Consider the following 56,502-nt stretch of genomic DNA (forward strand, 5'->3'; position numbering starts at 1 on the left):
ATTGTTTCCAAGGTTTCCCTCGGTGTTTCCATTTTCGCTGACTAACTTGTTCACGCTCCGTCCTTTCCCAGCCGGTTGAACGCCCGCGCGATCGAGACTTCATCTTCAACGTGGCGGGTGTAGTGCGTGCCCATTGCAATGGACTTGTCGCCGATAAGCCGGGCAACTTCCTCGTCGCTGGCACCGTTGCGCTTCCACCAAGCGGCATAGGAGACGCGGAGACCGTGCAGGGTGGTTCCAGCACCGATCTTGCCGTCACGCTCGCGCTCGCGGAGCCAATGCGACACACGGGTCTGCATGTCCTTCTCCGTCTCCCAGGGCGAGCCGTCGTCCCGGATGGCGATCAGGCCGTCGGCGCGGCGGATATCGCGGGCGGCGAGGAAAACCTGAAGTTCTGGCAAAACCGGCAGAAGAGTGGCTTTGCCGTTTTTGCGCCGCGTGTACTGCACGGCTTTCCCGGTCAGCGGATGATCGAGGAACTGCTTGTCGTTCAGCCCGACGATGGTTTGCCCCGCCAGCCCGCGTAGCGCGCAATCATGCAGGGGATGAGAACTTCCATCGGCGCATTATTGCGCACGAAGTCCCATTCTGGACCGAACCATTCCCGGTTCGAGTTCGGATCCGCCTTGTGAGCCTTGTCCATGCCGAAGCAGGGGTTCGTCGGTATTTTCCGGCGCTTGACCGCCTGTGTGAACATCGATGACAGCGCCGAGATCATTTTGTCGGCGAAGCGGGGCCACTTTTCCTTCGTGCAGCGGTCGCGGAGGTCGTACAGCTCCGGTGTAGTGATTAGGTCAAGAGGGCAGTCGAAGCCGGACTCCAACCACTCGAACGCTTTGTCGTAGTCCTTGCGGGTCGCGTCCGAAAGCTTGGCATATGTCGGACAGTCGGCCTTGAACCACGCGACGAGGGCGCCGAGCGTGCCCTCGGCATAGGCTCGATTGAGTTCTTGCTTGCGCGTGGCGTTGTAGACCGTCATGACGTCGATTTCGCCTAAGCGCTCGATCAGCGCGTTGCGGTCGCCATCGAAGTTGGATACCAGGCAACGCTTCGTCCCGCGCACGTAGACGTAATAGCGCCCGGCTTTGTTGCGGGTGATTTTAAGCCCCTTGAGCTTCACTCGAACCACCATGGAAATAGTCCCCCATCCGACGTGCATTTTCGGCTGGTAGGGATGGTTGCGTATCGGGAACGGATAGGGAAGTGACGTCGATCGGCTTTTCCGCAACAATCAAGGTGCCATCTGGCCGCACTCCGATCACAAAACGGCCTGCCCGCTCGACGCCTTTAATAGCGCGAGCTAGACCGGCTGCTGTGAAGGGAAGGCGACTCGTCACCGAACGACGTGTGCCCCTTCGGCATCCATTCGCTGTCTAACGGCGCGGACGACCTCTGACGTTTGAGTGCTGAGGTTGCGCGCGGCCTCGGTCTGGAGCCACGCTTTGACATCTTCCGGAAGCCTAACGAGAAGCATTTTGGTGGACTGCTCTGCGGCCATTTCTATATCGCTCCGATTTGCCCGCTCGGGGGACCCATATAGAAGAGCGAGGATTCTTCGGTGAGACAAGGGGCGCCGAGGGCCGTTCCTCGCTACGATTACGCATTTCACGAACGCGTGAGATCGTCCTGAAGAAAACCCGCCGAGACCGGCGGGCTTTGCACTTTTGCTATTTCTAGTCCTCGTCCGCGGCTTCGCGCTTGTCGATAGCTATGCGCCAAATGTTATCTCGACGATCGATTAGGTCGTTTAGTTCATCGAGGATGGTGTTGGCCAAGGCGTGGAGAGCCGCACCGGGCTGTTTGCCCATCTCGTCCGAAGTTGCCAGCATCAGGACTGCGTGGGCCAGATCGCGGACTCGCCGGAGGGGCTCTTCGAGTTCGAACAGCTCGTGTCCGACTTCAACCAAGGTTTCTTTGACGTGAGCGCCATTGTCATTGGTCATGGGGCTGGCCTCCCGAAGCGTGGCGCTCCGTTCTGAAATATTCCACGAGCTCCTTCGCGAACGATTGGAGAAAATCAATCTGCTCGTCTTCGAGGACGCTGTGGTGCCCGTCGCCCAGCATCAGCGCCTTAAAGGCCGTAGACTTGGCCCTCATCTCGTCGAAGCTCAGAAGCTTGTCGCGGTCCGCACTTAATGCGGCAAGCTTGCCGAGCGCGTTCTTGGCGCGGTCCAGCACCTCCTTGCCGAGTGGCGCAGCGGCACCGGCGTGCGTGGTGTAGTCATTGTCTGCACTGCACCCCGCTTCGTAGGCCGCGGTCGCCTGCAAATAAATGACGCACTGCTCAATGACTTCGGATCGTTCGGATTCCTTCGGTTTTTTGGACGCAGTTTTCCGTGGCGTGCTAACACGCTTTTCAGCCTTCTTAGCCATGGGATTCGACCCTTCATGGTTGGAGGTTAGGGCCGAAGTGGAAGTTACAGCTTCCCTTCGGCCTGCTTTTGGGATATCCCATATTCATGGGCAAGTCAATTCGGGATATCCCAAAAAAGAGGCGCGGCCGGCCGTCGACGGGCGGTCGCCGGGGTGGCGTCATGGTTCGCCTTGCAGACGATCAATTTGACGCGTTGGACAGGTGGATCGCAAAGCAGGATGACCAGCTGAGCCGCCCCGAGGCCATCCGGCGCCTCGTCGAGCTGGGGCTCAAGGCGAAGAAATGACGGCTTTTCGCACAGTTCTTTACCTGTGCTGTATGGCGATAGCTTTGATGTGCGGAGTCGCAGCGCTCACGATCACGGTGGCAATCGTTACAAACAAGCTTCCGGAGGACCCACAGGCTTGGATGTCAGCGTTGTTCTTTGGGCTGGTCGGTGGCGCTGCCTGGGTAGCTGGTCGCGCGGCAAGGTGGGACTGGTCGAGCTCGGGCTGAAAGCGGAGGGAAAGTGAAGAGGCCTCCAAAGGAATATGAGATCAGGCGCCTCCTGCACAGAGCGTGGAGCCGACGGCGGCTGGCAGCCTCGCCAAGTGTTCGCAACGCTTTGCAACTGAACCTCAATCGAGAACTCGAAGAACCACGCGGCGAGACCGTGAAGTATTTCTTCGCCGCCCTTATCCTCCAGGGCCTTCTCTACCTAGTCTATAATCGGCTTGGAATAAGCTAGGGCTCCCGGTGGCCTTCGCACATCGGGCAGCCAACCGAGAGGAACAAAATAAGACGCCGCCGATTTTTGTGGAATGGAATACCGAGGCACGACATACAATGTCATTCAAGGCATAGAGCGCCGGGTCTGGAAGTGGTCCGTCTCCGTTGAAGGCATGGTGCTGAGGGGCCAAGCGGAGAGTAAATCCGCCGCGGTGGCAGCGGCTGAAAAAGCAATCGATCGAGCGCTAGCTTCAAGAAACGTGCCGCGTGCGCCCCGCGTCGACCCGGATTGACCTTCACCAAATGGGCCGCCCCCGCGACGTAGCGGCGCCGGTGCGCTATTCTGAATTCGGGTAGTCGGAGTGGCTTAGCCGGCGAAAGCGCTCTACGCGACCACCGCACTCGCTCGTTAAGCCGTTTATACTGTCCAATGTCGGTGATGGGCCGAGGTTTGCTTGGGCGTGAACACTCCCAAGGTTAGGCGCCACACGCGATGCCGAAAGTGTGGTGAACGCTGCCACAGGATGAATGCGAAAATTGCCAGGTTCAGTCCGAACCAAATCGCGACAATGGCGATCAAAATCTGCATCAATTCGTCCCCCGACGAGCGACGAAAATCCCCGACTCACGCCGCAGCAGAATTTGAGTGTCACATTGTGCGCGAAGTGTGGTTCGCACATGCGAGACATGCGACACCGGTCTCGTTCCAGCCGACCACGACGCACAGTAGCTCGTCCGTCCACATGCCCAAGCCGTAGCGGCTTCCCTCCGCGGCAGATCGGCGGAATTATAGGCTTTGGCATTGGGAGAAAAAGGTTATGTCCGATCATATTTGGGAGGGCGATCAACACGTAGCTTATATTAAGGACGGCTTCGCGTTTGATCGGCAGGACCGTAAGCGATACAGAATTGATGGCGACAAGCTAGCGGACATCAACACGGGTGAAGTCGTCGGATATCTAACTCAGGCAGGTAGACCGGGCACCGTCAGCAAAGCTGGCCTATTCGACTGAGGCCGCCTTGCCAGCCCTCACCCGCCGCGGCTCTGATAACCCCCACCAGCTCACCTGGCACGTCTATTACGGCGATGTGCACGTGGGCACGATCGGCGAGCGCGCCGGGGGTTCCGGTTGACGTTGACCAATGGAAATGGAGTTGCGGGTTCTATCCCGGCTGCGACCCGGGCGAGTTCAGTGACGGCACCGCCCCGGACTTCTTCACGGCCCGCCGCCAGTTCGAAGCCGCCTGGCGCGAGTTGTCGGCTGGGAAGACCGAGGCCGACTACCAGGAATGGCGCGATCAACGCGACCGGACCGCGCAAAAGTACGCCGCGTGGGCGCAAGGCGAGAAGCCATCCCCGCCCAGCTCGATGATGCGTTGCGTCTGTGGCGTAAGGTTCGATAGCCACAAGCCCGCTGAGAGCTACGACCACCGTGCGCACATCTACGCTGCGCGGGCCGAAGGGCGCCGATGATGGATTCTTGCCAACGCTGCTTCGGATCTCGGTGGGTCTGCGAGGCCCATTCCCATATGGCGCGTGGGAAGGCGATTATGCCTGCGGCTGCGGCGCACCTGGAATGCCGTGCCCGGTCTGCAACACTAGCGATGGAATTGATCCGCCGAAGATGCCGCCGGGCTTTGTCGAAGACGAGAGCGCATGAAAAGGCCCCGGAAGACTCCGGGGCTCTTCAACTCGATCCGCCAATTAGATCAGTACTTCGCGACGATCGGGCCACCCCAGCGGTAGTTAACTCCAATACGACCGATGTCCTCGGTTAAGTGATGACTAAACTGTACGTCGGAGAACACAAATCCCGTAAACGGCGGGATCGACGAGGAGGTCTTACCAAGATCAGCATGAAGGTATTCCAGCTTCACACTCCAATTTGGCGCGAACGCGTATTCGCCGCCCGCGCCGACAACCCATCCCCATCGGGTGTCGCTTGAGACCACAGTCTGCGAAGTAGCAGGGCCAGCGAAAGCTACCGTGTCTACGGATTTGTAGTCGGCCACAGCCAACCCCCCCGTAACGTAGAGCAAGAAATTGCTATTAATTACTCCACCGACCCGCCCCCGGAACGTAGCAAGGTAGTTGGATTCAAAACTTTGCGTTGAGCCATTGCCCGTGAGCGCGAAGCCCGGGACAGTGAACGCGTTGGCTTGAGTGTTGCGTGCGTGGAGCGCGTCGATGTCGGCTTCGACGCCAACCAGCCAAGTGCCAAGCTGCCAGTTGTAACCCGCCTGGATACCGCCCATCACCGAGCCGTCCCGCAAATGTGGCGACATAAACTGATTGACCGCTGCCTTCTGGGCAACCGAGGTTGTAGGTTCTAACGGGTCAAGGGCGCCGTTGACGTATGAATTGACAGCTGCGCCTCCCACATTTCCGCCGACGTAAAAGCCGGACCAATTGTAGGCGGCTACGACCGCCGCTGGCGGGGCCTTCAGCGGCATATCGGCCGCAAGACCGGGAGACGAAACAAGCGCAAGCGAAGAAGTCGCAAAAATGAGTTTCTTGAACACACCTACCTCCAGCAATCATTAGAAAATATGGATAAAGCTAGACTGGATTCGCTTGCCTAGCTGTGCCTGTCGAGCAACACTCAAGCAAAAGAGCAACGAGGATATTCGTTACTCAGTAACGGAAAGCCGCCTTGTCGATCCGCAAGCCTCTCGACCTGCCGCCCGACATAGCTAAGGCGTTCGTCAAGGACATGAAGGCTTATTTCGCTGAGGAGGACGGCCTCAAGCGCGATGTGATCGCCGTGCGCCAACTTAACACGCTAAAGGAACATCAATCGCCGCGTGACAAGCCGCTGCGGTTGTCTGACGTGAAAGCAATGTTTTTAGAAATGAAGGGGATGGTCGGTTGATGAAGAAACCCGTCGTCAATCCATCGGAGCGCGACTGCCCGGAATGTATGGGTGGCGGCTATACGGTTGCGCCACACCCGACGCGTCCCGGAGTCAAGATTTACAAAGAGTGCAAAGAATTGTCGCGGCAAGGGGCGTGTTGCCGCCGACTGAGGTGGCTGTTCACGGTAGGAGCGGGAGTTTGAGGCCGCGTGGCGGGAGATAGCTATGCGAACAATTCTTATCTTTCTTACTGCAAGTTTCGTTCTCCTGATGCCTCAGGCCACTTTGGCGCAACAAGCGTGCAAGTGTAACATCGCGGGTAAAATAGTTTGTTATCCAGCAATGACATGTGGCTCGGCAGGCGGTATTTGCAATGGGGTTTGGCCGTTTCCTGCTGGAAACTACGCGCAATCGTGCCGTAGTTGTGTAGACAGCTGTGCCCAGTTGACTTGTGTTTGCAAGAAAACTGATGGGCACGAGCAAGTCACGGGGATAAACATTTTATCGTGCCCAAGCCAGCGCCTTTCAAACATTAACGGCAACTTGGCGTGCGGACCCTAAATATAGTGAACCTTCTGCTCCTCGATCCCGTCACCCATCATCGCCGTCGCCATCGCGCGCGCTGGGCGGCTGTCATGTGGGCGACGAGCAAGGCGCTTTCGCGTGAGCGGCGGTTCCGCTAGGCTCGATTCGAACCGCAGGTGGAGGGGTACAATGTTGCAGAACGAGGTTCGACCAGTATTCTGCGGCGTATGCAACGTACCGGTAAACGAGGGGACTGATGCTCAAGGCAATGCTTTGGTTATCTGTCCGAGTTGCGGGGTCAGCGATACGCCTGAAAACGCTGTCAGGGAGGCAGGCGAATATCTCATTGACAAGCTGATGCGGGAGGGCCTGCCCGAGAGCAATAGTCCCGGCATGACGATCACACACCCTCCTAAGCGCAGCTTCCGTTTCATCCTCAGCGATTGACATCACTGCCTCCTTCTATGCCGCCACCCGCGCCTGCCGTTTCGGCTTGAGCTTGCGGAGCACCATGACGTCATCCCAAGACTTCTGGGTTACGTCCTTAGGCCTAACCGTTGATCGCCGAGCCGAGGGCTTCTTTGGCAGTACGGTCATCACCGGTGGCCCGAGAATTTGCACAAGCTTATGGCGAAGCGCGCGATCCATTTGATCGGCGAGTCCAAGGTCAGTCACGGTCGCGTGCAGGCCGACAAGGTCGATTTGATCGAAGGCCTCGAGCAGAGCCAGCCCCCTTGCGACAAAGACCGGATGCAAACAAGTGTTGACGGCTCGCAGGATGGGAAGCCGAAGCGCAGCCGCGCCGTTTGTGCTCTCGAAGACGACGCGCAGTAGCAGCGTGACCTGCTCCTCGCCTTTGGCGGGAAAGCGCTTCACGTCGGTCGCTCGCAGTAGATCACAGCGTCGCAGGATTTTCTGACAGTAAAGTTTAACATCTTTTGCGAGGTCGCCGATCTCGAGCGCGTCGACGATTGCCTGAAGGCGCTCAGCATATTCTGGCCTGTCGTACGGCTCCGGCACCGTTGGTGCTGGCGGATTGGGTGGGCGGCCAACGCGTTTCGTGGTCAACATAATCTCCCAAAGAAAACTCCCGACCCGATCACGTCGGTACATCCGCGACGTGATCGGGGCGGGTCTATGGTCGGCTGTTGAGGGCCAACCAAATTGCAACTGTCGCAGCGGCAAACAAAAAGAAGATTGGCGCGCTCGCGTTGGTGAACAGCGTAACGGCGCCGAGGATCATCAATCCCATCAGCGTGACGGCGATAGTCGCTAGGAAAGCCCAAGCCGCCCACGGGTTCGCGTTGGCAAGGCAGGCGAGGCGCCCCAGAGCGCGCGTCATTGTTCTCATCTGGCGATTGCCTCCGCCGAGACGGTCAGCGCGTCGACGATGCGCTGTTGCCGGGCGATCTCTTTCGCGACATAGCCGAGGATCCGCCTGCCGGATGCCTCATCGAGCACGACAGCGTTTCGTTCGCAGACACTCACGAGAACTTGCCCAACCATTTCCAGCGGCGGCGATGCGTGCTTCACCAGTTCGGCCACAACTTCGTTCGCGATTTGGATTTCGCGGCGCCGACGCGCTCTGTTGATGTCAAACGGCATCAGGCGGGCCGTGCAGCGCCGTTGAAATCATCCGGCACGGTTTGGAACCGGTACAACGCGTCCTGCGCCTGTGACACGGCCTGCGCCAATCTTCGACCGTCTAGATTGAGCGTGAGATAGACCGGTTGCGGCTTGGGTTGGCCGCCGATGCCGGGCTCGAAGCGGTTGAGGTGCCTCAACCCTTCATTGGCCCGATTGACGGTGTCCTCGTCACTGGCCGCGCCGCCGAACAATCCCTTAATTTTTCCGACGATGGTGCCGAGCCATGCAATAAATCGGTTCATCGCGTCGGCAATGCCTTCGAGCCCTGAATACACGCCCTTCAGGATATCCGGCCCCCATTTGGCGGCGGCAGCAACAAGCGCGCCGATGCCGGCGACGATCCATCCGGCGGGGCCCATCGCCGCGATCAGCGACGAGGTCATGAATTGTCGGCGCCGGTGGCTTGCTCTTGTCCGCCCTAGCGCCCAAGCCTGCCAGCAACCGACGGTGTTCGCTTGAAAGCCTTATTAAGGCGTCGGAATCGATGTCCCGGCCCTCGACGAGCGCCAACTGCAGTTCCTCGGCCTGGAGCTGAACGGTGGCGGCCTGTTGGACGAGGCTGCGCTCGGCCTCCGTCAATGCGCCCCCGAGTTCAGCCGAATATGCCTCGACCAGATCGCGAAACCTTCTGGCCGCGATTGTTCGACCGTCAGCCCGAGGCAGCGGGACTCCACCTGTTCTGGTACGGCGTGGCCGGCGTCGTGCGGCAGCGTGCAGCATAGATTTCCTCGCGAGAAGAGCGCGTGAAGAAAACCGATCGTGGGGTGCTGAAAACGCCTGGTGGCCGCCGGGGCCCCGTCAAGCTCGTCGTCTGGTAGCCATCAAGGCTTCATCAAACGGATGTACGACACTTCGACGGTTACCGAAGTTTAATCTGGTTAGTCTTTGCGCTGACGGCGATCTGGGGCAGCGTGCTTACCGTAATCGGTTCGTGCGCTCTCAGGTAAGGTCCCGGCACGGTGATGGCGCGTCTGGTTAGCTCGCAACTTTCGGCTGGCGGCGCCAGCTTCCGTCCGACCTAGTTTTTTGGCGAAACACCCCTCACAGTGCCAATCTCGCGATGGCTATTGCGGTGAGGTTTGAGCTGGCGGCTGTTGATGCGGCCTGTGTATGTAGTGACCACGCAGGGCCACGAGAACGCCAACCAGCACCATCACCGTGGCGATGATCGTCAGCTCCTTGGTCGAACCAAACACGTCTACAGCCTCTCCAGTTGGGATTGAGACCCTCCTCGATGATAGTCATGGATCAGGATGCAATCATCCGCGCCACGGCGGTGGCTGCATAGCGCTTGCCGTTGCTGGTATGGCCAGCGGCCTCGAGCTCGGCGGCAACGTCGCGTAGCGAGCGCTTGCGGCCGTTGAGGGTGTAGCGCGCCAGCTTCTTTGCCAAGGCAACCATTTCGCCGTTACGCTCGGCATAGCTCTTCCTGCCACCGCACTTGCCCGTCGCGGCCTTCTTGCGATCGCGGGCGCCCTTGAGCTTGGCAACCAACATCGCCTTTTCGAACTGACTGACCGAGCCCAGTATCTGCCTGATCATCACGGCCGTCGGCGTCTCGTCCAGGAAGGCCTCTGGGCTGTCTGCGGCGATCAGGTTGATGCCGGCATCACGCAAGTAGCGCCAGCCCGTCTCCTGGACGATCAGGTCACGCGCGAAGCGGTTGGCAGTCTCGACGATAATGGTGCGGACGCCATTGCCGGCAATGTGCTTCATCATCTCCGCGAAGCCCGGGCGCTGATCCACAGCCAGGTCACCCTTCACGTCCTCGTCGGCGTACTCCGCGACGATCTCAAAGCCTGCCGACTTGGCGTACTTCGCGATCGCCTCGCGCTGGCGCCGCTGACTGTCTTTGTCGGCGCCAACGTTCGTATCAGAACTGGTCCGGAGGTAGGCAATCGCCTTTACTAAGTCCTTGCGTGGCATGTGTTTCACCCCGGAATGTGTATCAATTCCATGAGGAAACGTAACAGAAGGGTTGCAGCTGTCAACATGGGCGAATGAAAAAGCCCACCGCGCGGTGCCGGGAGGTGGCGCGGTGGGCCAGTTAGGTTGGAATACCTGATGTGGATCAGGCGCAAAATGACAAGCAAGGGGCGTGCCGACGTCACACGAAAAGGCCGGACACGCGGCGGCGGTCTGGCCAGTCAGCCCTTCAGAGTTTTTCACCAGCGCGAGCTGGCCCTGATTGTTATGCAAGCAATGTGCCGGTGGGGCGGACCAGCGACGCGGCTGGTGGATGGGCAGGGGAACATTGCCCCGGTCGCGGCCCGCCCCGAAACCAAGCCGGGCGGAAGGGCGTTCCTGATTTTTATTCAGGCGCGGGCGTGGGCTTAGGGCTGCTTCGCTCGGGTTCCAGCGCGCAACTTCACACCTTTGGGAGGTTGGGTTTCAGGAGAGAGAATCGTGGGCACATAAGCGTGGAATTGTCTCGTGACTGAAGCTGTCTCTCTTGGGGGGCCAAGCGCGATGAGCACTCATGAAGACCATATTGGCGATATTGAGCGTTTGGTTCGCGTCGAATCTGGCGATCTTCGCTTTCATCCTTTGGCAGCGGTCGCCGCACTTCCGGCGCCGTGTGTTTCGTCTGACCTTTGGCGCTTTCATGCCGGGTCAGCGTAAGCGGTCATCTGCCGTCCACCGTCGGCCTCAAGCCTGAGCGCGACGGGGACCGACCTGGTGTCGCGGGCAGGGCGGTTTGGGCGTCGCGAAAGGATGACGTTCCAACTCAACGCAAACTGCCCCAGCCGGGGGATGGCGGAGGCCGTCGTGTCAGGGACATTGCGGTGTGCCGCGGGGACGGCACGCCAGGATAACTGACCGGGCTGGCAACCGTTCCTAAAAAACGTGCCCCCATTTTGCCGCCGTGTGGTGTGGGCGGACCGGCGCGCATCCGGGATGCTACGGCGCGGGGAGCAATTCGCACCGTGCACATCACGCGGCCCGCCCCTGAGGCAAGCCGTGCGAAGCCGCGGCGTTCCAGCGCCGGCCGGGCCACGTGCTTTGGAACGAACTCGGTCTGCGGGAATCGATTCAGTGACCCCGGCATTTGCCCCCCGCCGGCGTCGCGTCCCTCACCCCAGGGACAGGCCCCGGCGCTCCCCCAGCGCTGGGGCCGCGCCGTCAGTGCAACGCGACAGGCCCCGACCAGGCGTCGCGGGCGCGAGAGCTTAGGACCTAAAAAAATACGCCGTCGGGCTCGAAATATCGTGTCCCGCCCGGCGCCTGTAACCTGAGCCCTTAAATCCTCAGCGAATAAACAATAGCGAATGGCCGGTCCCGCCCGAACGGAACATTTTGCGTGTAAATCCACATAATGAAATTAGGCCACTGCGGTCGGAAACAGGCCAGTACCGAAAATCGGTGGTGCCGGGATCGGCCAGGGCAATCAATAGCGGCCGCAGGTCCGGCTGATCCATTCTCTTCGCCTATGGGGGGCGCCTTGCGAGCAAGAGGCAACCAGAACCTGACCGACTCAGGTATTGTAATAATGCGAGCTGCAACCCCAGCTTTTCATTTGGAGGGCAAAGCAGCCCGCGAAACAGTTGTGACGGAAAAGTTGGTTTGTCTTTCGAGCTTTCTTCCGCGGTTATACGCAACCAATTGGAGGGGCAAATGGATAGCAGACTGTATTTTACAATCGTGGCTGTTCTTGGAGCGCTATATGGAATCGCGTTCGTACTATTCCCGTCCGCAACTCTCGCACTTTACGGAATTTCCGGGACCAGTGCTGCGTTCACGACTCAGTACTTCGGAGCGGCTCTCCTCTCAATAGGAGCGATAGCCTGGTACGGACGTGACTTTAAGGATTGGGGCGCAGTTCGAGGCGTCTTAATCGGTGGTCTTGTCGGTTACGTTGTCGGCCTGCTCGTTACGTTGTGGGGCCTTTCGCAGAGTTTGCTGAATTCGATGGGTTGGTCATCCGCCGCCGTCTACGTTCTCCTCATCATTGGTACTGTCTGGTGTCTGAGGGGTAAGACGGCCTAGCGCCTTCCATGAAGTGGTTCAGAAAATATATTGGAAACCGCGACTACTCCGCCGATCTGACGGTGTTTAAGACATTCTACGATGATCTAAGAAGCCCCGCCGGCATGATGATGCTGGTCGGGAGCAACCGTGATTTCGACTATACGGTCTATGTCCGTATACCCGAAGGATTGACCGGTACCTTCGCGGAATATGAAGCGTCAGGGGCACCGGAAGAGGAACAGGTGATGGGCCTTTGCGGCGCCCCGCGCGATCTGTTGGAACACCTCAAAATGAAGCGATGATCCCGGTTGCGGTCATCTAGAGCCGCTGATTTATCCAGCGTTGCTGGCGTTGCCGGTCATACCACTCATCCATGATCAAGATCTCCCTGTCGACCCAATTCACCCAGGCCTGATCCCAATCAGGCGAATATGTGCGCTGGGATATATTGTGGTCCCGGAACATCTCAAAAATGCGGTTGATCTTGTCCGGTTCGAATCCGGCCTCCTTGGCATATGCTCTTTGCTCCTTGTTCAGGCGCATCGCCGTCGGGAATCTCGTCTTCCACTTTCGGCTGGGGCCGCCAACGAGGCCTTCGGCCTCGACCCTCACCAATCTGATTGATTTCTTAGGGGTGCCGGAGGCGATAGCCGGAGGCGTGGTGGCACAAATTCCGTCCGCAGTAATAGAAAAGGAATTATCGCGGACAGGTTTTGTGCCATCTTCAACCCGTCGTTTTCGATACCAAGTTCGTCGCGAAATGCCCTCTGCCTTCCAAGGCTCGGCCCGACTGACCGGCATAGTTTTCGCTGTACGTTGCGCCAGCCTTTTCCGCGCCTTTCGCTGGCGATCCCTTACCCGTTTCCGCTCGAGCAGCGCCTCGTCGCTGACGTCAATCGGCCGGGCGGTTTTGATGTTTAGCGCGGTACGTTCCGCGTCAGTTAGTCCGAGGCGTTCGCCAAGTGCACGAGCTTTCAGCCATTGTCTTGCCGCTGCGGTTTGATGGGCGAGGGCCAGGGCATCTTCACGGTGAAGCCAGGGTGCCCAGGCTGCCGCCCACTCGATGCAAGCATCGATGTTCGGGATCTGATGGAAAGCAAGCAGAAGATCGTCTCGGCCGGCGTCATCATCGGGCAGATAAAGTCCCCACCGAGCAGTATATAGCCGCTGCAACTCGGTCAGACGAAGAGCTGAAAGCGAAAACGCTTGTTTGCGTTGCCGACGATCGCGATCGAGAGCCTTGTACTTTGCTGCGATGGTCCTGCGACGGATCCGGACGACGTTAGATGAGGAAGTGAAGGTGGCCACGGCGTTGCCCTTTTCGTTGCGGGCAAACAACGCTTGCTTTTCGAAGCGTGTTGTGGCATTGAAGTTTGCAATCATACTTCGACGCTGCCCGAAATATTCCAACGCCTCCGTTTTGCCGACGGGGGCGTTGCTCGTTGTGGCGCATGCCTGCGCCGGCGATGTCGGGCTGTGGTGCTCCAGGAACGATGGCGGCCCCGTCCGCGGGCGGCATCGCTTGCTGTGACATGAACGTAATCAGCCGCGGACTTAAGAATTTCCTAAGGTCCCGGCTGCGCCCGGAAACGCGATCACTGTGCTCTGTTTCGGCCGCTCAAGTAGCCGGCTCGGCTTGCGAACCACCCAAGCTCGCTCAAGCCAGTCGGAGAAATCTTTGTTTGCGGTTTTGTCGAGCTTGGAGATCAGCAAGTCGGGCCTGCTCGCGGAGCGCCCGTCGGGCGAGAGCGGGCGCCAATAGGTGAGCCTGAACATTCGACCGTGATTCGGATTGCTGTAGCAGCCCCAGAACTTTCCAATCGATCCGTGCGGGCTGTCTTCTTCAGGCGGAAGGCGCAACCAATTGCCCGGCGCCAACACGATGCCGTCAGACCGGATGTACATTCGGGTTGTTATGATCATGCCGCCACCCGGGCGGCTACGGCCTCAGCAAAGCGGCGGCTTTCGAAACTGGGCCCGTCATCGGCGAGGCCAAGCTGATATCGGCCATCGTCACGCTGACAGACCAGCGAGAGTGTTTCCAAATGGCGCTGGTTTGACGGGGTAGGGGCGGGGTCTAAAAGGCTGGTGTTTCCAGAACTTTCTAGCGTTTTCAGATCATCGCCAGAGATTTTAAGTCCCTTGCGTCTACCAATTCCGCCACGTCCGCTTCGTTGATTTGCATAGCTTTTTTGCCATTTGGCCGCAAACGTTTTGCAGAAAAACTCTTCTGTTTTGCAAAACCTTTGGCGTTCCGGCGCTCAAGCTGGGCCTAACGCTGGCGCTGCGCCAGATAGAAGCCGCATAACACGGTCAACAGTCCCGCAATCTGCTGTGCGGTCGGCGGCTCGCCGAGCAATAGCCAACCTGCCAGCAAGGTCAGGGCTGGCACGATGGCCGGGAACACCGCGGCGCGCGCCACGCCGAGTGACTGGACCGAGAAAGCGAACAGATACATCGCGGCAGGGCCTGCCAGAATACCCTGTGCCAGCGCTTGCAACGCGTTCTCGCCCACGCCGAGCGCCATGACCCGGCCAAGGCCATCGAACGCGACATAGAGCGGAAACAGTGACAGCGACAGCACACTGACGACGGCCGCCGCGGGGAATGCGCGGACACGCCAATAGCGCAGCAAGGTGCCGAAGCCCGCGAACATGAAGCCCGTCAGAACGAAGATGAGGTCGCCCTGGGCGCCGCTAAAGCCGCTGCCAGCGAGCGACTCGCCTCCGATCACGACAAGACCGGCCACGATGACGAACGCGCCAAACATTCGCGAGAACGAAATTCGCTCCTTGAGCAAGACGGACGCAAACAGCAGGCCGCCGAGCGTCGCGCAAGAGGGCTGGATGACGCTGCCATGCGCCAGCGGCACATATTGGAAACCGGTATAAGTAAGTATCGACATGCCCGGGCCGCCCAGCACCATCAGCGCCGCGGCGCGACCCCATCCGATACGGTCCCTGACTCCGGCGTGAACGACGAGTGGCATGAATACGATGCCGGACCATAGAAAGCGGTGCATCAACAGGTCGGCCGGCGTGAATCCGGCGTTGAGGCCATAGCGGGCCGCAACGAAGCCAAGCGCCCAAAACAACGCGGCACCGAGGCCGCACACAATACCGAAGAGTGCTGGCTTCGTCTGGGGTGTGCGTGTTGACACTTGGGTCCTGCTTGTTTGGCCGATCAATACGCACGGTTATTGGATCGGCTCAACCCATGCCGCCGCGCACCTGCCAGACACGCCGGGCGCCTCAGGAATGTCTGCCTCGGAAGCCCAGGGGAATCTCGAGCCGGCTGGAATGCCGTCGCGCGCCGGAGTGACGCAGGGCGGTGCTTTGCCTGCCAGCGGCACGTGAATTGCAGGAAAATTGCAAGGAGATCGCCACGCGGGTCCGGCAGGTGCTTGCGGAGACTTGGCGACGGGTTAGGGTCAATAAGTGGCCTTGAGAGTTGAGCTGGACCCAATTGATGGATGCTTTTACCAAGCCCGTGAGGATCGGGGTCGATATCGGCGGCACCTTCACCGACCTTCAAATCTTCGACGCCCGCGATGGCCGGATCGTCGCCTACAAGTTGCCGACGACGCCGGAAGATCCGTCGATTGGATTGCTCGAAGGTATCAAGGCGGCCGGCCGTCGCTACGATTTTACGTTGTCGGATGTCGGCTATCTCATGCATGGCACCACCATCGCCACCAACGCCGTGCTCGAGCGCAAGCTCCCGGCGGGCGCGTTGGTGACGACGGCGGGTTTCGAGGATGTGCTCGAGATCGGCCGCCACTATCGCCGCGAAGTCTATTCGATCCATCCACAACCAGTGCCTGCGCTGATCCCTCGCGTCAGGCGTTTCGGCCTTCGCGAGCGGATGCGCTTCGATGGATCCGCCGAACGGGTGCCGACTGGGGCCGACATCGATGCCGTCATCGCAAGGCTTGCCACGGTCGATATCGAAACCGTCGCCATCGCGCTTCTTCACGCCTACGCCAACCCCGACCACGAACGGCGGCTCGCCGATTGCATTCATCAGGCGCTGCCGCGGCTCGACATTTCGCTCTCCTCCAGCATCAGCCCCGAAATTCGCGAATACGAGCGGACCAGCACCACCGTGCTCAATGCGCTGCTTCAGCCTGTTGTCCGGGCCTACATCGAGCGTCTTGTGGCGCGCATGCGCGCCGAGGCCTTCGCGCCTCATCTTTTGATCGTGCAGTCGAACGGCGGGGTGTGCACGCCGGCCACTGCCGCGGCTGAGCCTGCGCGTCTGTTGCTGTCGGGCCCGAGCGGCGGCGCCATGGCGGCACTTGAGCTGGCGCGGCAGCTCAAGGAGCCGGACTTGGTGGCCGTCGACATGGGCGGCACCAGCTTTGACGTGTCCGTCGTTCGCGACACCCGGCTCGAGGCCGTCACCTTGAGCGAAATCGATCGCTTGCCGGTGCGCCTGCCGATGATCGAGATCCGCACGATCGGCGCCGGAGGCGGCTCGATCGCACGCGTCAACGAGTCGAAACAGATGACGGTCGGCCCCGAGAGTGCAGGCGCGCGTCCCGGTCCCGTTTGTTACGGCCGCGGCGGCACAGAGCCGACGGTGACCGATGCCAATCTCGTGCTCGGCCGGCTCGATGCTGCGAGCTTCCTCGGCGGCGCCATGGCGCTCGATCGGGATGCGGCGCGCAGTGCGATCCTTGCGCGTGCGGGCGAGCCGCTCGGATTCGAGGCGGACGCGGCCGCGGCTGGCATTCTCCGTTTGACCAACACCAATCTCGCAGCTGCCATTCGCGTCAGCCTGTTCGAGAAAGGTCTCGATCCACGCGACTTTACGCTGTTGAGCTTCGGCGGGGCGGGATCGGTTCACGCCTGTGCGGTAGCTGACGAGCTTGGCATGCGGCGCATTATCTTTCCGGTCGATGCCAGCACGTTTTCCGCGCGCGGCATCCTGATGGCCGATATCGAACACGCCTTTGGCCGCTCGGGCGTGCGGCCGTTCGACGGCAGCGCGGTCTCTTGGGTGCGTTCGTGTTTCGAGAGTCTGGAAGCCGAAGGCGCGGCACAGCTCGAAGCCGACGGCATCGCCCCGAGCAACCGTCACTTCGAACTGTCCGCCGATCTGCGCTATCGTGGCCAGGCTTTTGAGCTCACCGTGCCCTGGGGCGAAGTGCCCGTCGACGAGAAAGGCATCAGTGAAATCTGCCAGCGTTTCCACGCCCGGCATGCCCAGCGTTTTTCCTACGCCAATCCCGAAGATGCGGTCGAACTCGTCACGCTGCGGCTTAGCGCCATCGGCCGAATGGCGCGCCCGCAGATTTCCGCCGCCGAGACCGGATTGCCCGGCGATGGGACCGTGGCCGGCAGCCGGCCCGTCTACGTTGACGGGCAATGGCAAAACGTCGCCACATGGCGGCGCGAGGCGATCGACGGTTCGCGCAAGATCTTTGGGCCCGCCATCGTCGAGGAAGACTATACGGCCGTCTACGTCGCACCCGACTGGTCGCTCGCGTTCGGGCGCGATGGTCACCTTCTGGCAACCCGCAGCGAGGCATTCGCATGACCGTGCTCGATCCGATCGAACTTGAGGTCTTGCGTAACGCGCTGACGGCTGCGGCGGCCGAGATGGACGTCACCATGTGGCGGACCAGCCGCTCGACCATCGTCCGCGAAATGCTCGACTACTCGACCGCCATTTTCGACGCGGATGGCAACAACGTCGCGCAATCGGCGCGCATTCCGCAGCACCTCAATTCGATGGGCTATTTCCTGAAGACCATCCTTGATCGGTTCATTCCGGTCGACCTCTGGGAAGAGGGGGATGTGATCATCTCGAACGATCCCTATTGCGGCGGCCAGCACCTCCCGGACATTGCGGCGTTTCGTCCCGTTTTTTCGCAGGGAAAGCGGGTCGCCATCGTCGGAACGCTCTGTCACCATCTCGACGTCGGCGGCATGTCTCCCGGCAGTTATGCGGCGAACGCGACCGAAATCTATCAGGAGGGATTGCGCATTCCGCCTTCGAAGCTTTTTGCCAAAGGCGTGCGTAACGAGGTCCTTTGGGGACTGATCGCGCAAAATGTGCGTCAGCCGAGCGTCGTGATGGGCGACCTGCAATCGCAGATCGCTTCGCTCGGCGTGGGCGCACGCGCGGTCGAGGGATTGGCTACGAGATACGGCGCCGATACGGTGATCACCTCGTGCTCGGCGATGCTCGATGCCTCGGAAGCCGCCATGCGCGCCGCCATTCGCGCGATCCCTGACGGAAGTTACGAGTTCGAGGATTTTCTCGACGACGACGGCATCGACGTCACGAAGCCGGTGCGCATCCATGCGCGGATCACTGTGGCGGGCGAAAGACTGGTCGTCGATCTCTCCGGTTCGGACCGCGCCGTGCCCGGGCCGATCAACGCGACGCTGGGTTCGACATCGTCCACGGTCTATTTCGCCATCGTCGCCGCCGCGGACCGCTTCATCGTTCCAAACGCCGGCTGCTACCGGCCGATCGAGATCGTCGCTCCCGAAGGCCTGATCGTATCGGCGCAGCATCCGTCTGCGGTCGCGCACCGGCTTGCGCCCGGGCACGTCCTCCTCAACGTTCTGTTCGGCGCGCTTGCAAAGGCCATCCCGAACCGGTTGCCGGCGGCTTACTATGCCGTCAGCTACGTCTGTTCCTTCCAGACCAAGGAAGCCAGCGGCGAGCGCAAGGTGCTGGTCGAGATCGAGGTTGGCGGGTGCGGCGCCCATCCCGATGGCGACGGCGCCAGCGCGCACTCGTTCGGCATGCATAACAATGCATCGATCCCGATCGAGATGATCGAAACCGATCTGCCGATCACCATGGTCGAATACGGTCTCGCGCCGGGAACGGCTGGCGATGGACGCCATCGCGGCGGGCTCGGCCTGCGCAGGGCCTGGCGCATCGACAGCGAGGCGGCGACTTTCACGGCGCAGATGGATCGCTTCCGTTTTCGCCCGTTCGGGTTAGATGGCGGCGAACCTGGCGCTCCGGGCCAGCTCGAACTGGTACGCGACGGCAAGGCGCAGGCCCTGCACTCGAAGATTTCCAATATGCAGCTGCGAAAGGGCGATGTGGTCCGGCTCGTCACGTCCGGTGGCGGTGGCCTGGGCCCGCCCGGCGAACGGCCGGAATCGTTGCGGCGGCGAGATCGCGAGCAACGCTACTCGATGGAATGACGCATGTTCAAAACGCTTCTGAGGGGAGAGGTGAGACATCATGGATCGTAGAACGCTTCTATTGGGCAGCACCGCAGCGCTTGCCGCCGGCAGTTTGCCCGCATTCGCGCAAAGCGCAGCTGATGTAAAAATCGGCTTCACCTATCCACTATCGGGCAACTCCGCGCAGATCGGCGTCGACGCGCAGAGGGCGTTCGAGACCGCGGCCGAGATCATCAATAACAACTATGATTTCGATCTGCCGCTGGCGAAGGGCGCAGGCCTGCCGGAATTGGGCGGCGCGAAGATCAAGCTGATCTTTGCCGACCACCAGTCCGATCCGCAGAAGGGCCGCGCCGAGGCCGAACGGCTGATCACCCAGGAAAGCGTTTGCGCCGTCGTCGGCACCTATCAAAGCGCGGTCGCGGTCACCGTCAGCCAGATCTGCGAGCGCTACCAGATCCCGTTTGTTTCCGCGGAGAATTCCTCGCCAAGCCTGCACCGGCGCGGTCTGAAATACTTCTTCCGCCCGGCGCCGCATGACGAGATGTATTCGGCGGCGATGTTCGACTTTTTCGACGCGATGAGGAAGAAGGGCGTCAAGATCGAGACGCTGTCTCTTTTCCACGAGGACACGATCTTTGGTTCCGATTCCGCCAATGCGCAGTCCAAGCTTGCGGCCGAACGCGGCTACAAGGTCGTGGCCGATATCAAGTACCGCGCCAACACCTCCTCGCTCTCGGCCGAGGTGCAGCAACTCAAGGCCGCCAATGCCGATGTGCTGATGCCGTCGAGCTACACCACCGACAGCATTCTCCTGATCAAGACCATGGCCGAGCTTGGTTACAAGGCGAATGCGATCGTGGCGCAAGATGCAGGCTTTTCCGACAAGGCGTTCTACGACGCGGTCGGCGACAAGGTCGAGGGCGCGATCTCGCGCAGCACGTTCTCGCTCGATCTTGCGACCAAGCGGCCGATGGTCGGCAAAATCAACGCGATGTACAAGGAAAAGTCCGGCAAGGATCTCAATGACCTCACGTCGCGGGAATTCATGGCGCTATTGGTGCTCGCGGATGCGATCAACCGCGCCAAGTCGACCGATGGCGCGAAGATCCGAGACGCACTCGCCGCGACCGATATTTCGGGAGAGCGGACCATCATGCCCTGGAAACAGATCAAGTTCGACGAGTCAGGCCAGAACAACGACGCCGATCCGGTCCTGCTGCAATATGTCGGCGGCAAGTTCCTCACCATCTCGCCGCAACAGGCCGCGATTGCCGAGGCGATCTGGCCGATGAAGTGAAGTCCTGACGAAGGCGAGACGGCCGCTCGCTATGCTTGGCGAGAGAAGCCGTAAACCCCGGCCGCTTTCTCGCTGGAAACGAGATCGCTTTCCACGTCGTCACGCACGCTTGCCTCGGCGCGTTCCTTGGGATCGCCGATGCCGGCGCCGCCGGGCGTCATCACCACCAGCCGGTCGTCCGGCGGCACGGTCTGAAAACCCTTGCCTCGCAATTTTTGTCCGGATTTGAGTCCGACGTAACCGGCTTCGCCGTTACGGCCGCCGTCACGTCCGCGCGGCGGATGATCGATGCGATCGAACGCCGCCAGGATGTCAAATGGCGTGCCAATGCCGCTGCCGACCTCGATGATCTGGCCGAGGCCGCCGCGGGTGCGGCCGGCCCCGCCGGAATCCGGACGCAACTCCTTGCGCCAGAAGATCAGCGGGGTCTGCGTCTCTGCGATCTCGACCGGCGTGCCGCGCACCCCGCTGGGATAAGCGGTGGCGGACAGTCCGTCCTTGGCGAAGCGCGCGCCGGTGCCGCCGTTACTGGTCACTGCCATGGAAAATCCGTAGTTGCCGCCGGCGCCGCTGCGCGTCTCGCCCCGCACAATCAGATTCCATAGGCAGGAGGTGCCTTCGGCCGGCACCCGCTCCGGAATGATCTGGCGCAGGCAGCCGAACACCACGTCGGGCAGCATCTGGCCGATGATGTGGCGCGAGGCCACCGGCGCCGGCTTCGGCGCATTGAGAATGCAGCCTGAGGGGGCCGCGACGGTCAAAGGCGCAAGCGACCCCGCATTGTTCGGAATCTGCGAAGCGACCACGCAGCCGAGGCCGAAGACGGTGTAGGCGGTGGTGTACGACAGCGGCACGTTGATGCCGAATCTCGATGCGGCCGAGGTTCCGGCAAAATCGACGTGAATGCCCGTGTCCGAAATCGTCAATGTCGCCGAAAGCGTAACCGGCTCGTCATAGCCATCGACCACCATGCTGTTGCGCCAGGTGCCCTTCGGCAGTTTGGCGATTTCCGCCAGTGCTGCTTCGCGTGACCGGTCGCAGATGTGGTCGGCGAGGTGATCGAGTTCGTCGATGTGGAATTCCTCCATCATCTCGACCAGACGCTGGCAGCCGACATCGTTGCAGCCGGCGAGCGAATAGGTGTCGCCTTCGGTATCGATCGGCAACCGGGTGTTGGTGCGGATCATCGACATCAGGGTTTCGTTGACGACGCCCTGATCGATCAGCTTCAGCATCGGGATGTAGAGCCCTTCCATGAAGACGTCGGTGGCGTCCGGCCCAAAACCGATGCCGCCAATGTCCATGAGGTGACTGGTGCAGGAGAAGAGGGCGACCAGTTTGCCGTCCTTGAAACAGGGCGTGGTGACGACGAAATCGTTGAGGTGGCCGGTCCCCATCCACGGATCGTTGGTGATGTAGGCATCGCCGGGTTTCATCGTATGGAGCGGGAAGTGCGTGATGAAATGCTTGACCGACTCCGCCATGGAATTGACGTGGCCGGGCGTGCCGGTCACCGCTTGCGCCAGCATTCGTCCTTTCGAATCGAATACGCCGGCCGAGAGGTCGCCGCATTCGCGCACGATCGGGCTGAAGGCCGTACGCAGCAGCACCTGCGCCTGCTCCTCGACCACGGCGATCAGCCGGTTCCACATGATCTGAAGATCGATGAGGTTGGTGCTGTTTGCTCCGCTCATGGTCAGCCTGCCTTTCGTTCCATCACGATGCTGCCGGCGCCATCGATATGGGCCTCGAAGCTTCCTGCGACAAACGTCGAGGTTTCGTCTTCCGCGATCACGGCGGGACCCATGACCGTTGCGCCGGGTGCCAATTGTTCGCGGCGATAGAGCGGAACGTCAACGACGGTGTTGGCGCGCCCATCGAAAAACTTGCGGTGGCCTGTGGCCTTGCCGGCCGGCGTTCGTGTGACCTCCGCAACTCGCGCGGGCTTGCGTGGTTCGGTGGTCGCAAGCACCGACCAGCTCAGAACCTCGATGGCCGCGCCTGGAATCGGCCGCTCGAACAGCGCCGAATAATCTTTCTCGAAAGCCTTGCGCAGGCCTTCGACGTCCGTTGTGTTCAGCCGCCGGTTTGGCAGTTCGACCGTAATCTCGTGGCCCTGTCCGACGTAGCGCATGAAGGCCGCGCGCCGCTCGCGCAGGGGCGCACCGCCAGCGCCGGGTTCCACGAGCGCCCGGGCCTCGCTTGCGATCTCATTCAGCAGGTCGGAGACAGCCTCGCTGTCAAATTTGTCGAGACGGGCATGATGACTGCGCACCAGTTCGTAGGCGATGGGCGCTGCGAGAAATCCGACCGCCGAGCCGACGCCGGCGTTGGACGGCACGATCACGCGTGAAGCGCCGATCCGCTCGGCGACCCGCGCGGCATGCAGGGGTGCAGCGCCGCCAAACGCGATCAGCGTATGTTGTGCCACGACGGCCCCGCGCTCGACCGCATGAACGCGGGCGGCGCTCGCCATGTTCTCGCAGACGATCTCTTGCACGGCATAGGCCGCCGTCTCGGCCGACAGTCCCAGAGGTTCGCCGATATCGCGCAACAGCGCCTGTCGCGACAGCTCGGCGCTGAGCTTGATCGTGCCGCCTGCAAATCCATCGGGATCGATCTTGCCAAGCGCGACATCGGCGTCGGTTACGGCAGGGTGCTCTCCGCCGCGGCCATAGCAAGCCGGACCCGGTTCCGACGACGCGCTCTCCGGTCCAACCGTGACGCGCTTCATGGCATCGACCCGCGCGATGGAGCCGCCACCGGCGCCGATCTCGACCATTTCGATGACGGGAATGCGCACCGGCAAACCCGATCCCTTCAGAAAGCGGGCGGCGCGATCGACTTCGAACACGCGCGAACTTTCCGGCTGGTATTTCTCGATCAGGCAGATTTTGGCGGTGGTGCCCCCCATGTCAAAGGACAGCACCTTGCTCTCGCCAAGGCTGGCGGCAATCTGGCTGGCGAAGATGGCGCCGCCCGCAGGGCCCGACTCGAGCAGACGGACCGGATAGCGCCGCGCGGTGTCGATCGACGTGACGCCGCCGCCCGAGGTCACGAGATAGATCGAGCCGCGGAACTGCTCGGCTCGCAGCGCTTCCGCCATTCGGCCGAGATACCCGTCGATCAAGGGCTGAACATAGGCGTTGGCGACCGCCGTCGACGTGCGTTCATATTCGCGAATTTCGGGGCACACCGCCGATGACAGCGTAACGCGGACGTCCTGCATCTCCGCCTTAAGGATCTCGGCGGCGCGCCGTTCGTGGGCGGCGTTGGCATAGGCATGGAGGAAGGCGATCGCGACGCTCGTCACATTCTGTGCGCGCAATTTCGGCGCCAGCGCCCGCACTGCAGCCTCGTCGAGCGGCAGCCGCACGCCACCGTGGGCGTCAATGCGCTCAGGCACCGTGAAGCGGAGAGCGCGCGGCACGAGGGGCTTCGGCTTGTCGATGGTGAGATCATATTGATCGTAACGGCTCTCGGTGCCGATATCGAGGACGTCGCGAAAACCTTCCGTGGCGATCAATGCCGTCTTCGCACCCCGGCGCTCGATGACAGCATTGGTCGCAAGCGTGGTGCCGTGGATGAAGACGTCGATGTCACGGGCGTGAGCGCGGGCGTCGGCCAAAATAAGGCGCATCCCGTCCAGCACTGCCTGTTCGGGATGAACCGGGGTCGTCAATACCTTGCGCGTCTTCCGATCCCGACCGACGTCCAGCACGATATCCGTGAACGTACCCCCGATATCGACGGCAAGCCGCACTTCGGCTCCGTCAAGCATTACGCAATCTCCAAGGTCTGGCTGATGAAAGTTTTGGCTGGTGAACGGTCGGCCGAATATACAGCAATTTGTGTGCCAGCATCTGCGTCAGCGGTAGTGCACTCAGCCATTTTTGCCGGGTGGCCGTGAAGGCATAAATCGGCTCGCTTTCGGACTTCACCCCACAGCTTCCCGCATCATCGCCTTGAGCATCTCGGCAAGCAGGCTCGCGATCGCGCTCGAGCCACGTTCGTGGCCGATCAACATCAGCGCCTGTGCATCGCGGCCGAGTTCTCGAACGGGGACGTAGACCAGCCGTCCTGCGCGCCGCTCGAATTCGATATCGAACGGCGTCAGAAACGTAATGCCATTATCCAGAATGGCGGCATGCCGCATGATCTCGATGGCGTTGGTTTCGATGACCGGTTGCAGATCGATCGCGGCGCGGGTGAAGGCGGCATCGAGATAGGGCCTGATTGCACTGCTGCCGTCGGCAATCACGAGGGGATAGTCGATGCAATCGCCAAGCCGGATGTTGCTGCGTTTGGCCAATGGATGGTTCGGCGCCATCACCGCGCCCAGCCGTCCGACCGCGCGCGCCAGCACCGTCAGATTGCCGTCCTTGGCAAAATCGAAGCCGATTCCGAGATCGGCCTCTCCATTGGCCACGGCGGACTGGATTTCGGCGCCGGTATTGAACAGCGTCAGGTTCAGCTTGACCCGCGGATTGGCGACGCGGAATTCCTTCACCGTGCCCGGGACGAGGTTCGAGGCCAGGCCGCTCATCATCGCGACGGTGATTTCGCCTCGCCTTAATCCCTTCAACTCCTCGATCTTGGCCTGCGCGCGCGTGAGCTCCTTCAATGTCTGTCGGATGTGGCCGATCAATACTTCGCCGGCCGCGGTCAGGATCAGCTTCTTGGGCAGCCGCTGAAAAATCGGCGTTCCCAGTTGCGTCTCCAGCGACAGGATCTGGCGGCTGATCGCAGACGCCGCGACATTGAGGTGGTTGGCGGCCTTTCGGATCGATCCGGTGCGGGCAACCTCGTCGACATAACTCAATAATCGGCTGTGCAGCATGATCTAGTGGTCCGATTCAAACATTCGCATCCCGTTTCAGTGGCGACCTTTTGCGAATGTTTGAATCAAAGGACCACTAGCAAATATCGGATTCTAGTGAAGCTTAGGATTTGACATTCGCTTGACGCGCCCGCGGCCAGGTGGGGGGCGAATGTCAAATTCGCTTCACTAGGCTCAGGAGGACTTGCCAGGGAGGATGGCGTCACGTTGCCTAAAAGGCAACAGGTCTGCCGAATTTAGGCGCTTTCAAGCGATGGCGAACGAATGCAAAAATCGATCTGTCCCTGGCAGTTCGCAGGCATCGCAAAACGTTCGGTTCACGCATGGTTTCCAAATCCCGCTGGTGGCGCGATCTGACGACGGTCGATTTCGCGAGGCTCGATCCCGAGCGAACTGTGGCGGTGCTCCCCGTCGGCGCCGTCGAACAGCATGGGCCGCATCTGCCGGTTGGCGTCGATGCCACGATCAACGAGGGGATTGTCGCGCGTGCGGTCGCGCTGATGCCGGACCAACTCGGGGCGATTGTGCTCCCGATGACGGCGGTCGGTAAATCCGACGAACACCTGGCTTTTCCCGGCACCCTGACGTTGTCGCACGAGACGCTCGGTCGGGTCTGGTACGAACTCGGCGCCAGTGTGCATCGCGCGGGCCTGCGCAAGATCCTGTTCTTCAATTCCCATGGCGGGCAACCGCAACTCGCGGAAATCGTTTGCCGCGACTTGCGGGTCAAGCTCGGCATGTTCGCGGCGAGTGCGATGTGGCCGCAACTGATCGACATCGGCGATCTGTTCGATGCGGCCGAGATCAAGCACGGTATCCATGGCGGGCAGATCGAGACCAGCATGATGCTGCATCTATATCCGGAACTCGTGAACATGGAACGTGCCGAGGATTTTACGCCGGTGACGGTTGCGATCGAGCGTGAAGCGGAATTGCTGGGCCGGGGTGCGGCGTATTTTGGGTGGCAGGCGCAGGATTTCCATCCCGCGGGCGTCTCGGGTAACGCCGCCGCCGCCACCGCGAAGCTCGGCGAGGAATTGGTCGAACGCGCGGCGATCGGCCTTGTCCGCCTCATCGAGGAAATCAGCAACTATCCCTTGTCGCGGCTTGCGACGCGCACGGCGTTCGACAAATCGTGACAAGGACGGAGATCGAAGGAGACGGCACATGGCATTCAGCGTAGCTCAGCTCGAGCAGGCCAAGGCGTTCCGGATTTCGCCAAAGGACACGAACTATTTCGTGATGCTGTTCGATCAGGCGACCGATGCGATCAAGAACATTTTTGTCGTCGAGATTTTCAGGCCCGGCGGCGCCACGCCGCCGAATGAGCATGCAGCCGCCCATGAGTTCTTTCACGTGCTGCACGGCGAGGGGGTGGCGCGGTGCGACGGCAAGACCGTGCCGGTCCGCAAGGGCGACTCGCTGCTCCTGCATCCGGGATCGGAGCATGTGATCGAGAATACCGGCGCGGGCAAGCTCTATACGCTGACGGTCATGACGCCGAACGAGGGGTTCTCGGAATTGATCCGAAGCGGCGATCCGGTCGAACTCGATGCGGAGGACCTCCGCATCCTTGGGGGGATCTAGCCGATGGATGACCGGCCGGGCCGAAAGCAGGGCGATGAGCGCTTGTGGCCGCTTGGCTCAAGCGAGCGCAACCGCTGGATGGTCTCGGAACGCACGGCCGATCTGGTGCGCCCGCCCATCGAGCCGCGGCCACTCACGGTGCAGACGGATGGCAAGGAGGTCACGCTCGATCTGTCACGCACGGCCATCGTCATCATCGACATGCAGAACGACTTCTGCCATCCCGAAGGCTGGCTTTCGCATATCGGCGTCGACGTGACGCCGGCGCGAAAGCCGATCGTACCCTTGCAACGTTTACTGCCGGCGCTGCGTGGGCAAGGCGTGCCCGTGATCTGGCTCAATTGGGGAAACCGTCCGGACCGACTCAATCTCAGCCCGGCTCTGCTGCATGTCTACAAGCCCAGCGGCGCCGGCGTCGGTCTCGGCGATGCCCTGCCGGGCTCGGGAGCGAAGGTCCTCGAACGCGGCAGTTGGTCGGCTGCAATTGTGGAAGAGCTGGCGCCCGGTCCGTCGGACATTCACGTGGCGAAGTACCGGATGTCCGGCTTCCAGGATACCGAGCTCGACAGCATCCTGCGCAACCTTGCCGTCACCACGGTGCTGTTCGCCGGCGTGAATGCGGATCAATGCGTGCTCTGTACGCTGCAGGATGCGAATTTTCGCGGCTACGACTGTCTGCTTCTCGAGGATTGCGTGGCCACGACGTCGCCGGACTACTGCATGTCGGCCACCCTCTATAATGTCCGGCAATGCTTCGGCTTTGTCGTCCGATCCGAGGCGGTTACCTCACAACTTTCGTAGGCGGTGATTTCAGGTGAACGATCTCTCCCTCAACAAGCTCGACAGGCTGGTCGCCGAGCTCGGTGATATCCCCGTCGTCACCGATCCGAAGGTCGTGCGCCGGCGTTCGCGCGATTTTTTCTGGTACAGTCCGATCCTGAACGAGCTGCTCGACGGCAAATCGGCCGATCTGATCGTGGCGCCGCGCGACGAGAGCGACGTCATCCGGGTCGCTGCGGCCTGCGCGCGCCATCGCGTACCGATCACGGTGCGGGCAGGGGGCACCGGCAATTACGGCCAGGCCGTGCCGCTCAATGGTGGAGTTTTGCTCGACATATCGGCTTTGACCGATATCGAATGGATCAAACCGGGTGTGCTCCGCGTTGGTGCTGGCGCAAAAATGAACGCGATCGACGCCGAGACGCAAGCCCAAGGCTTTGAGCTGCGGATGCACCCATCCACCAAGCGTACCGCCACCATCGGTGGCTTCGTCGCCGGCGGGTCCGGCGGCATCGGGTCGGTCACCTATGGCGGCTTGCGCGAACATGGCAACATCCTGGCCGCGCGTGTTGTCACCGTCGAGGAGAAGCCGCGCGTCATCGAGCTGCGGCGGGACGCCGCGCAGAAGATCAATCGCGCTTATGGAACAACCGGCATCATCACGGCACTGGAGATGCCGCTCGCGCCCAGCTGGAAATGGATCGACGTCGTGGTGGCGTTCGACGATTTCATGGACGCTGCCGCGTTCGGCTACGAGGCGGCGCTGGCCGACGGCATCGTCAAGAAGCTGCTCGCGCCGGTCACCTGGCCGCTGCCATCCTATTTCGGCGCACTCAAGCCTCATTGTCCTGACGGCAAGAGCATCCTGATCGCCATGATCGCGGAACCGTCGCTGGAAAGTTTCAAGGCGCTGCTGGGCAACCGCGGCACGATCACGCTGGAAACGCCGACCGATGACAGTCCGGGACAGGTCCCGCTTTACGAATACACCTGGAACCACACGACGCTACAGGTGCTGAAGTCCGACCGCTCCGTCACCTACCTGCAATGCCTTTACCCGCATGACCGGCTGCTCGAGAAGGTCGCCGAAATGCGCGAGCTGTTTCCGGATGAGGTGCTGCAACATCTGGAGTTCATCCGCTTCGGTGGCCGCGTCACCTGTAGCGGCCTGCCGGTGGTGCGCTTCCGCGATGCCCACCGCCTCAACGAGATCATTTCGCTGCACGAGCAACGCGGGGTCTATATTGCCAACCCGCATGTCTACACGGTCGAGGACGGTAGCCGTTACAAGCGCGCCGATGCCGACCAACTCGGGTTCAAGCAGGAGGTCGATCCGTTCGGCCTGCTCAATCCCGGCAAGATGCGGAGTTTTGTGAGCGCGCGAGCATGATGATGCGCGTGCTTTACGTCTATTGCCATCCACTCGACGACAGTTTTCACGCATCTATCCGAAAAGAAGCGCTGGCCGGCCTTGCAGAGGCCGGTCATGCGGTTGATCTGCTCGATCTCTATGCCGAGAATTTCGATCCGGTGCTTTCGGCAGAGCGCCGCCGGGACTATCACGACCCCGAGCGCAATCGCCTCAACAATCAGGCCTATGTCGATCGGCTGATGGCTGCCAATGCGCTGGTCGTGCAGTTTCCGACGTGGTCATTCGGGCCGCCGGCGATGCTCAAAGGCTGGTTCGACCGCATGTTCGGCCCCGGCATTGCGCTTGATCTCTCCGATCCCCGCCACGCCAGGCCGATGCTGAAACATATCGAACGCATCACGGGCATCGCGACCTATGGGCGGCCGCGCTGGCAGGCGATCGGCATGGCCGATCCGCCGCGCAAGATCATAAAGCGTTATCTCCCGTGGTTCACCGGGGGCCGGGCGCGGGTGCGATATTATGCGCTGTATCACATGAACGTCGCGACGGCGGAGCGACGGGGTCGTTTCCTTGCAAAGGTGCGACGGGAAATGAGCCGGTTCTAACCAGCCTCATGCCGGGGTCGCGGCGATGGCCTCGATTTCAACCACGAATTCGGGTCGGGTGAATCCGGAGACGATCATCAGTGTCGAGGCCGGTGGCGTTCCCGGAAATTGCCGGTCGCGCACGCGCATATAACCCTGCATGTGCTCGCGGCCTGTCACATAGGCATTCAATCGCACGATATTGGCCAGCGTCATCCCATCCTCGGCGAGGATCGCTGCGATATTGGCAAAGCAAAGCTCGGCCTGCGCTTCGCAGTCGGCGGGAATCTGCTCGTCGGAACCGATGCCGAGTTGCCCTGAGGTGAGGACCAGCCTGTATCCGGCCGGGACGGCGATGCCGTGGCTATATCGGGCAAAGGGCGGCCGGATCGAAGGCGGGGCGAGGGCTCGCAAGTTGAACGGCTCCTGGTGGGTGAAATCGCGCCGATGGTAGGACGGCTGCAACGGCAGCGTCATTGGAAAATTTGACAGTGCTGCCGCGGAACGCTTCGCGGCCAGTGGCGGTTGCCTATAAATTTGGCGTTGCCGATAAAGCAACGGATCGCTCGAATAAAAATGCTTTCAGGCGACAGTCCGCTTGGGCATCCTCGGCGCAGTTCGGCACCGCTCGACACGAGGATCAACCCCTATGGCGATGAAAAATTTCACCCGCTTGGCCGCGACCGCGTTGATCGGAGTAGCCGTGCTGACCGGGTCGCTTTCACCGGCGGCGGCCGCCGACAAGGTCACATTCCTGACCAGCTGGTTCGCCCAGGCCGAGCACGGCGGCTTCTACCAGGCGAAAGCAAGCGGGCTCTACGAAAAGGCCGGCCTCGATGTGACCATCAAGATGGGCGGCCCGCAGATCAATGGCGCGCAGCTCCTGCTGGCCGGCGATGCCGATTTCATCATGGGCTACGACATCCAGGTGCTCAAGGGCCGCGAGCAGAATCAACCGCTGGTGACGGTGGCGTCCTCGTTCCAATTCGACTTGCAGGGGATCATGGCCCATGACGATGTGGCGGATCTCGCCGCGCTCAAGGGCCGGCCGATCCTGATTGCGGGATCGTCGCGTGCGACGTTCTGGCCGTGGCTGCGCACCAAATACGGCTACACCGACGACCAGATCCGCCCCTACACCTTCAACCTGCAGCCGTTCTTCGCCGACAAGACCATGGCGCAGCAGGCCTATCCGTCCTCCGAGCCGTATCAGGCGGAGCAGCAGAACGAGAAGGTGAAATTCTTCCTGTTCGCCGATGGCGGCTATCCGCCCTATGGTTCGACCATCGTCACCACCGAGAAGATGATCGCCGAAAAGCCCGATGTGATCGCGCGGTTCGTCAAGGCCTCGCTCGAAGGCTGGCGCGACTACATGAAGAATCCCGCACCGGGCAACGCGCTGATCAAGGCCGATAATTCCAAGATGACGGATGGACAGATCGACTACGCGCTGGTGAAAATGAAGGAGATGAAGGCGATCGACCGCGGTGACGCCGCCACGCTCGGCGTTGGCATCATCACCGCCGACCGCTACAAGCAGATCTACGATTTCATGGTTGCAGGCGGCCTGCTCGACCCCAAGGTCGATTGGCACAAGGCTTTCGATGATCGTTTCGTCAAGGACCTGAAAATTCTGAATTGAGGGCGGGCATGAACGCGCTGTTGCCCGGCGAACCGTTCGATGAAAACGCAAAGCCAATGACGGCCGCCAGCGAGCGGCCGCCGGCTGTCGAGGTTTTGTCTGCCGAAAAGGTCTTCAGCAACGGCACGCGCGGGCTGGCGCCGATCGATCTTTCCATTGCCGATGGCGAATTCCTGACCTTGATCGGGCCCTCCGGCTGCGGCAAGAGCACGCTGCTCAAGCTGATCGCCAATCTGCTCGAACCGTCCGACGGCCGGCTGTTGTGGTGGCGTGGCGACTTTGCGCAGGTGGGACAAGAGGGCAGGCATCTGGCGTTCGTGTTCCAGGAGCCGACCTTGATGCCCTGGGCGCGGGTTGAAGCCAATGTCAGGCTGCCGCTTGAACTCGCCGACATGCCGAGAGCCAAAGCCGATCCCCTCGTGAAGGATGCGATTGCGCGCGTGGGCTTAAGCGCCTTTGCGAGGCATTATCCCCGGCAGCTCTCCGGCGGCATGAAGATGCGCGCCTCCATCGCAAGGGCGCTGGTCACCAGTCCGAATCTTCTCTTGATGGATGAGCCGTTCGGCGCGCTGGACGAATTCACCCGCAACAAGCTTGACGACGACCTCGTCAGGTTGTGGTGGGAGCGCAAGCTGACGACGATCTTTGTCACGCACTCGATCTATGAAGCGGTCTTCCTTTCCACCCGCATCATCGTGATGGCCGCAAATCCCGGCCGTATTTTCCGAACCATGACCATCGACCAACCGCAGCCGCGCGACCAGGGTTTCCGCGACAGCCCCAAATTCGCAGCCTATTGCCGCGAATTGTCGACCTGGCTTGCGGAGGCCTCGCTGCCGTCGACGGGTGCCGCATCGTGAAGCCGCTTCTTGAATCCGAGGCGTTCGTGCGGATCGCAGCACCGGTCGCGGTCGGCATCGTGCTGTTTGCGCTGTGGGAGGTCGGTTGCCGGATGGCGTCCGTGCCGGTCTATCTCTTTCCCAAGCCGAGCGACATCTTCACAAGCCTCGTGAATAACGGTCCCTCGTTGTTGCGCGCACTGCTCGTGACCTTGCGGGTGACCTTGCAGGCCTTTGTGGCGGCCGTCATCCTCGGCACGCTGATCGCCTTCGTGTTCGTGCAAAGCCGGGCCATCGAAGTCAGCCTGTTCCCCTATGCGGTGTTGTTGCAGGTGACGCCGGTCGTTGCGATCGCGCCGCTCGTCATCATTCTGGTGAAGAATACCCAGCTCTCGCTGACCATATGCGCAACGCTGGTGGCGCTGTTTCCGATCATATCCAACACCACGCTCGGCCTTCGCAGCGTCGATCCCGGACTGGCGAATTATTTCCGGATGAACCGCGCAAGCCGTATGAAGACCCTGATGAAGCTCCGCATCCCCGGCGCGCTGCCATACTTTTTCGGCGGCTTGCGGATTTCGAGTGGCCTGGCGCTGATCGGCGCCGTCGTCGCCGAGTTCGTCGCCGGCACCGGCGGGCGCTCGTCGGGATTGGCTTATGAAATCCTCGACGCCGGGTTCACGCTCGATATCCCGCGCATGTTCGCGGCGCTATTCCTGATCACCATGACCGGCGTCGTGCTGTTCGCCGCCATGGTGGCGCTGTCGCAGGTGGCTTTATCGAACTGGCATGAAAGCGAGACAAGGGCCGAAACATGACCGCCATGCTGATCGATAACGCCGCCGGCATCTTCACCGGGCTGGCCGGGCCTGCGATGCGTACGTCGGGTCAAATCCGGATTCGGGACGGCGTGATCACCGAGATCGGCGCGCTGGAACTGAGACCCGACGAGCTCAGACTCGATGCCCGCGGCGGGGTGGTCTATCCCGGCCTGGTCTCGACTCATCACCATCTGTTCCAGAGCGTGCTCAAGGGCGTGCGCTCGGGCATCGATCAGCCGCTTGCGGGATGGCTGCGCGAGGTTCCCTATCGCTACTGGTCGAAGCTCGACGAGGAGGCGCTGGCGGTCGCCGCGCGCATCGGATTGGCCGAGCTCCTGCTGTCGGGAACGACGACGGCTGCCGACCATCATTATCTCTTCAGCGACACGTTCAGGTTTGATCCGGCACAGGTGATCTTCGACGTCGCGCGCAGCCTTGGTCTTCGCCTGGTCTTCTGCCGCGGCGGTGCCACCATCGCGCGCCATGTCGATAAATATGGTTCGACGACGACGCCGGTGGAGACGCTCGACCACATGCTGCAATCGGTCGAGGCCTGTGCGCAGCGTTTCCACGATGCGTCGCCCGGCAGTCTGTCGCGGGTCGCGCTGGCGCCGACCACGCCGACCTGGTCGATCGATCCCGGCGAACTCAAGGAGGCGATCGCGGCCGCTCGCCGAATGGGAGTTCGCCTGCATAGCCATCTCTCCGAGAGCACCGACTATGTCGATTTCTGTCTGTCGGTTCACGGCAAGCGTCCGGTGCATTGGCTGGCCGAGCATGACTGGTTGGGTCCGGATGTATGGTTTGCGCATCTGGTGCATCTGGATGAGGACGAGGTGCGGATTCTCGCCAGCACCGGCACCGGCATGGCGCATTGTCCTCAATCCAACTGCCGGCTCGGCTCGGGCGTTGCGCCGGCGGATGCGTTGGCGCGCATCGGTGGCGCGGTCTCGCTTGGCGTCGACGGCGCGGCCTCGAACGAAGCCGCCGACATGCTGTGCGAAATGCACAGCGCCTGGCACACCCATCGCGCGGTGAAGGGGGCGGGCGCGGTAACGGCGGAAGACGTCGTGCATTGGGCGACCGCCGGCGGCGCGCGCGTGCTTGGCATGCCCCATGTCGGCACGCTGGCGCCGGGGCAGCAGGCCGACATTGCGATCTTCGATCTCGACGAGCCCCGGCACTTCGGCATGCACGATCCCATGATCGCGCCGGTGACGTGCGGCGGCTCGGCGAAAGTGCGCCACCTTCTGGTCGGCGGACGGGTTGTCGTCGAGAATGGAGTCATTCCGGGTCTCGACCTGCAAAAACTGAAATCGGATGCCGCGCGCGTCGTCTCGCGCCTGGTAGCCTGAAAATTCGCGGAGGAACATCATGCTGAACACCAAGCAACCGGTACTGCGCCGCTTCTGGTACGCGCTGATGCCGGTCGAGAATCTCAAGGATGGGCCAAAGCCGTTTACGCTGTTGGGCGAGCCGATCGTCTTGTTTCTCGACGCCAAGGGTGAGCCGGCGGCGCTCGAGGATCGCTGCTGTCACCGGACCGCAAAGCTCTCGAAGGGCTGGTGCAATAACGGCAACATCGTCTGCGGCTATCATGGCTGGGAATATGACCGCGACGGCAAGCTGGTGATGATTCCGCAGTTTCCGTTCGAGCAACCCGTGCCTGAAGCGAAGGCGCGCTCGTTTCGCGCCAAGACCCGTTACGGCTATGTCTGGGTCGCGCTCGATGAGCCCTTGAGCGACATTCCCGATATTCCGGAAGACGGCTTGCCGGGTTATCGCCGCATCAACCAGTTCTACGAAAAATGGAACACGGCGGCGCTGCGTCTGATGGAGAACTCGTTCGACAACGCGCACTTTGCTTTCGTGCACAAGGGCACCTTCGGCGACATCAACCAGCCCAAGCCAGAGAAATACGAGATCACCGAGAACGAGGACGGTTTCGACGCCGAGACCATCATCACCGTGCGCAACCCGCTGAGCGCCTCAAGGATCACTGGCACGACGGAGCCGACCACCAAACGTCATCAGCGCAACAAATGGTTCATCCCGTTCTGCCGTCGCCTCGACATGGAATATCCGTCCGGGATCCGCCACATCATCTTCAACTGCGCGACCCCGATTTCCGACGGCCAGATCCAGGTCATCCAACTGCTTTTCCGCAACGACACCGAAGCCGACTGTTCCGCACAGGAACTGATCGATTGGGACGCCGCGATTATTGCCGAGGATCGCGACATGCTGGAATCCACCGATCCCGACGCCATCGTCGATATGGGCCGGAAGATCGAGATGCACATGCCGTCCGACCGGCCCGGAATGATCATGCGAAAGCGATTGCTGGAATTGCTGCGCGCCCACGATGAAGAGGAACTGCCGAGAGAACGCGTGGCGTGACAGCCAAAGGCCGGCCAATCGAAGCGGGCCGGCAATGGTCCAAAACCTGCATGGGCGAGAGCGGATCGGAACTCTTGTGTGGGGTCAGTTCGTGAAGCGCTTATTTGTTAGAATCCTGGTCGGCCTGGCTGCCATAGCCGTCGCAGCGGCGGCAAATGCCGAGCCCGCCAAGATTCGCTTCATCCTGGACTGGAAGGCGCAGGGACCTGGCGCCTGGTTCTACGTCGCCCGTGACAAGGGTTATTTCCAGGCCGAGGGGCTGGATGTCCTGATCGACCAGGGCGACGGCTCGGCCGCTGCCGTCAGCAAAATCATGACAGGCACCTATGATGCAGGATTCGGCGACATCAACGCCGTGATCCAGAATGCTGCGCTACATCCGGGCGAACAGCCGCTGATGGTGTACATGCTTTACAACCGGGCGCCCTACGCCTTGATCGTGAAGGCGGACGGTCCGATCAAGACGTTGAAGGACGTGGAAGGCCACGTGCTTGCGGCGCCGGCGGGTTCTGCGACCGAGCGCATGTTCAAGCCGCTCGCGCTGAAGAACGGCGTCGATGCTTCCACCGTCAAGGTCCTCAATGCCGCGCCCAACCTGATCGAGCAGTTGCTCGTCACCGGGCAGGCCGACGTGATCGCCCAGTTCGCGCCGACCAGTTACATGAACTTTTTGGCGATGAAGAAATCGCCGGAAAAGGATTTCCGGTGGTTCTTCTACAGCGAGAACGGACTGGATCTGTATTCCAACGGCATCCTGGTTTCCCAGAAATTGCTGAAGGAAAATCCCGAAGCCGTGCGTCATCTCGTGGCAGCGCTCAATCGGGCCATCCTCGACGTCGCCGCCAATCCCGACCTCGGAATCACGACGCTCATGAACGTGGAGCCGCTCACCAACTTCGATCTCGAAAAGCAACGGCTGATCTACACCATCGACCAGCAGTTGCGGACCGAGGAAGTGGCAAAGCTCGGGCTCGGCGATCTCGACGACAACAGGCTTCAGGCCGCGATCAAGACGGTTGCGGACGCCTACGGTCTAAGCCGCCAGCCTTCGATGGACGAAGTCTTCAGCCGCGCGTTTTTGCCGCCGAAGGCCGATCGCATGATGTCGCCGGGCCATTAATAGCAAAGAACGTTGAAGGTAAGAAAAACAAGGGAGGCTGGAATTGGAACTCGATCATGTCAGGTTCATGGCGATCGCGATCGAGGAGGCGAAAGCCGGCGCGGCGCAGGGCGAACAGCCGTTCGGAGCGGTCGTGGTCGATGGCAAGGGCGAACTCGTGGTCCGCAGCCGCAGCCTCAAGGTCTCGGCATGTGACGCCACCGCCCATTCGGAGACGTTGGCCGTCAAATACGCGACCCAGAAACTCGGCCGGCGGATGCTGCCGGATTGCACGTTCTATGCAACCTGCGAGCCGTGTCCGATGTGTCTGGGCGCCATTCTCAATGGCGGATTCAACACGCTGGTTCTCGGCGCGCGTAACCGGGACATCAAGCAGCTCGCCAAGATCGCTTTCAATTTTGGGGATTATACGGTCGAGCGCTTCGCCGAAATGAGCGGATGGGACTTGAAAGTGATTGAGGGGATCAGAACCGCCGAATGCATCGATCTTTACGCGACCGCCAAGGTCGAGTTGACGCGCTGACAATCGGAACCTGACAAACCCGGACGGAATTCAGCTCGCTTTCGAAGCATAGGTGGGCTCGAGCCGCGAGCGCAGGAAATCAGCGCCGGTGATCGGCGCATATTTGGCCGGCCGGTCCGGCGTGATGCAGGTCGGCAGGCACGCCACCATGGCGTCGGGATTCGGATCGAGAAAGAACGCGATCGAATAGCGGTCCTTGTTCGGCGGACTGACCACCTTGTGCGGCGTCGAAACGTAGACGTCGTTCGACCATCGCATCAGGCAATCGCCGATATTGCAGACGAAGGCGCCGGGTACGACCGGGGCATCTAGCCACCGGCCGGATCGATCCCTGACCATCAGGCCGCCGACCGCGTCGGTGGCGAGCAGGGTGACGTTGCCGTAGTCCGTGTGTTCTCCCGCGCCGAGCTGGCCATCGGGCAGGGGCCCCTCGACAGGGGGATAGTGAAGCAGACGTAGCGTTGCGATCGGTTTGTCCAGGCTCGTCTCGAAGAAGTCGCGGTCAAGTCCAAGATCGAGCGCGAAGCCGTGATGCAGGTCGCACCCCAGTCGCCAGACACGATTGAAATAGTCGAGCATGGTGTCACGAAAACCCGGCAGGTCCGGCCACTGGTTGGCGGACCGGAAAGGAGCGCGCGCGAGCAGTTCCGGATCATCGGGCGCGAGCTCCAGGCCAATGTTGAAGGCCTCCTTGACATCGGCAGGCTTGCCGGGATCAAGCGTCTCGCCGCCAAGCCGGATGTAGCCACGGTTTCCGCTCGCGCCGCTGAACGAGACCGGGTCGCGCACCGACGCCGGCGCCGAAAACAAGGCGGCGGAATCTTCAAATACCCGCGTCATCAGGTCCTTAGGGATTCCATGTCCCGTGATGTAGAAGAACCCGACCTCGCGGCAGGCGCGGCCAAGCGCATCTGCAACGATGCGCTGTTCTTGTGGCGAGCCGTTCAACAGCGGGGCGATGTCGATCACGGGGATAGCGCTCATGAATATCTCCTCGCTTGGTTGTCGACGACAAGTTCGTTCAAATCATCCCGCCCTGACCTGGGCGCCGTAAGTGACGCCCTTTTCCTTGAGCCAGCGCCGATAGGCAATCGACGTCGCATCGGCGCGGGTTGGAATTTCAGTCCGGGGGTCGAGTGGCAGCAGCCTGGGACGCTGATTTTCAAGGATGATGCGATCCTGCAGGAAGATCAGCTGCTGGAAGTGAATGAGGTCGGTCAGCGCCGAGGTGTCATCGATGAGGAACATCACCGGATGCGCCCGGCAGCGGTCGGGATCGAGCGGTTGCACGAACAGGCAGATCAAGTCCCAGCGATTGGCTGCATTGGGACAGGTCTTGTACAGGATGGTCGCGAACGGATTGGCCACCCGGTACATATATTGGGTCACGATACCGCCGGTCGCCGACAGCGCTGCCTGCGGCTGGAAAAACTGGCAATTCGTCGCCCACACCTCGTCGACGTCGCGGCGGATCTCGGTCGTGTACTGCATGACCTCGGTATGAGGCTCGGCGCCGAGGATATCGGTGTGCACGAACGGAAAGTGCGCCATGTCGAGAAAGTTCTCGACGATGCGAAGACCCGACGATTTCACCGAGATCGCGCCACAAACGATGACGCGCCGGTCGGTCTCGTCCGCTTCCGGAATCGGCAGCAGGTCCATAGCCGGCGTTCCCAGCGTGGCCCACAGATAGCCATAGCGTTGGCGGGTTGGCAGCGGAGCTTCCTGTCCGGCAATCGTGACGGAGATGTTGCCGTCTGCGTTGCGGACGATGACCAGATCGGTGCCCAGCAGGCGGTTAGCAGCCCGGCCGGTTGGGATATCCGTCAACGCCTCGATGCAGTACCACTGATCGAGCGCCGCCTTCTCCGCTGTCTTTTGCATGCGCAACTCCCCAGAGGTTCGTCGGTCAGGCGTCTGCGTAAATCCGCTTCATCACGCCGGCGTGGTCGGCCATGGCGGCCTCGACGTCGAAAGCGGTGAACTCACCTTTGCGGATGATTTCCTTGCCGTTGATGAAAGAATAATCCACCCGGAACGGACCGCACATCAATAACGCGGCGAGCGGGTCGCGTTGAGTTCCCGACAGGCCGATCTGGTTCAGCCGGACGGCGATGAAGTCGGCGCTCATGCCGGGTGCAAGGTAGCCGATATCGTCGCGGCCGAGAATCGCCGCACCGCCGCGTGTCGCCATGCTGAACGCCTCGCGCGCGGAGAGCGCCTTAGGCGTGCCGCCGAAGCCACCGCGACCGCCCGGCTTCTCCGATAGATAATGATGCGGCGCCACACGTTGCAGCATCAAGGCCAGCCGCGCTTCCATGAACAGGTTGGAGGTGTCGTTCGACGCCGAGCCGTCGACCCCGAGGCCGACCTTGACACCGCAATCGAGCATTTCGCGGATCTTGGCGATACCCTGGCCGCAACGCATGTTGGCGGAGGGACAATGCGCGACGCCGGTGCCGGTCGCAGCGAAACGCTTGATTTCATCCGATGTCATGAAGATCGAGTGCGCGAACCAGACATCGGGGCCGAGCCAGCCAACGGATTCGGCAAATTCGACCGGTCGCATGCCGTAGATCTCGTAGCAGTATTTTTCTTCGAACAATTCCTCGGCGAGATGCGAGTGTAAATGGACGCCGGCATGCCGGCGCGCGAGCGCGGCTGCTTCGCGCATCAGGTTCGGCGTCACCGAGAACGGCGAGCAGGGCGCCAACACGATCCGGTTCATCGCGTGCCGCGAATTGTCGTGATAGCGCTGGATCAGCCTCTCGGAGTCCTTCAGGATGGCGTCTTCCTTTTCGACGCAACTGTCGGGCGGCAGGCCACCCTGGCTCTCGCCACGCGACATGGCGCCGCGCGCGGCGTGGAAGCGCATGCCGATGGCTCGCGCCGAATCGATCGAGCTGTCGAGCGTAGAGTTGTTGGGAAGAATGTAGAGGTGGTCGGAGGTCGTGGTGCAGCCGGAGTAGATCAGTTCGGCCATGGCCACACTGGCCGATATCCGCATGGCATCGTCGTCGAGCTTGGCCCAGATCGGATAGAGCGTCTTGAGCCAGACCAGGAGCTCGTCATCCTGCACCATCACGCGGGTCAAGGTCTGGTACATGTGATGGTGGATGTTGACCATGCCCGGCATCACGACGTGTCCGGAAAGGTCAAGCGTCGCGTCGGCCGGCATCGCGCCGATGTCGGACGATGATCCTACGGCCTCGATGACGTTGTCGCGGACATAAATCGCTCCGTCCTTTATTTCGCGGCGTTCATCGTCGAACGTGGCCAGCAGTTCGATATTCTTGACAAGGAGCGTGCTCATTAGCGGACATCCCTGTAGTAGGGCTCGCCGAGCGCGGCGGGCGCGGCCATCAACCGACGCACGCGGTGCCAGGCCAGCACGGGTACGATGATCAGTGCGATGGTTCCAAGATAAGGCAGCATCGACAGAATGGGCGCGGCGATCGGCCAGTTGCGCGCTTGGCCTACGAAGCCGAGCGAGGTGATGGCGCCGAACAACAGCGCGGCGAGAACGGCATTGATCGGTCTGTAGCCTGCAAAGATCACCAGCGCGACCGCAATCCAGCCGCGGCCTGCGACGACGCCTTCCGACCACGACGGCACAAAAGCCAACGTCAGGTAAGCACCGGCGCCTGCCGCGAGCGATGAGCCCATGGCGACGTACCAGAAACGAAATTTCTGCACCGAGATGCCGGCTGCGTCCGCCGCGGCCGGATTTTCTCCGACCGCGCGCAGGTTCAGGCCATGACGGCTCCGGAACATGACAAAGTGCATGACCGCCGGGATGACGATATAGATCAGATACGCCAGCACATTCTGGGTAAAGACAGCGCGGCCGAGCAGGGGGATATCGCTCAGATAGGGAATGGCTACCGGCGCAAACGTGGCGCGCGCCGGCATTCCGGAATAGGCCTTGCCGATCGTGGCGGCGAGCCCGGTACCCATCAGCGTCAGCGCCAGACCGCAAAGCACCTGGTTCGCCCTCAAGCCAACCGTTGCGGCGGCGAAGATCATGCCGACGGCGAAGCCCACGGCAAGCGCTCCGATCAAGCCAAGGGTGGGACTGGGTGTGGCGGTGACGATCGCAATCGCCGTAATGGCGCCGAGCGCCATCAGCCCTTCGACCCCGAGATTGACGACGCCGACGCGCTCGGACAGCACTTCGCCGAGCGCGGCAAGCGCCAACACGCCGCCGGCGAGGATCGAGGTCTGCAAAAGCCCTGCGATGATATCCATGCGCAGCCTTTATTTACTGGCCGTGTCGATGGGGACGAACCGATAATGCGCCAGCTCGTCACCGATCGCGGTAAAAAACAAGATCAGGCCTGTGATCGCCAGGACGGTGGACGTGTTCACCCCCTGCGTTTGCAGGATGATTCCGGAATTGAGGATCACCGCCATCAGGCTGGCGCCCGCCAGTACCCCAAGCGCCGAGCCGCGTGCGAGCACAGCAACCATGATGCCGAGATAGCCGAAATTGTTGGAGATGCCGCCCTGCAGCCGATGAACGGTTCCCGCCACCTCCAGCATCCCTGCGATGCCCGCGATCGCGCCGGACAGCAGCATGACGGTGATGAGATGGCGTCGAAACGGGATGCCGGCATAGCGCGCGGCCTGCGCGTTCGATCCGGCGATACGTACTTCATATCCCCAGCGGGTAAAATTCAGGATGCCGGCGATGAGCAGCGTCAGCGCAATGGCCAGCGGAAACCCCCAATGAACGTCGCCCCAGATTTCAGGCACGTTGTGCCGGACACGCGCCGTGGTTCCGAGCGCATGGCCGCCCGGATCGAGCCATGGCCCGGTCGAGACATAATAGGCGAGCAGGGTGCCGACGAAATTCAGCAGCAGCGTCGTGATGAGTTCGCTGACCCCGGCATAGGCGCGGGCCAGGGTCGGAATCAATATCCAGAGAACACCGCAGAGCGCGCCGCCCACAAACATCAGCGGCAAGATGACGAATGTGGGTCCGGGAATGAAAAGTCCGATGCCGGTTGCGGCAAAGGCGCCGGCATAGAATTGACCCTCGGCGCCGATATTCCATGCGCCGACCTTAAGTGCGACGGCCACCGCAAGTCCCGTGAGGATGAGGGGCGTGAGCAGCAGACTGACGTCCTGTAGCCCGAAGCTCGATCCGAAGGTCGACTGAATGACTTTTGCGCTCAGCGCGATCGGATTGACGCCAGATACGCCGAGCACCAGGCCCGCGCATACCAGCGCCAGCACGATTGCCATGCCGCGCGCCAGCAATGCGACGGCTGGCTGCGGCGAAGGAAAATATTGCAGACGGACGGCCAAGCTTAGTTCGCTGCAACTGAGAGAGGAGGGTTGGTTGCCCGCTGACCACCCATCAACAGTCCGATTTCCTCGATGTCGGTTGAGATGCCATCGACAATTCCCATGATGCGGCCATGGAACATCACCGCGATGCGGTCGGATAGGTTCAGGAGTTCCTCCAACTCTTCCGAAATCAGAACGACGGCGCAGCCGGAATCGCGCAACTCGACAAAGTATCGCATCATGGTGTTGATGGCACCGACGTCGAGGCCGCGGCTCGGATACGCCGCGATCAGCACTTTGCCGGCGATGCGCATCTCACGGCGGGCGACCAGCCTTTGCTGATTGCCGCCCGACAAATTGCGCACGGGCATGCCGAAATCGGGAACCGCAACGGACGCGGCAGCCGCGATGGTTTCGGCCAGTGCGGTGGCGGCGCGCGGCCGGAACCAGCTTCCAACGGAAACCGGCGGCTTGTTGTATTCACGCATCACGGCGTTGTCGGTGACGCTGAGCGCAGGCGCAAGGCCGCTGTGAAGCCGGTCTTCCGGAATGTGGCCGACACCGAAGACGGCGAATTGTTCGGCGCTTTTGCCGGTGAAGTCCTTCTGCCCGACTTCGATCCTGCCGGAGACGACGGGCCGCATTCCCGTCAAAACCTGGCTCAGCTCCTTCTGGCCGTTGCCGGCAACGCCGGCGATGCCGAGGATCTCGCCGGCCTTGACCTCCAGCGATACGTCATTGAGCGCGAGGTTGCCGAGGTCGTCATGCGCGCAGACCTCGTGCAGGCTCAGTACCGCTTGCGAGGAAATCGACGTGGAGCCTTGCGCGCGCCCCCGCAGGTCGTTGAGAACAATCTCGTGGCCGACCATCAATTTCGCCAGGCTCTTGTGCGTGCAGTTGCGGGTCTCTTCGGTGGCAACCTTGTGTCCGCCGCGGAGCACGGTGATGCGGTCGGAAATTTCCAGGACCTCGTCGAGCTTGTGGCTAATGAAGACGACGGCGTTGCCGCGGGAGACGAATTCCCGCAGCGCCTTGAACAATTCGCGGGCTTCGGACGGTGTCAGCACCGCAGTTGGTTCGTCAAGGATCAGGAGCCTCGCTTTCTGGGCCAGCACCCGCAGGATTTCGACCCGCTGTTGTTCGCCGGTCGACAGGTCCTCGACCCGCGCGTCTGGCTTAACCGCGAGATTCAAGGTTCTGGCGAGTTCGGCGGTCCGCGCCTCCAGCGCCTGGTCGCTGACCCTCGACGGCGTTTCTTCCCATCCGAGATGGATATTTTCCGCGACCGTGAACGCATGCACCAGCTTGAAATGCTGATGCACCATACCGATTCCGGCAGCGATAGCCTCGACCGGAGAAGCAAAGGTCTTGGCATAGCCGTCGACAATGATCTCACCGGCATCGGGCTGGTAAATGCCGGTGAGAATGTTCATCAGCGTGGATTTGCCGGCGCCGTTTTCTCCAAGCAGCGCGTGGATTTCGCCGCTCAGCACCTCGAGATCGACAGACTGATTGGCAACGACGCCCGGAAAGTACTTGCAGACACCCTTGAGGAGCACGATCGGGGGCGTTCCCGGAGGTCGCCCCGCGCTGGTCTTGTTTGGTGCACTCATCGGCCGTCTCTGGTGTTGCTGGCGCGGTGCTACGCCGGGCTGATGATCAGATGCCTCTCACACCGTCGATCGACCAATCCCAATTGTAAAGCTCGGCTTCGGTCATCTTCTTGCCGGCCGCGACTTTGACGTTGCCCTTGGCGTCCTTGATCTCTCCGACAAACGGGCTCCAGCCGCCGGCGATTTTCTCGCGAACGGCATCGGCCTGCTTGCGAACTTCCTCCGGCACCGTCTCGCCCCAGGCGTCGCGATCGACGCCGCCGCCCATCGGCAGGATGGTCTGCGTCGGCACCCATTTTCCTTCGAGCCGGGCGCGAACCTGATCGACATAGAACTTCTTGAAGTCGATGACGATCGAGGAGACGTAGGCCTTGGGTCCGAAACGGCGGATATCGGTATTCCACATCACCGCCTTGGCGCCGCGCTTCTCCGCCACTTGCAGGTAACCGGCTTCGTCCATGATGCCGAATACGAGGTCGGCACCGTTGTCGATCAGCGCCGTACCGGCCTGGGTGGCGGCCTGTGGGTCGAACCATGAATTGATCGCGATGACCTGCATCGTCGCGGCGGGGTTGACGCTTCGCGCGCCCATCAGGAAGGCGTTGGTGCCGGAGAACACGGAAGGCACCGGGAACGAGCCGACGTAACCGAGCTTGCCGGTCTTGCTGATCAGGCCCGCCGCCACGCCGGTCACATAGGTCGGATACCAGTGGGCAAGATAATAGGTGCTGAGATTGTCGAGAGGATTTCTGCCATCGCACTCGTAGAAGGCGACGTCGGGCGATTTCTTCGCGACGTCATACAGAAAGTCGCCGTAGTTCGAGGTGGCGAACACCATGTTCGCGCCTTGCGAAACGAACTGACGGAACGTGCGTGACGCGTCGGCGGAATAAGGAATGCTTTCGACGAAGACGGTTTTCAATTTGGGGAAGGCAGCTTGCACGGCCTTCATTCCCTGGTCATGGCTCCAGGTCCATCCTTCGTCGGCGACCGGTCCGGTGTGGCCAAATGCGATGATGGCCTTCTCTTCCGGCACGGCCGGAAGCGGCGCGGCGGCGCTCGCTGGACGGATCAACTGCGGCATCACCAGGGATGTGCCGGCGGCGGCGCCGAGATTCAAAAGTCCGCGGCGCGAGAGGTTACGCAAATCGATCATGTTCGGACCTTTCTGATTGTGCAAACGAACGGCTTGGATTTTGAAAGAAAGTCGATGGAGATCAGGCAACTCTTGTGCCAAGGCGGCACCGATCGAAAAATTGTTTCAGACACCCTCTGTTCCGGATAGAGCGCAATTGCTGTCGCGCCAGATGCGCCAAACGCAACACTTGACGCGCGGTTTTTTCACCGCCTAAAAACCAAAACCCTAGTCTTGCCAAGGCGCTGTCGTCGTAGGCGGCCCTGGGTGCCAATTGATCGATTTCTGTGCAGAAAGCCGCGTGCAGCGACGCTTTTTTCAGCGATCGAACTACAGCGGTTTCGGTACGATCGGATGCTCGAACCTCATGCGGACCAAGCGACGATGAGCCACGACCACGCGCATTTCGTCTTTAAGGGCAGGTTCCAGATTAAAAGCTTCGTCGAATTTGCGCGGCATCGCGCCGAGCGGCTTGGCCTCGACCTTCAGTTCGGGCCATCCAGCGCTGAAGCCATCGCCGTCAACGTTTCCGGCGCGGTCGAATTGGTCGACGCGTTTGAAATGGCGTGCAGCCTCGGTCCGTTTGACTGTTTCGTGCTCGACGTCGCACGCCACGACATCAACCTGGCAGCCTGATGGGGGATGAAATGAGCCTGAAGGATTGTTGGCATCCCGTCGGTCTGTCCCATTCTTTCGAAGCCAGCAGTTCGGCCGGCACGCGCCTGTTCGATCAGGAACTGGTGGTCTGGCGCGACAGCAGCGGCGTGGCGCATGTCTGGGAAGATCGTTGTCCGCATCGGGGCATGAAGCTCAGCTTCGGCTTCGTGCGCGGCGATCACATCGCCTGCCTTTATCACGGCTGGCAATATAACAGCGGCGGCCACTGCCAGTATATTCCGGCCCATCCCGCTCTCGATGTGCCGCCGACGATCCGGGTGCCGGTCTATCCCGCTCATGAGCGAAACGGAATGGTGTGGACCTCACTGTCCGAAAATCCGCCTCCCGTACCGGAAGAGGACGAGCCGGTGGTGCCGCTGCGCAGTCTCTATCTCGGATGCGGCTTTGAGGTTGCGGTCGCGCTACTGGGCGCCAGTCGGCTGGCTCCTTTCGCAACGACCACTCCGGCCGACACCGTTGTCAGCCGTGCGAGCGACACGCTGTTCAGGCTTTCGTGCGGGCAAGACCGGCTGCTTGTGGGCATTCAGGTCATCTCGGACGCGCGCACCGCGCTGCATCTGTCGATCGGCGGGACGGCGGAGCGCTACAGCGGCGCGGGCCAGGACCATTTCAATGACTGGGCGCTCGGGCTGCGTCATGCGGCGGAGCACGTTGGCGTGACGCAGAATCGGGATGTGGCCTGATGTCAAAGGGACTCGTTCTCTATAACTACGAGCTCGACGAGAGTTGCTACAAGGTCAGGCTTGCATTGTCCTTGCTTGGCCTTCAGTGGCAGGCTGTCGCCGTCGATGTCTTTCCCGGCAACGAGCATCTGTCGCCGACATTTCTGGCGATGAACCCGGCTGGCAGGTTGCCGATCCTGCGCGATCGCGATGTCGTGCTCCATGGCACCGAAGCCATCCTTGCGCATCTCGCCCGCGCGCATGATCCGTCGGGCAAATGGCTTCCCGCGCAGGGCGCTGAATTCGCCGAGGTGATGCAGTGGCTGATTTTCTCGGCGCATGATCTTGGCGCCACGATCGCCGCGCGTCAGCATTCGCTGTTCGGAACGCCGGGGGACGAGCCATCGCTGTATGCCGCATCGTCCCGCGCCATCCGCATCATGGACGATCACATGACGGCGCGCGGCTTTGCGCAAATGGAATGGTTCGCCGCGGGGCATCCAACAATGGCGGATGTCGCGCTGTTTCCGGCCTATGCGCTCAGCCGTGACTTCGGCATTGACCATGACGAGTACCCGGCGCTGCGCCGATGGGGCCGGCGGTTTCGCGCGCTGCCCGGTTTCAGGACGATGCCGGGCATCCCGGACTATCACTGATGGGACCGAAAGTCCCAGGACAGCGTGGCGGTCGGCGAAATGAAACTCCTGCCGCGGCGCGGATCAATGCGAACCGGCCGACGGATCCTTACCGGCTGGGACTTGTCGCTCCGCGCATCCATTATTTCCAGCTGGTCGCCCGGCTCGGATCGATCCGCCGCGCGGCCCTGGTCCTGAGGGTTGCACCCTCGTCAATCAGCCGGGTCATCAAGCAGCTCGAGGAAGAGCTCGGAACGCCGCTATTCGAACGCAAACGGCAGCGCCGCGTGCTGACCAGCGCCGGCGAATTGCTGCTTTATCATTCCCGCATCAGCACGGCCGAGCTCATTCGGGCATCATCGAAGATCAACGACCTTCACGGATTGTTTCGCGGCACGGTTTCGGTCGCGATTATCGAAAGCGCCGCACGCGGGCTGTTGCCGCGCATCCTGGCGAAATTCTGGGCGCAGCATCCGGGGATCAATGTCGACATCAAGGTCATCGGATCGAGCCAGGCCTGCGATGCCGTCGCAGAGGGCGATTGCGATCTTGCCGTTGCGTTCGATGTGCAGGTGCCGCGAAATGTGCGCCGGATCGCAAGTAGCAGCCTGTCGCTCGGCGTGCTGGCCAAGCCGGGCAGCCCCTTCGCCGCCAAGAAGCAATTGAAGCTGTTCAACCTGTCGGGGGAGCGCGTGATCCTGTCCGATAACAGCCTGATGCTCGGCATCTCGGTCGAAGAGGCCTTCAACCGCTCCCTGATCGAATTGACGTGCCGCTCGCGCACCAATTCCATCGGGCTGATGATCGAAATGGCCAATATGGATCTTGGCGTCGTCTTGCAGACCCGCGTCGGAATCGAGCGCGAGATCGCCGATGGCGATCTCGTCTTTGTGCCGTTGCGCGATCCCAAGATCAGCCCGCGGCGCCTGATGTTGCTGGCGAGGCCGGAGAAGGAAATGTCCGATGCGGCGCTGGCGTTCGGCGCGTTGCTCGCGGAGGCGATCGAAGGCCTGGTCGACTGAGGTTCGATGGAAAAATCGATGTCGGCAGGTGTTGCGTTTTGCGCACCGTTTTGAGCGGAAAAAATGGTCTATCCGGAACACCCGGGGAATTGCGAGTTAGGGTGGCGGAAAAGAGGATACAATGAAGAAAAGCGCGGTCGAAGCCGTCATTCGCGGGCTGAAGAGAGCAGGCGTGAGCGTCGTCTGCTACCTGCCGGATTCGCTGTTTAGGGAACTGTACCCTGCGCTCGACGCGGACCCGGATATCCGCACCATCCGTGTCACCAACGAGGGCGAGGGCGCTGCGATTTGTGGCGGGGTTTTCCTGTCGGGCAAGAAGGCCGCGCTGGTGATGGAGAACTCCGGATTGCGCGCGTCCGTGGAACCGCTGGCCCGGATGGGGTTGGGAGCGGGAATTCCGGTCGTGATGCTGATGAGCTATCGCGGCGAGCTCGGCGAAAACAACTGGTGGGCCATTCCGCATGGCATCACCATGGAGCCGGTGCTGGACGCGCTGCGCATTCCCTATCGCGTGGTGCGCGAGGAGGACGAGATCGAGCGTGCGATTCTGGATGCCTATACCTGGTCGTATGCTTCCTACTACCACTCGGCGATCGCGCTCGGCGGTGAGGTGGTGCGATGAAGCGGTTCGACTGCATGAAAGCGCTCGCCGCGCGTCTCAAGAACGAGCTGGTGATTCTGTCGCTCGGGGCCAGTGTTGACGAATGGTACAACGCGGCTCCGCATATGCGCAGCGCCAGCCTTTTTCAGCAGCAACTCGGCTGCGTGACGCCCGAAGCCTTCGGGCTCGCGGTTGGCCTGCCGCACCGTCGCATCGTATCGCTCGATACCGACGGCGGGATGATGTTCAATCTTGGTATTCTCGCCACGCTCGGTAACGAGCAGCCGAAGAACCTGTTCGTCGTTGTCTGGGACAATGAATGTTATCAGTCGATCGGCGGACCGCCGACGCACACCGCATCGGGGCGGGTGGATATCGCTGCGATCGCACGCGGGGCCGGTGTCGAGCAGGCCTTTACGGCCCACACCGTCGAGGAATTCGATGCGCATTGCGCCAGGGGCCTCGCAAGCGAGGTGCCATATGTCGTGGTCGCCAAGGTTTCGGGAACGGTGCAGCCAGACATCAAGCGCAAGCACAGCGACGGCCGGGAAGACAAATACATTTTCGTTCGTCATGTCGAGGCGACCGAGAACATCGTGATCATGGGACCTAGTGAGCACAACTGACCCGACAAAACCCACGTTGACGGCGGCGATTCCCCTTCGCCAGCTCAAACCTGCCTATGATTTCATCGTGGTGGGCGCCGGATCGGGCGGCTCGGCCGTGACGAGGCGCCTGGTCGACGCCGGCGCAGATGTCCTGCTGATCGAAGCTGGACCTCCGGGAATCGGTGTTGCGGAAATTGACGAGCCCAGCAAATGGGTCCCGCTCGGGCGTAGCGTTTATGATTGGGGCTACGACTACGCGCCGACGCCGCATGTCAGCGGCCGCACCATTGGAATTCCCAGGGGCAAGGTGCTCGGTGGCTCCTCCGCGATCAACGCCATGATGTGGTACCGCGGCCACCCCGCGGACTATGATGCCTGGGACGCTTCGGGTGCGAAGGGCTGGGCCTTCAAGGACGTGCTGCCGTATTTCAAGCGGTGCGAAGATTGGGAAGGCGGCGCAAGCGAATGGCGCGGCGCCCATGGCCCGCTGCGCATCGAGCGAAGCCGCGCGTTGCACCCGATTGCGGCGGCGATGATCGAGGGCGCGGCTGAACTCGGCATTCCCGTCATCGACGATCCGAACGGCGCGACCAATGAAGGCGCCGCGCCTTCCAATTTCAACATAAGCGCTGGCAAACGTTTCAGCTCCGCGCGGGGTTATCTCTGGCCGGTGCTGGATCGCTATAACCTGACGGTCGTTCCCAATTCGCTGGTGACCGGGCTTGGCTTCGAAGGCCGGCGCTGTGTCTCGGTCCGCCACCGCGTCGAGGGCCAGGAAATCGAGACACGTGCCGTGGTCGAAATTATCCTGGCGCTGGGCGCCATCAATACGTCACGTCTCCTGATGCTGTCTGGTATCGGTGCTCCGGCCGAACTCCGGCGGCTCGGCATCGGCGTGAGGGCTGCACTTCCAGGGGTGGGCCAGAATTTGCAGGATCATCCGTTGGTTCGCGCCGTCAATTTCAGGGCCAAGCGGCCTCTCGGCGCCGTGAGCGACAATGGCGGCGGATCGATGATCAACTGGAAGACGCGCTCTCATCTGGCGCAAGCAAACGTCCATGCTTTCCCGGTTCAGGGCCGCAGCGCCACGGCCGAAGTCGCAAACGGCTACGATCTCGGCGGTGACGTATTCGCCATTGGCACCGGCCTGATGCGTTCGCGCAGCCGAGGCTACCTGCGCCTGCTCGGAACTGAGCCTTCATCGCCGATCGAAATTCAACCCAACTTTCTCAGTGAGCCGGAAGACCTGAACGACCTCGTCGATGCGGTCGACGTCGTGATGGAGCTTGGAACCAGCAACGCCTTTGCCAATTGGTTCGCAGGGCATGCCGCGCCGGAGCGGCGGCTCAATCGTGCCGAAACGGTCGATTTTATCCGCACCGCGTGCTCAACCTTCTTTCATACCTGCGGCACCGCCAAAATGGGCAACGACGATATGGCCGTGGTTGACGAGCGACTGGTGGTGCGTGGTGTCGAAGGTTTGCGCATTGCGGATGCTTCCGTGATCCCGATCATTCCGAGTTGCAACACCCATGCGCCCGTGACGGTCATCGGCGAGCGCGCGGCAGATTTCATCTTGAAGTCGGTCGGCGATCTCAGCGAAGCAAGAGTAGAAGGGCACGGTACGACATGACCGATGCCGAGTTCATCCTCGCAGGCGACTTTCTGCTCACCATGGACGCGCAAAATCGCGTCATTCGTGATGGCGCCGTTCATATCGCAGACGGCCGCATCCTGAACGTTGGTGCGCTGGACCAGTTTTCGGCGGCCTCACCATCGACGCCGGTCAAACGCATTAGAAATTCCGTGTTGATGCCGGGCCTGATCAACGCCCATGCCCATTCCGGATTCTTGCGAGGGACCGCCGAACATCTCCCGGTATGGGACTGGCTGACGCTGCACATCAACCCGATGCACCGGGTATTGCAGGCAGACGAGGCGGAGGCGGCCTCATGGCTGTGTTATGCCGAATCGGTGCTCGGCGGCACCACGACGGTGGTCGACATGTGGCGCTTCATGGAAGGCAGCGCCAAGGCGGCGGAAGCGATCGGCAACCGGCTGGTAGCGGTCCCTTACGTCGGCGAGCATCCGGACTATGACTATTTCGATACGCTCGACATGAACGAAGCCTTGATCGAAACCTGGCATCGCAAGGCAGATGGCCGCATCAATGTCTGGGTTGGGTTGGAGCACTTGTTTTACGCCGACGAGGCCGGGCAGCGCCGCGCCATCGAGCTGGCGAAAAAACATAACACCGGTTTTCATACGCATTGCAGCGAGGCGGAAATCGAGCTTGCCGAATTTGCCGCCCGCTACCGCAAGCGGCCGATGTTTGCGCTCGACGATCTCGGTTTCTTCGAGACGCCGCGAACGATGATCGCGCATGGCGTCTGGCTTGATGCGAGCGAAATCGAATTGATTTCGACGAGACGCGTCTCGGTAGCGCACAATCCCGTCAGCAACATGAAGCTTGCGAGCGGTATCGCCCGCGTGTCGGAGATGCTTGCGGCAGGCGTTGCCGTTGGCATCGGTACCGATGGCGAGAAGGAAAACAACAACTTCGACATGTTCGAGGAAATGAAGGTCGCCTCACTGCTGGGCAAGCTGAAGGACCTCGATGCGGCCGCGCTCGACAGCTGGCAAGTGTTGCGGATGGCCACGATCACCGGCGCCAAGGCCATCGGCCTCGACCACGAGATCGGCTCGATCGAGGCCGGCAAGCGCGCCGATATCATCGCCGTACGCACCGACACGCCCCGGATGACGCCGCTGTTCGGCAGCGGGCCTTATTTCAACCTCCAGCACAATCTCGTGCATGCCGTGCGCGGCGGTGACGTCGCCATGACGATGGTAGACGGCAGGATTGTGGTCGAGGAGGGCGCTCTGAAAACGGCCGACCTCGGCGCGATCATTGGGCGCATTCGCGATCTCGCGCCCGGGCATTTTGCGCGCCGTGCGGAGTTCCTTGCCAAAAATACCGGGGGCACGGTGCAATGGACCCAGAAGAGCGACTGATCGAATCCGGATGCGAAACCGATGACCAAGACGACCGATAAAGCAGCGCTGGATCAGTGGTACGCGGTCGAGACCAGCGCCGATCTCGGCAGCGCGATCGTCCGCACGCGGTTGCTCGGGCAGGATATCGAGCTGTTCCGCGATAACAGCGGCCCGCCGGTCATCGCGGAAATAAAGGAAGACGGCCAGCGCGGGCCCGCATTGCCGTTTCGCGAACGCTACGGTTGCGTCTGGACCACGCTCGGCGAGCCGCCACGGGAAATTTTCGATATTCCGGAGGCGAGCGAACCTGATCGCCGTTTTGTGCCCTGCGGTTGGGTGAAGATGCGTGCGTCGGGCCTTCGGGTGGTCGAGAACTTTCTCGACATGGCGCATTTTCCCTTCGTGCACAAAGATATTCTGGGCTCGGAAGAGCATGCCGAAGTCCCGCAATATTCAAGCGAGTTGCGCCGGGATGTCGATGAGGTCTGGGCGAGCAATTGCAGTTTTTTCCAGCCGCGAATTGCGGCGACCGAGACCGAAGGCGCCTTCGTGCATCTAACCTACCGGGTGCCGTCGCCCTTTGTCGTGATGCTGTATCGCGTCTGCCCTACAGCGCCAGACCGGCTCGACGCCATTGCACTGTTCATCCAGCCCCTGGAAGAGGATCTCTGCCGCGCCCAGCCGGTGATGTACCTCGTTGACGCGGTCTCGGATCACAGTTCGCTTCTGAATTTCGAGCAGGTCATTTTCTTGCAGGACCGGATTATTCTCGAAAATCAGCGGCCCTTGCTGCTGCCCCTGGAGCCCCGCTCGGAAACCCCGACCCGGGCCGACAGTTCGTCGATCGTCTACCGCCGCTGGATCAAGGAAAAAGGCCTCCGCTTCGGCACGGTCACAAAGTAGGTAAAAGCCAATGCGCGTCCGGAAGGCGCACGCTACATATTGTTATAAAATCAAATACTTGGATTGATGTCTGAGGTTGGCGAATGGGCTCGGTCCCATTGGGCTGCGGCCAAAAATCTTTCAGCGCAGGCCCGACAAGGCAAAGCCTCATTCCGGACACCAGCACCTGCTTTACGCAACCTCAACGTTGAGGGACTAACAGGCTCATATGCTCGTTTCGTCTGCCCGCTTCCAAGTAGCGGCCCGCGCACTTGCGGGCGTGGCTCTGTTTGCCAGCGCTATATTGCTTTCCGGCTGCGCCAGCATGGGCGAGGGCATGACCTCGGCATTTGCCGATCCCGCGAAGTACCAGCTTTACGACTGCAAGCAGCTCGAGACCGAGCGCAAGGCGCTATCGGCCCGTCAGGCTGAGTTGCAGGGCCTGATGAGCAAGGCGCAAGACGGCTTTGCGGGGCCGGTGGTTGCGGAGGTCGCCTACCGCAACGAATACCTTGCGGTGCGCGGCCAGGCGAAAAACGCCGAAGAGGCGTGGGTGCTCAACAAGTGCCGCGAAACCCCGGGCAAAGCCGCTAGCCCAACGCCGCCGCCTCCCGTGGCTGACGTGTCCGGCCGTCCGCTGAAGCGATCGGGCAGCGCGGTCTACTGAAGGGAGGCAGCCAGGATCGCTGCTTCACGCCTGCCAGTTGTAGATCCAGTCCTGTCGCGACAGCATCCGCTTTGGCCCCATCGTCTTGATGACGAGGTCGCGCGCCAAGGCGAGGGGACCTGAAAGATGATAGATCCGGCCCAACTGGCGCGCGCTGCGCTGTAGCTGCGTCACGCGTGGACGACGCAGTTTCTCGTAGCGGTGCAGCGCCGCCGAGAGCGCCGCAGCGCCTTCGTTCTGGCGCCCCGCGATGCATTTGGCGAGCACGGCAGCGTCCTCGATCGCCATGGCCGCTCCTTGCGCGGCAAACGGCAGCATCGCATGCGCCGCGTCTCCCAGCAAAGCGACCGCGCCTTCGCTCCATTGGCCGCCGCCCGGCACCGTGAACAGCGCCCATTTGCGCCAGCCGTCGACGGCGCCGATCAGCATCCGCGGGATGGCGTGCCACCCCGCTGTGACGAACGCCGTCTTGATCTCGTTGTCGTCGCCCCGCTCACTCCAGCCGGGTCTGTTCCATTGTCCGGGAACGACGGCGACCACGTTGATGCGCCGGCCTGCGGAAATCGGATAGGTGACGAGATGGGCGCCCGGACCCATCCAGAGTTGAACGCGGCGTGAGGTGTATTCGCGCGGCAACTGCGTCGTGTCGAGCGTGCCGCGCCAGGCGATCAGTCCGGAGAAGCGCGGTTGCAGATCGGGAAGCAGATGATGGCGGACGGCCGACCAGATGCCGTCGGCCCCGATCAAGGCCAGCGCCAGCTCCTCGCGCCGTGTCGCGCCGCTGCGCTGGATCACGGTCAGTCCCTTGGCGTGGGAGCTGACATCCTCGAACTGGCAGCCGAGCCGCAGCTCGATGTCGGAACAGTTTTGCACCTGCTCCCGCAGCGCGGCTTGCAGATCGGCGCGGTGTATCACCCAATAGGGCGCGCCGGATTGAGCCGTCTGGTCGAGCGGGAGGCGGGTGATTTCGCCGCCGCTTGCCGCGCTCATCAGGCAGATCGCCTCCGGCGTCACCGCGCCGGCGAGCCCCGTCTGCAGGCCGAGATCGATCAGCACGCGGCTCGCATTGGGCGATAGTTGCAGGCCCGCACCGGCTTCCTCCAGCCGCTCGGCTTTCTCCAGAAGAATGACGCGAAACCCTTGCCGCGCCAGCGCCAGCGAAGCGGTCAGTCCCCCGATACCGGCACCCGCAACGACGATCGTGCGCGAAGCCGCCATTAGTTTGGTGCCGGTCAGGCGACCTTATCGACCAGCACGCATTCCGGCGGGCGAGCTTCGCCGGCCTTCAGGTCAGCGGCAAATCGATAGAGCGTCGAGCAATAGGGGCAGATGATCTCGTTGTCGTTGCCGAGATCGAGAAAAACATGGGGATGGTCGAAAGGCGGATTTGCGCCGACGCACATGAATTCCTGCGAACCGATCTCAATAACGGCTACGCCGGCGTCGTTATGGAAGTGCGGGACGACATGGTCGGACATCAGATTCACCTTAGGCTAGCAACACAGCAGCAAGACGGCACCGGCATGACGTTCCGCCACTTCAAAAGTGGCCTCACCATAGAGATGGAACCGGTCGATTCCTAGTCCACTTTCCGCAGGACAGGACTGGTGGAGAGGACCACTGGTTTATTCTTACAAATTCGACACAATCTTGTTGTCCCGAGAAGCCCTTCTTTCGTCGGGGCGGTTGTGTCGTAAAAGCGGCGCATTACTTTCTCCATCGCGGGCAAGTGGGTTCTTCTTGATGAAACGGCGGCGGACCGGTTTGGTATTGGCAGCGATGGTGGCAAGCGGAGCTGCGCTGGCCGCGGTGTTGCCGCGCGCGCATGAGGCCGCCTCGCTTCTGGTGGCCCAGGACGATCCGGCCGAATTATCCGACCTTCAGGTGAATTCTGCGCTGCGAAATAATAAAAGCATAAAGATTCTGACCGAGCAGATCGAATCCGCGCTCGCAGCGCACGACACCGGCCTTGCCTCGAGCTTTGTCGAACTTGCCAAATCCAAGGACATTCCGCTGCCGGATGATCTCACGCAGCGGGTCGGCGACGCGGTCATAGAAGAAAGCACGGCCTCGCACATTGCCAAGCGTTTTGCCACCGGCCTTGTAACGGGAAATGCCGACGACGCCGCAAGTCTCTCCGGCACCGTGGCCGGCGATCTCTTTGTCTTCGGCGATGTTCGCGACGTCGTTCGTGAAAGCAAGCATCTGGTTATGGGTGAGGACACCGATCGCCTGGTGCTGGGCCTTGCGACCGCGGGCCTCGCCGTGACGGCTGCGACCTATGTGACCGTGGGCGGCGTTGCGCCGGTGCGGGCCGGGCTGACGCTGGTCAAGGACGCGCGCAAGGTCGGGCGGTTGGGTGAGGGGCTCACCGAATGGGCCGGCCGCTCGGCGCGCGAGGTGGTCGACACCTCGATGCTGCAAGAGGCCGTCTCGACGGCTTCCGTAACGCGTCCGACCCGGACGGTCAGTGCGATCACCGCCGCCTTCCGTGCAGAGAAGGCGGGAGCGCTGGTGCGGCTTGCCAAGGACGTCGGCCGCGTCGGCGAAAAAGCCGGCGCGCGCGGCGCGCTGGATACGCTGAAGATCGCCGAAGGTCCAGAAGACGTGGCCCGCGCTGCGCGGCTCGCCGAAGCAAGCGGCAGCAAGACGCGCGCCATCCTCAAA

Annotated in this window: 57 protein-coding genes (1 of these 57 only partly in view); 31 read left to right on the forward strand and 26 right to left on the reverse strand. The window is 61.5% G+C overall.

What is annotated here, in order from left to right; all coding sequences use genetic code 11:
* Window positions 1-50: 50 nt before the first annotated feature.
* From BUA38_RS38285 to BUA38_RS26980, 4 genes are all read right to left on the reverse strand, one after another.
* Window positions 51-449 (reverse strand): tyrosine-type recombinase/integrase, encoded by a 399-nt coding sequence (locus BUA38_RS38285; RefSeq protein WP_244553059.1) that lies wholly within the window; start codon window positions 447-449, stop codon window positions 51-53.
* A 41-nt stretch (window positions 450-490) separates the two neighbouring features.
* Window positions 491-1,132, reverse strand: a complete 642-nt coding sequence (locus tag BUA38_RS38290; RefSeq protein WP_244553060.1) for a hypothetical protein — start codon at window positions 1,130-1,132, stop codon at window positions 491-493.
* 541 nt (window positions 1,133-1,673) lie between these two features.
* Window positions 1,674-1,943 (reverse strand): hypothetical protein, encoded by a 270-nt coding sequence (locus tag BUA38_RS26975; protein WP_072822734.1) that lies wholly within the window; start codon window positions 1,941-1,943, stop codon window positions 1,674-1,676.
* Entirely contained in the window at window positions 1,933-2,373 is a 441-nt protein-coding gene (locus BUA38_RS26980; protein ID WP_072822736.1) for a hypothetical protein, read from the reverse strand. Before BUA38_RS26980 ends, BUA38_RS26975 begins: the two co-directional genes overlap by 11 nt.
* Before the next feature lie 86 nt (window positions 2,374-2,459).
* Here BUA38_RS26980 and BUA38_RS26985 point away from each other — a divergent pair, with 86 nt between their 5' ends.
* Together BUA38_RS26985 and BUA38_RS26990 are read left to right on the forward strand one after the other, a co-directional pair.
* On the forward strand, window positions 2,460-2,660 hold the full coding sequence (locus BUA38_RS26985; RefSeq protein WP_072822738.1) for a hypothetical protein: 201 nt from the start codon (window positions 2,460-2,462) through the stop codon (window positions 2,658-2,660).
* A 1,240-nt stretch (window positions 2,661-3,900) separates the two neighbouring features.
* Complete coding sequence (locus tag BUA38_RS26990; RefSeq protein ID WP_072822740.1) at window positions 3,901-4,095, forward strand: hypothetical protein; 195 nt, start codon at window positions 3,901-3,903, stop codon at window positions 4,093-4,095.
* A gap of 697 nt (window positions 4,096-4,792) precedes the next feature.
* Here BUA38_RS26990 and BUA38_RS27000 read toward each other — a convergent pair.
* Window positions 4,793-5,605 carry an outer membrane protein gene (locus BUA38_RS27000; protein WP_156898742.1) on the reverse strand — a complete coding sequence of 271 codons (813 nt, stop codon included), beginning with the start codon at window positions 5,603-5,605 and terminating at the stop codon, window positions 4,793-4,795.
* 131 nt (window positions 5,606-5,736) lie between these two features.
* Here BUA38_RS27000 and BUA38_RS27005 point away from each other — a divergent pair, with 131 nt between their 5' ends.
* Complete coding sequence (locus tag BUA38_RS27005) at window positions 5,737-5,955, forward strand: hypothetical protein (protein WP_072822744.1); 219 nt, start codon at window positions 5,737-5,739, stop codon at window positions 5,953-5,955.
* A gap of 696 nt (window positions 5,956-6,651) precedes the next feature.
* Complete coding sequence (locus BUA38_RS27010) at window positions 6,652-6,909, forward strand: hypothetical protein (RefSeq protein WP_072822746.1); 258 nt, start codon at window positions 6,652-6,654, stop codon at window positions 6,907-6,909.
* 15 nt (window positions 6,910-6,924) lie between these two features.
* Here the strand turns inward: BUA38_RS27010 and BUA38_RS27015 are convergent, their stop codons facing one another.
* The 6 genes from BUA38_RS27015 to BUA38_RS37125 form a co-directional block, all read right to left on the reverse strand.
* The gene (locus tag BUA38_RS27015) at window positions 6,925-7,575 is read right to left on the reverse strand and encodes a hypothetical protein (protein WP_156898743.1); all 651 of its coding nucleotides are present in this window, start codon (window positions 7,573-7,575) and stop codon (window positions 6,925-6,927) included.
* Window positions 7,576-7,597: 22 nt separating this feature from the next.
* Complete coding sequence (locus tag BUA38_RS27020; RefSeq protein ID WP_156898744.1) at window positions 7,598-7,804, reverse strand: hypothetical protein; 207 nt, start codon at window positions 7,802-7,804, stop codon at window positions 7,598-7,600.
* Between the two features lie 5 nt (window positions 7,805-7,809).
* Window positions 7,810-8,067: a hypothetical protein gene (locus BUA38_RS27025; RefSeq protein WP_072822751.1), complete on the reverse strand. Its 258-nt coding sequence runs from the start codon at window positions 8,065-8,067 to the stop codon at window positions 7,810-7,812.
* Window positions 8,067-8,492, reverse strand: a complete 426-nt coding sequence (locus tag BUA38_RS27030; protein ID WP_072822753.1) for a hypothetical protein — start codon at window positions 8,490-8,492, stop codon at window positions 8,067-8,069. The genes BUA38_RS27025 and BUA38_RS27030 overlap by 1 nt, the downstream gene beginning before the upstream one ends.
* 865 nt (window positions 8,493-9,357) lie before the next feature.
* On the reverse strand, window positions 9,358-10,035 hold the full coding sequence (locus tag BUA38_RS27035; protein WP_072822755.1) for a recombinase family protein: 678 nt from the start codon (window positions 10,033-10,035) through the stop codon (window positions 9,358-9,360).
* 1,322 nt (window positions 10,036-11,357) lie between these two features.
* Entirely contained in the window at window positions 11,358-11,528 is a 171-nt protein-coding gene (locus tag BUA38_RS37125) for a hypothetical protein (protein ID WP_156898745.1), read from the reverse strand.
* A 576-nt stretch (window positions 11,529-12,104) separates the two neighbouring features.
* Between BUA38_RS37125 and BUA38_RS27050 the strand changes: the two genes are divergently transcribed.
* Window positions 12,105-12,380, forward strand: a complete 276-nt coding sequence (locus BUA38_RS27050) for a hypothetical protein (RefSeq protein WP_072822761.1) — start codon at window positions 12,105-12,107, stop codon at window positions 12,378-12,380.
* Between the two features lie 16 nt (window positions 12,381-12,396).
* On the opposite strand, the gene BUA38_RS27055 is transcribed toward BUA38_RS27050, so the two are convergent.
* Window positions 12,397-13,488: a hypothetical protein gene (locus BUA38_RS27055; protein ID WP_156898746.1), complete on the reverse strand. Its 1,092-nt coding sequence runs from the start codon at window positions 13,486-13,488 to the stop codon at window positions 12,397-12,399.
* An 862-nt stretch (window positions 13,489-14,350) separates the two neighbouring features.
* Entirely contained in the window at window positions 14,351-15,238 is an 888-nt protein-coding gene (locus BUA38_RS27065) for a DMT family transporter (RefSeq protein WP_244553061.1), read from the reverse strand.
* 308 nt (window positions 15,239-15,546) lie between these two features.
* On the opposite strand from BUA38_RS27065, the gene BUA38_RS27070 reads away from it, so the two are divergent.
* Genes BUA38_RS27070 through BUA38_RS27080 form a run of 3 tightly spaced genes read left to right on the forward strand, consistent with a single transcriptional unit; the run spans window position 15,547 to window position 20,535 of the window.
* Complete coding sequence (locus BUA38_RS27070) at window positions 15,547-17,619, forward strand: hydantoinase/oxoprolinase family protein (RefSeq protein WP_072822767.1); 2,073 nt, start codon at window positions 15,547-15,549, stop codon at window positions 17,617-17,619.
* A complete protein-coding gene (locus tag BUA38_RS27075; protein ID WP_197685878.1) occupies window positions 17,616-19,253 on the forward strand; it encodes a hydantoinase B/oxoprolinase family protein in 1,638 nt (545 codons plus the stop codon). Before BUA38_RS27070 ends, BUA38_RS27075 begins: the two co-directional genes overlap by 4 nt.
* Before the next feature lie 40 nt (window positions 19,254-19,293).
* Window positions 19,294-20,535, forward strand: a complete 1,242-nt coding sequence (locus BUA38_RS27080; RefSeq protein WP_072822769.1) for an ABC transporter substrate-binding protein — start codon at window positions 19,294-19,296, stop codon at window positions 20,533-20,535.
* Window positions 20,536-20,564: 29 nt separating this feature from the next.
* Here BUA38_RS27080 and BUA38_RS27085 read toward each other — a convergent pair whose 3' ends face one another.
* The 3 genes from BUA38_RS27085 to BUA38_RS27095 all read right to left on the reverse strand — a co-directional run bounded on the left by BUA38_RS27085 (window position 20,565) and on the right by BUA38_RS27095 (window position 25,375).
* The gene (locus tag BUA38_RS27085; RefSeq protein ID WP_072822771.1) at window positions 20,565-22,229 is read right to left on the reverse strand and encodes a hydantoinase B/oxoprolinase family protein; all 1,665 of its coding nucleotides are present in this window, start codon (window positions 22,227-22,229) and stop codon (window positions 20,565-20,567) included.
* Window positions 22,230-22,231: 2 nt separating this feature from the next.
* The gene (locus BUA38_RS27090; protein ID WP_072822773.1) at window positions 22,232-24,316 is read right to left on the reverse strand and encodes a hydantoinase/oxoprolinase family protein; all 2,085 of its coding nucleotides are present in this window, start codon (window positions 24,314-24,316) and stop codon (window positions 22,232-22,234) included.
* 156 nt (window positions 24,317-24,472) lie between these two features.
* Window positions 24,473-25,375: a LysR family transcriptional regulator gene (locus tag BUA38_RS27095; RefSeq protein ID WP_072822775.1), complete on the reverse strand. Its 903-nt coding sequence runs from the start codon at window positions 25,373-25,375 to the stop codon at window positions 24,473-24,475.
* A 323-nt stretch (window positions 25,376-25,698) separates the two neighbouring features.
* Between BUA38_RS27095 and BUA38_RS27100 the strand changes: the two genes are divergently transcribed.
* Genes BUA38_RS27100 through BUA38_RS27120 form a run of 5 tightly spaced genes read left to right on the forward strand, consistent with a single transcriptional unit; the run spans window position 25,699 to window position 29,719 of the window.
* A complete protein-coding gene (locus tag BUA38_RS27100; protein ID WP_072822777.1) occupies window positions 25,699-26,514 on the forward strand; it encodes a creatininase family protein in 816 nt (271 codons plus the stop codon).
* Window positions 26,515-26,542: 28 nt separating this feature from the next.
* Window positions 26,543-26,962, forward strand: a complete 420-nt coding sequence (locus BUA38_RS27105) for a cupin domain-containing protein (protein ID WP_072822779.1) — start codon at window positions 26,543-26,545, stop codon at window positions 26,960-26,962.
* A gap of 3 nt (window positions 26,963-26,965) precedes the next feature.
* The gene (locus tag BUA38_RS27110) at window positions 26,966-27,763 is read left to right on the forward strand and encodes a cysteine hydrolase family protein (protein ID WP_083587787.1); all 798 of its coding nucleotides are present in this window, start codon (window positions 26,966-26,968) and stop codon (window positions 27,761-27,763) included.
* A gap of 13 nt (window positions 27,764-27,776) precedes the next feature.
* The gene (locus BUA38_RS27115) at window positions 27,777-29,132 is read left to right on the forward strand and encodes an FAD-binding oxidoreductase (RefSeq protein ID WP_072822781.1); all 1,356 of its coding nucleotides are present in this window, start codon (window positions 27,777-27,779) and stop codon (window positions 29,130-29,132) included.
* Window positions 29,129-29,719 (forward strand): NAD(P)H-dependent oxidoreductase, encoded by a 591-nt coding sequence (locus BUA38_RS27120; protein ID WP_244553062.1) that lies wholly within the window; start codon window positions 29,129-29,131, stop codon window positions 29,717-29,719. Before BUA38_RS27115 ends, BUA38_RS27120 begins: the two co-directional genes overlap by 4 nt.
* A gap of 6 nt (window positions 29,720-29,725) precedes the next feature.
* On the opposite strand, the gene BUA38_RS27125 is transcribed toward BUA38_RS27120, so the two are convergent.
* The gene (locus tag BUA38_RS27125; RefSeq protein ID WP_083587788.1) at window positions 29,726-30,175 is read right to left on the reverse strand and encodes a RidA family protein; all 450 of its coding nucleotides are present in this window, start codon (window positions 30,173-30,175) and stop codon (window positions 29,726-29,728) included.
* Between the two features lie 172 nt (window positions 30,176-30,347).
* Here BUA38_RS27125 and BUA38_RS27130 point away from each other — a divergent pair, with 172 nt between their 5' ends.
* From BUA38_RS27130 to BUA38_RS27160, 7 genes are all read left to right on the forward strand, one after another.
* Window positions 30,348-31,340 carry an ABC transporter substrate-binding protein gene (locus tag BUA38_RS27130; protein ID WP_072822783.1) on the forward strand — a complete coding sequence of 331 codons (993 nt, stop codon included), beginning with the start codon at window positions 30,348-30,350 and terminating at the stop codon, window positions 31,338-31,340.
* An 8-nt stretch (window positions 31,341-31,348) separates the two neighbouring features.
* Entirely contained in the window at window positions 31,349-32,200 is an 852-nt protein-coding gene (locus tag BUA38_RS27135) for an ABC transporter ATP-binding protein (protein WP_072822785.1), read from the forward strand.
* Complete coding sequence (locus BUA38_RS27140; RefSeq protein WP_072822787.1) at window positions 32,197-32,997, forward strand: ABC transporter permease; 801 nt, start codon at window positions 32,197-32,199, stop codon at window positions 32,995-32,997. Before BUA38_RS27135 ends, BUA38_RS27140 begins: the two co-directional genes overlap by 4 nt.
* Window positions 32,994-34,355 (forward strand): amidohydrolase family protein, encoded by a 1,362-nt coding sequence (locus BUA38_RS27145; RefSeq protein ID WP_072822789.1) that lies wholly within the window; start codon window positions 32,994-32,996, stop codon window positions 34,353-34,355. The genes BUA38_RS27140 and BUA38_RS27145 overlap by 4 nt, the downstream gene beginning before the upstream one ends.
* Window positions 34,356-34,374: 19 nt before the next feature.
* Window positions 34,375-35,400 carry an aromatic ring-hydroxylating oxygenase subunit alpha gene (locus tag BUA38_RS27150; RefSeq protein ID WP_072822791.1) on the forward strand — a complete coding sequence of 342 codons (1,026 nt, stop codon included), beginning with the start codon at window positions 34,375-34,377 and terminating at the stop codon, window positions 35,398-35,400.
* A 91-nt stretch (window positions 35,401-35,491) separates the two neighbouring features.
* Window positions 35,492-36,520, forward strand: a complete 1,029-nt coding sequence (locus BUA38_RS27155; RefSeq protein ID WP_072826472.1) for an ABC transporter substrate-binding protein — start codon at window positions 35,492-35,494, stop codon at window positions 36,518-36,520.
* 43 nt (window positions 36,521-36,563) lie between these two features.
* A complete protein-coding gene (locus tag BUA38_RS27160; RefSeq protein ID WP_156898748.1) occupies window positions 36,564-37,043 on the forward strand; it encodes a nucleoside deaminase in 480 nt (159 codons plus the stop codon).
* A 30-nt stretch (window positions 37,044-37,073) separates the two neighbouring features.
* Here the strand turns inward: BUA38_RS27160 and BUA38_RS27165 are convergent, their stop codons facing one another.
* Genes BUA38_RS27165 through BUA38_RS27195 form a run of 7 tightly spaced genes read right to left on the reverse strand, consistent with a single transcriptional unit; the run spans window position 37,074 to window position 45,104 of the window.
* Window positions 37,074-38,027, reverse strand: coding sequence for an isopenicillin N synthase family dioxygenase (locus BUA38_RS27165; protein ID WP_072822795.1), 954 nt, complete (start codon window positions 38,025-38,027; stop codon window positions 37,074-37,076).
* Between the two features lie 42 nt (window positions 38,028-38,069).
* Window positions 38,070-38,927: an aromatic ring-hydroxylating oxygenase subunit alpha gene (locus BUA38_RS27170; RefSeq protein WP_072826473.1), complete on the reverse strand. Its 858-nt coding sequence runs from the start codon at window positions 38,925-38,927 to the stop codon at window positions 38,070-38,072.
* A gap of 25 nt (window positions 38,928-38,952) precedes the next feature.
* Window positions 38,953-40,356: an 8-oxoguanine deaminase gene (locus tag BUA38_RS27175; protein WP_072822797.1), complete on the reverse strand. Its 1,404-nt coding sequence runs from the start codon at window positions 40,354-40,356 to the stop codon at window positions 38,953-38,955.
* A complete protein-coding gene (locus tag BUA38_RS27180; protein WP_072822799.1) occupies window positions 40,356-41,291 on the reverse strand; it encodes an ABC transporter permease in 936 nt (311 codons plus the stop codon). The genes BUA38_RS27175 and BUA38_RS27180 overlap by 1 nt, the downstream gene beginning before the upstream one ends.
* A gap of 9 nt (window positions 41,292-41,300) precedes the next feature.
* A complete protein-coding gene (locus BUA38_RS27185; RefSeq protein WP_072822801.1) occupies window positions 41,301-42,353 on the reverse strand; it encodes an ABC transporter permease in 1,053 nt (350 codons plus the stop codon).
* A 2-nt stretch (window positions 42,354-42,355) separates the two neighbouring features.
* Window positions 42,356-43,948, reverse strand: a complete 1,593-nt coding sequence (locus tag BUA38_RS27190) for an ABC transporter ATP-binding protein (RefSeq protein WP_072822803.1) — start codon at window positions 43,946-43,948, stop codon at window positions 42,356-42,358.
* A gap of 46 nt (window positions 43,949-43,994) precedes the next feature.
* Window positions 43,995-45,104 carry a BMP family ABC transporter substrate-binding protein gene (locus BUA38_RS27195; protein WP_072826474.1) on the reverse strand — a complete coding sequence of 370 codons (1,110 nt, stop codon included), beginning with the start codon at window positions 45,102-45,104 and terminating at the stop codon, window positions 43,995-43,997.
* Between the two features lie 363 nt (window positions 45,105-45,467).
* On the opposite strand from BUA38_RS27195, the gene BUA38_RS27200 reads away from it, so the two are divergent.
* The 10 genes from BUA38_RS27200 to BUA38_RS27245 all read left to right on the forward strand — a co-directional run bounded on the left by BUA38_RS27200 (window position 45,468) and on the right by BUA38_RS27245 (window position 53,835).
* A complete protein-coding gene (locus tag BUA38_RS27200) occupies window positions 45,468-45,719 on the forward strand; it encodes a hypothetical protein (protein WP_072826475.1) in 252 nt (83 codons plus the stop codon).
* An 11-nt stretch (window positions 45,720-45,730) separates the two neighbouring features.
* Window positions 45,731-46,444, forward strand: a complete 714-nt coding sequence (locus tag BUA38_RS27205; RefSeq protein ID WP_072826476.1) for a Rieske 2Fe-2S domain-containing protein — start codon at window positions 45,731-45,733, stop codon at window positions 46,442-46,444.
* Window positions 46,444-47,079: a glutathione S-transferase family protein gene (locus BUA38_RS27210; RefSeq protein WP_072822805.1), complete on the forward strand. Its 636-nt coding sequence runs from the start codon at window positions 46,444-46,446 to the stop codon at window positions 47,077-47,079. The genes BUA38_RS27205 and BUA38_RS27210 overlap by 1 nt, the downstream gene beginning before the upstream one ends.
* Window positions 47,079-48,080, forward strand: coding sequence for a LysR family transcriptional regulator (locus BUA38_RS27215; RefSeq protein ID WP_083587790.1), 1,002 nt, complete (start codon window positions 47,079-47,081; stop codon window positions 48,078-48,080). Before BUA38_RS27210 ends, BUA38_RS27215 begins: the two co-directional genes overlap by 1 nt.
* A 121-nt stretch (window positions 48,081-48,201) precedes the next feature.
* Window positions 48,202-48,702, forward strand: a complete 501-nt coding sequence (locus tag BUA38_RS27220) for a thiamine pyrophosphate-binding protein (RefSeq protein ID WP_072822807.1) — start codon at window positions 48,202-48,204, stop codon at window positions 48,700-48,702.
* Window positions 48,699-49,307, forward strand: a complete 609-nt coding sequence (locus tag BUA38_RS27225) for a thiamine pyrophosphate-dependent enzyme (RefSeq protein ID WP_072822808.1) — start codon at window positions 48,699-48,701, stop codon at window positions 49,305-49,307. Before BUA38_RS27220 ends, BUA38_RS27225 begins: the two co-directional genes overlap by 4 nt.
* Window positions 49,294-50,922 (forward strand): GMC family oxidoreductase, encoded by a 1,629-nt coding sequence (locus BUA38_RS27230; protein ID WP_244553063.1) that lies wholly within the window; start codon window positions 49,294-49,296, stop codon window positions 50,920-50,922. Before BUA38_RS27225 ends, BUA38_RS27230 begins: the two co-directional genes overlap by 14 nt.
* A complete protein-coding gene (locus BUA38_RS27235) occupies window positions 50,919-52,304 on the forward strand; it encodes an amidohydrolase family protein (RefSeq protein WP_072822810.1) in 1,386 nt (461 codons plus the stop codon). The genes BUA38_RS27230 and BUA38_RS27235 overlap by 4 nt, the downstream gene beginning before the upstream one ends.
* A 21-nt stretch (window positions 52,305-52,325) precedes the next feature.
* Window positions 52,326-53,189: an aromatic ring-hydroxylating oxygenase subunit alpha gene (locus BUA38_RS27240; RefSeq protein ID WP_072822812.1), complete on the forward strand. Its 864-nt coding sequence runs from the start codon at window positions 52,326-52,328 to the stop codon at window positions 53,187-53,189.
* 208 nt (window positions 53,190-53,397) lie between these two features.
* Window positions 53,398-53,835: a twin-arginine translocation pathway signal gene (locus BUA38_RS27245; protein ID WP_072822814.1), complete on the forward strand. Its 438-nt coding sequence runs from the start codon at window positions 53,398-53,400 to the stop codon at window positions 53,833-53,835.
* A gap of 24 nt (window positions 53,836-53,859) precedes the next feature.
* On the opposite strand, the gene BUA38_RS27250 is transcribed toward BUA38_RS27245, so the two are convergent.
* Together BUA38_RS27250 and BUA38_RS27255 are read right to left on the reverse strand one after the other, a co-directional pair.
* Window positions 53,860-55,053, reverse strand: a complete 1,194-nt coding sequence (locus BUA38_RS27250) for an FAD-dependent monooxygenase (protein WP_072822816.1) — start codon at window positions 55,051-55,053, stop codon at window positions 53,860-53,862.
* 14 nt (window positions 55,054-55,067) lie between these two features.
* Entirely contained in the window at window positions 55,068-55,313 is a 246-nt protein-coding gene (locus BUA38_RS27255) for a zinc-finger domain-containing protein (RefSeq protein ID WP_072822818.1), read from the reverse strand.
* A gap of 265 nt (window positions 55,314-55,578) precedes the next feature.
* On the opposite strand from BUA38_RS27255, the gene BUA38_RS27260 reads away from it, so the two are divergent.
* Window positions 55,579-56,502 carry the 5' portion of a hypothetical protein gene (locus BUA38_RS27260; protein ID WP_072822820.1) on the forward strand. It continues 222 nt past the right edge of the window, so only the first 924 of its 1,146 coding nucleotides appear in the window; it begins with the start codon at window positions 55,579-55,581; the stop codon falls past the right edge of the window.

It is taken from the genome of Bradyrhizobium erythrophlei, assembly GCF_900142985.1.
Classification (GTDB): Bacteria; Pseudomonadota; Alphaproteobacteria; order Rhizobiales; family Xanthobacteraceae; genus Bradyrhizobium; species Bradyrhizobium erythrophlei_B.

Coding starts and splice junctions, on each gene's coding strand:
- BUA38_RS27135 (WP_072822785.1), top strand. CDS start 31,349: ATGAACGCGCTGTTGCCCGGCGAACCGTTCGATGAAAACGCAAAGCCA.
- BUA38_RS27100 (WP_072822777.1), top strand. CDS start 25,699: ATGGTTTCCAAATCCCGCTGGTGGCGCGATCTGACGACGGTCGATTTC.
- BUA38_RS27110 (WP_083587787.1), top strand. CDS start 26,966: ATGGATGACCGGCCGGGCCGAAAGCAGGGCGATGAGCGCTTGTGGCCG.
- BUA38_RS27130 (WP_072822783.1), top strand. CDS start 30,348: ATGGCGATGAAAAATTTCACCCGCTTGGCCGCGACCGCGTTGATCGGA.
- BUA38_RS27240 (WP_072822812.1), top strand. CDS start 52,326: ATGACCAAGACGACCGATAAAGCAGCGCTGGATCAGTGGTACGCGGTC.
- BUA38_RS27235 (WP_072822810.1), top strand. CDS start 50,919: ATGACCGATGCCGAGTTCATCCTCGCAGGCGACTTTCTGCTCACCATG.
- BUA38_RS27175 (WP_072822797.1), bottom strand. CDS start 40,356: ATGAGCACGCTCCTTGTCAAGAATATCGAACTGCTGGCCACGTTCGAC.
- BUA38_RS27220 (WP_072822807.1), top strand. CDS start 48,202: ATGAAGAAAAGCGCGGTCGAAGCCGTCATTCGCGGGCTGAAGAGAGCA.
- BUA38_RS27090 (WP_072822773.1), bottom strand. CDS start 24,316: ATGCTTGACGGAGCCGAAGTGCGGCTTGCCGTCGATATCGGGGGTACG.
- BUA38_RS27075 (WP_197685878.1), top strand. CDS start 17,616: ATGACCGTGCTCGATCCGATCGAACTTGAGGTCTTGCGTAACGCGCTG.
- BUA38_RS27120 (WP_244553062.1), top strand. CDS start 29,129: ATGATGATGCGCGTGCTTTACGTCTATTGCCATCCACTCGACGACAGT.
- BUA38_RS27020 (WP_156898744.1), bottom strand. CDS start 7,804: ATGACGCGCGCTCTGGGGCGCCTCGCCTGCCTTGCCAACGCGAACCCG.
- BUA38_RS27205 (WP_072826476.1), top strand. CDS start 45,731: ATGAGCCTGAAGGATTGTTGGCATCCCGTCGGTCTGTCCCATTCTTTC.
- BUA38_RS27165 (WP_072822795.1), bottom strand. CDS start 38,027: ATGAGCGCTATCCCCGTGATCGACATCGCCCCGCTGTTGAACGGCTCG.
- BUA38_RS27025 (WP_072822751.1), bottom strand. CDS start 8,067: ATGCCGTTTGACATCAACAGAGCGCGTCGGCGCCGCGAAATCCAAATC.
- BUA38_RS27145 (WP_072822789.1), top strand. CDS start 32,994: ATGACCGCCATGCTGATCGATAACGCCGCCGGCATCTTCACCGGGCTG.
- BUA38_RS27150 (WP_072822791.1), top strand. CDS start 34,375: ATGCTGAACACCAAGCAACCGGTACTGCGCCGCTTCTGGTACGCGCTG.
- BUA38_RS27190 (WP_072822803.1), bottom strand. CDS start 43,948: ATGAGTGCACCAAACAAGACCAGCGCGGGGCGACCTCCGGGAACGCCC.
- BUA38_RS27125 (WP_083587788.1), bottom strand. CDS start 30,175: ATGACGCTGCCGTTGCAGCCGTCCTACCATCGGCGCGATTTCACCCAC.
- BUA38_RS27030 (WP_072822753.1), bottom strand. CDS start 8,492: ATGACCTCGTCGCTGATCGCGGCGATGGGCCCCGCCGGATGGATCGTC.
- BUA38_RS27250 (WP_072822816.1), bottom strand. CDS start 55,053: ATGGCGGCTTCGCGCACGATCGTCGTTGCGGGTGCCGGTATCGGGGGA.
- BUA38_RS27195 (WP_072826474.1), bottom strand. CDS start 45,104: ATGATCGATTTGCGTAACCTCTCGCGCCGCGGACTTTTGAATCTCGGC.
- BUA38_RS27180 (WP_072822799.1), bottom strand. CDS start 41,291: ATGGATATCATCGCAGGGCTTTTGCAGACCTCGATCCTCGCCGGCGGC.
- BUA38_RS37125 (WP_156898745.1), bottom strand. CDS start 11,528: ATGGATCAGCCGGACCTGCGGCCGCTATTGATTGCCCTGGCCGATCCC.
- BUA38_RS27105 (WP_072822779.1), top strand. CDS start 26,543: ATGGCATTCAGCGTAGCTCAGCTCGAGCAGGCCAAGGCGTTCCGGATT.
- BUA38_RS26980 (WP_072822736.1), bottom strand. CDS start 2,373: ATGGCTAAGAAGGCTGAAAAGCGTGTTAGCACGCCACGGAAAACTGCG.
- BUA38_RS27210 (WP_072822805.1), top strand. CDS start 46,444: ATGTCAAAGGGACTCGTTCTCTATAACTACGAGCTCGACGAGAGTTGC.
- BUA38_RS26985 (WP_072822738.1), top strand. CDS start 2,460: ATGGGCAAGTCAATTCGGGATATCCCAAAAAAGAGGCGCGGCCGGCCG.
- BUA38_RS27200 (WP_072826475.1), top strand. CDS start 45,468: ATGAGCCACGACCACGCGCATTTCGTCTTTAAGGGCAGGTTCCAGATT.
- BUA38_RS27245 (WP_072822814.1), top strand. CDS start 53,398: ATGCTCGTTTCGTCTGCCCGCTTCCAAGTAGCGGCCCGCGCACTTGCG.
- BUA38_RS26975 (WP_072822734.1), bottom strand. CDS start 1,943: ATGACCAATGACAATGGCGCTCACGTCAAAGAAACCTTGGTTGAAGTC.
- BUA38_RS38290 (WP_244553060.1), bottom strand. CDS start 1,132: ATGGTGGTTCGAGTGAAGCTCAAGGGGCTTAAAATCACCCGCAACAAA.
- BUA38_RS27095 (WP_072822775.1), bottom strand. CDS start 25,375: ATGCTGCACAGCCGATTATTGAGTTATGTCGACGAGGTTGCCCGCACC.
- BUA38_RS27015 (WP_156898743.1), bottom strand. CDS start 7,575: ATGTACCGACGTGATCGGGTCGGGAGTTTTCTTTGGGAGATTATGTTG.
- BUA38_RS27170 (WP_072826473.1), bottom strand. CDS start 38,927: ATGCAAAAGACAGCGGAGAAGGCGGCGCTCGATCAGTGGTACTGCATC.
- BUA38_RS26990 (WP_072822740.1), top strand. CDS start 3,901: ATGTCCGATCATATTTGGGAGGGCGATCAACACGTAGCTTATATTAAG.
- BUA38_RS27050 (WP_072822761.1), top strand. CDS start 12,105: ATGAAGTGGTTCAGAAAATATATTGGAAACCGCGACTACTCCGCCGAT.
- BUA38_RS27070 (WP_072822767.1), top strand. CDS start 15,547: ATGGATGCTTTTACCAAGCCCGTGAGGATCGGGGTCGATATCGGCGGC.
- BUA38_RS27085 (WP_072822771.1), bottom strand. CDS start 22,229: ATGAGCGGAGCAAACAGCACCAACCTCATCGATCTTCAGATCATGTGG.
- BUA38_RS27255 (WP_072822818.1), bottom strand. CDS start 55,313: ATGTCCGACCATGTCGTCCCGCACTTCCATAACGACGCCGGCGTAGCC.
- BUA38_RS27035 (WP_072822755.1), bottom strand. CDS start 10,035: ATGCCACGCAAGGACTTAGTAAAGGCGATTGCCTACCTCCGGACCAGT.
- BUA38_RS27215 (WP_083587790.1), top strand. CDS start 47,079: ATGGGACCGAAAGTCCCAGGACAGCGTGGCGGTCGGCGAAATGAAACT.
- BUA38_RS27010 (WP_072822746.1), top strand. CDS start 6,652: ATGTTGCAGAACGAGGTTCGACCAGTATTCTGCGGCGTATGCAACGTA.
- BUA38_RS27225 (WP_072822808.1), top strand. CDS start 48,699: ATGAAGCGGTTCGACTGCATGAAAGCGCTCGCCGCGCGTCTCAAGAAC.
- BUA38_RS27080 (WP_072822769.1), top strand. CDS start 19,294: ATGGATCGTAGAACGCTTCTATTGGGCAGCACCGCAGCGCTTGCCGCC.